Here is a 57,671-nt window from a genome sequence, read left to right as displayed (position 1 = left end):
GGCGCACCGCGCGCGTGACCGGGCTCGCGACCGACCTGTCGGCGGCGCCGCGGCTCGGCCCTGACGGCCGTCTCGTCTTTCGCTTCGGCGGCCGGCTCCAGATCGACGGCGCCAGCGACGGTGACTATCGCGGGCGCATTCCCGTGACGGTGGAATATCAATAGGCAAGGCCGTCTTCGGGATGGCGAGCGGCGGCGCGCGGGTCCCATGTGAACCCCGGCGTACGCCGGGGCCCGCGAAAGATCAGGGGGCAACCGCGTTGGGCCCTTCGCCGCCATCGGCGATGAATTTTTCGAGCTGTTGTTCGAGCACCGGCAATGGCACCGACCCCAAAGCGAGGAAAGTGTCGTGGAACTTGCGCTGGTCGAATTTCGGCCCGAGTTTCGCCTCGGCGTCGGCGCGCAGCCGCCGGATCGTGATTTCGCCGAGCTTGTAGGCGAGCGCCTGTCCGGGCCAGCTGATATAGCGGTCGATCTCGGTCTCGACATCGTGCCGCGCGAGCGCGGTGTGGCTTGCCAGATAGTCGATCGCCTTGTCGCGGCTCCAGCCATAATGGTGGATGCCGGTGTCGACGACGAGCCGCGAGGCGCGCCACATCTCGAACGACAACCGCCCGAAATCCTCGTAGGGCGTGCGATAGATACCCATCTTGGTACCGAGCCATTCGGTGTAGAGTCCCCAGCCCTCACCATAGCCCGAGAAATAGGTCTGGCGGCGGAAGGCCGGCCATTTCGTCGTCTCGAGCGCCACCGCGGCCTGGAAGCTGTGTCCGGGCACGCATTCGTGGAGCGTCAGCGCGGGAATCTGGTACAGCGGGCGCGAGGGCAGGTCATAGGTGTTCATCAGGCACGCATCGAGCCCGCCGCGCCCCGAGGTGTAGGTCGGCGCGATCGCGTCGGGCACCGGCAGGATAGTGAAACGGTAACGCGGCAGGAAGCCGATCGTATATTTGAGCTGGCCGTCGGCGCGTTTCGCGACGAGCGCCGAGAAGGCGAGCAGTTCTTCGGGCGTTTTCGCATAAAATTGCGGATCGGTGCGCAGGAAGTGGATGAAGGCGGCGAGGTCGCCCTTGAAGCCCGCCTTGTCCTTGACCTCTTCCATCTCGGCGGTGATCCGCGCGACTTCCTTGAGGCCGATCTGGTGGATTTCTTCGGCGGTCAGCGCGGTCGTCGTATATTCGCGAATCTGCGCCTGATAGAAGGCCTTGCCGTCGGGCATCGCTTCGGCCGCCAGCGTCGTGCGCGCCTTCGGCAGATATTCGTCTTTGAAAAAGGTCAGCAGCTTCGCATAAGCGGGCGCGACGGTTTGCGAAATCAGCTGCCGCGCCTCGGCGCGCAGCCGTTCCTGGTCGGCGGCGGGGACCGCCGGGGGCATTTTCGCGAAGGCGCTGTAAAAGGGATTTTTCGCCGGATCGGTGTCGACATAGGCGGCGATCGTCGCGTCGCGTCCTTCGAGCGAGGCGCGCGGCACGCTGAAGCCGCGCTTGAGGCCCGCGCGCATATTGACGATCTGTTCGTCGAAATAGCGCGGGATGTCGCGCATCCGGCCGAGATAGCGTTGATATTCCTCGGTCGAGGGGAGCGTGTCGCGCGCGCTCAATCCCGACCAGAACTGGCTGTCGGCGTTGAAGGGCATTTCCCACGTCCGGTACTGACCCTCGGCGACGAAGGCTTCGAGGCTGGTGCGGAAGACCGCAGCGTTGATCTTTTCATTTTCGGAAAGCTGGTCGACTGGAATGGCGTCGAGCGCGGCGAGCGTCTTTTTCCAATAAGCCTGCCGCGCCGCCTGCGTGGCCGCATCGACGCGCGGCAGATGGTCGGCCGAGGCGGTGAAGGGCGGGTCGCCGACACGCCGCGCGAATTCCTTTTGCCGCCAAGCCCATTCGGTCTCGTAGAGCTCGCGAAGACGGGCGTCGGCGCTCCCCGGCAGGGCCGTTGCGGCCGAAGGGGCAGCCGCGGTCGCGGTATCGGCCATCGCGGGTGCGAGTGGCAGCAGGGCGAGGCTCGAAAGCAGGATCGTGCGGGTGAGCAATATTTATCTCCTCGTCGGAAAAATCAGGCCGCGGTTTCGGGATAGGGGTTCTTGCCACCGCCCGCGATCCACTCGTCGAGCACGCGTTCGAGCGTCGGCAGCGGCACCGAGCCCAGCCCGAGCAGCGTGTCATGGAACCAGCGCTGGTCGAAATTCGCGCCGAGCCTGGCCTCGGCCTCGGCGCGCTTGCGGCGGATCAGCATCTCGCCGAGCTTGTAGGCGAGCGCCTGCCCCGGATCGTTGATGTAGCGGTCGACCTCGATCGTGATTTCATGATCGGACAGGGCGGTGTGCGCCTTCATATAATCGAGCGCCTGCTGGCGCGTCCAACCTTTGTGGTGCAGCCCGGTGTCCACGACCAGCCGCGCGGCGCGCCACATCTCGTATGTTTCGCGCCCGAACTCATCGTAAGGCGTCTCGTAAATCCCCATCTGGATGCCGAGCCATTCGGTGTAGAGCCCCCAGCCTTCGCCGTAGCCCGAAAAATAGGTGGTGCGGCGGATCTGCGGCCGGTCGGGCGCCTCCAATGCGAGCGCGGCCTGAAAACTATGCCCCGGCGCGCATTCGTGCGCGGTCAGCGGCGGGATCGTGTAAAGCGGCCGCGCCGGCAGATTGTAGGTGTTCATCAGGCAGCTTTCGAGCCCGCCGTTGCCCCCCGTGGCGAAGGGCGCGATATTGTCGGGCGTCTGGCGGATCGTGAAGCGGTAGCGCGGCAGGCGCCCGACGAGGAATTTGAGCTGGCCGTTGATCCGGTTCGCGATATAGGCCGACTTCGCCATCAGTTCGTACGGCGTCTTGGCAGTGAACTGCGGATCGGTCTTCAGGAAATGCAGGAAGCCGGCAAAATCCCCCGTCCAGCCCGCTTCTTTCATCGTCGCCTGCATGTCGGCGTCGATCCTCGCCACTTCCTTCAGCCCGATAGCGTGGATCTGCTCGGGAGTCAGGTCAAGCGTCGTATATTGGCGGATTTTCGCGGCATAATAGGCCTTGCCGTCGGGCAACGCCTCGCCCGCGATCGCGGTGCGCGCGTTCGGGATATAGTCGTCGCGCACGAAGGCGCGCAGCCTGGCAAAGGCGGGCGCCGCGGCGGCGACCGCAGCGCGGCCCTCGGCAACCAGCGCGGCGCGTTCGCTTTCGGAGATATTGCCGGGGATCGCCGCGAAGGTGACGAACAGCGGATTCTTGTCGACGTCCGCCTCCGCCAGCGGCGCGATCGGGGCGTCGCGGCCGGCGAGCGAGACTTGCGGCTTGGTGAAGCCGCGCTTCAGGCCGGCGCGCATGTTGACGATCTGTTCGTCGATATAGCGCGGCATGTCGCCCAGCCGCTTGATATAATTGCGATAGGCCTGCGCATTCGGCAGTCCGCCGCGCGGGGCGATCCAGGTCCAGAAACCAAAGGGATCTTCGAACTCGCGATATGTCTGTTCGACGGCAAATTCCTCAAGCGCGGTCTTGAACACCTCGGCGTTGATCCGCTCTTCGGGCGACAGTTGGTCGAAGGGGATCTTGTTGAGCTCGGCAAGCGCCTTGGTCCAATAGGCGGCACGGCGCGCCTGACTCGCGGCATCGACGCGCGGCATCCGGTCGCTGCCCTCGCGTTCGCCGTCGGGGTCGAGCGCGAGCTCCTTGGTGCGCCACTGCCATTCGGCGTCATAGAGCGTCTTCAGCTGTGCGTCGGCCGACTGGGCGGCGGCGGGCTGCGGGAGGGCGGCGAGCATCAGCCCGAGCGTGACGAGCAATCGATAGCGTCTGTTCATTTTTGCGACCCCTTGTTCTTGGCGGATATCCTAGCGTCACGCCGTCGTTTCGGCCGAGGCGGGCGTGAAGATGCGGACGCCGAAGACGGGGCCGCAGCGTGTCGTGTCATTGGCTGGCTGGAAGCGGACGAGAACGCTGTCCTTGCCCTGGATCAGATCGGCAGGGATCGGATAGTCGACGGTAAAAAAATCGCCGGGGTGCGCGCCGTCGAGCGCCTGCGTCGCGATTTTTGTCCCGTCGATCAGGATGTCGAACAGCTTGTTGCGCTCCTCGCCCCAATAGGTCGCCTGCAACACCAGCGGACCCGGGCGTATCTTTGCGCGATATTCGAAAAAACCGAAGGTGCGCGCGTCGCGGCCGTGGCGTCCGCGATAGGTGACGGCATAGCTGTTTTTCGCGGTCAGCCCGTGATCGCGCTCGGGCTGCATCTCGCCAAGGTTCATCACGTCGACCGACCGGCGCGCGAGGTCCCGCTGCCGCGCCTGCTCGGCGGCAAAGGCGACCTGCTCGCGCGCCCAGCCGGCGTCGTCGAAACTTCTGAAATAGACCGCGGTGCGGCGGTCGCGCTGCTGGAAGAAGGGCGCGAAATGCAGGTCAGCGGGGCGCGCGATGCCGATGGTGCGGAACTTCCCCGCCGCCGCATCGACGGGTGCGAAGCCGGCGAGCAGGTCGGCGGCGACGAGCGCGGGCGCGGGTCCCTCGAACGGCTGGTCGGCGGGGCCGAGGTCGGCGGCGAGCACGACCGGGCCGTGGAGCAGCGCGACGATCGATGCATCGTCGTTCGTGCTTTCGCTGCGCAGCCGCATCGGCAGCGTCAGCGCGACACGGTCGCCCTTTGTCCAGCGGCGGCGGAGCACCGCATAATCGCCGGGGGTGCCCGCCGGCATGGGCGTGCCGTTCACCGTCAGGCTCGCGCCCTCGCACCAGCCCGGAATCCGCAGCGCTAGTGCGAAATCGCGCGGGCGATCGAGCGTTTCGAGTGTCAGGTCGATCCGCTCGCCGAAGGGGTAGGCGGTCTCCATCCGGAACCCGGCGCCCTGTTCCGCCCAATCGGCCGTCGAGGCGATGTAGAGATTGACCAGCAAAGTGTCGCCGCTCTGCCACCACACCGAATCGCCATGTTTGGCATGGCTTTCCATCCCCGACCCGACGCAGCACCAGAAATCGTCGAAGGGTTTCGAAAATTCGCGCGCCGACCCCGACATCAGCGGCACCATATAGGCGAACATGCCCGTCGCCGGGTCCTGATGTGCGAGGATGTGGTTGGTATGCGCGCGCTCATAATAATCGAACATCCGCGCATCGGGCCGCCAGCCATAGAGGTGGCGGGTGAGCTTGAGCATATTATAGCTGTTGCAACTCTCGCACGTCTGTTCGGTGATATGTTTCGATATCGTTCGCGGCGCGGGGAAATATTCGCGGTCGGCATTGCCGCCGATGACGTAGCTATAGTCCCGGACGACCGTTTCCCAGAAGAAGCGCGCCGCGTCGGCATCGCCCGGCTTGCCGGTCAGCTCGTGCAGCCGCGCGAGCCCGATGACCTTGGGGATTTGCGTATTGGCATGGATCCACGGCAGCGCGTCCCGGCCCTCGCTCAGCGGGTCCAGCACTTTGCGATGACGCAGCCGTTCGGCAAGGCGCAGCCAGCGCGGGTCTTTCGTGCGCGCGTGGAGTTCGGCAAAGCTTTCGTTGATGCCGCCATGCTCGCAATCGAGCACCTGCTGGACCTGATCGTCGTCCAGCGCGGCGAACACATCGTCGATATAGGCGCCGAGCGCGACCGCGACGGGCAGTGCCTTTTCATTGCCGCACAGCGTTGTGGCATCGAACAGGCCGGCGAATAATTTATGCCAATTATAGAAGGGGACCCAGCATCCGTTGAGGTCGAACCCCATCGAACGAATGTCGCCTCGCTTCAACTCGGCGAAGAGGAGCTTGCCGTCCTCGACGATATCGCCACGCTTGCGTGTGAAGCCCGCGACATAGCCGTCGCCGTGCGCCGCCTGCGCCGCTGCGAGTTCGCTCACGATATAGTCGGCGCGGCGCTTGCATTCGGTATCGCCCGTCTGGGCGTACATCAGCGACAGCGCGGTCAGGTAATGGCCGAGACTGTGTCCGGCGATCGTGTCGCTTTCCCACCCGCCATAGACCGCGCCCTTCGGCGCAAGCCCCGCGCTGGTTCGGAAATTATGGAGCAGCCGGTCGGGTTCGAGCGCGTGGAGATAGCTGCGATTGGCTTCCACCGCATCCAGAAACGGCGATTCGAGCAGCCGCACCGCCGACAGCGGCAGCGGCGCCGCGCGGGCGAAGGCGGTCCTTCCGAGCAGCGCGGCACGCGCGAATAGGGGGACAAGCGCCAGTGACGCGGTGCCCGCGAGCAGGGTACGGCGATCGATCGGCCTGTGATGCATCATGCTCCCCTGAATCTGCGCCCGCCTTGATGCCAGCATATTATATAGTATACGAATTACAAGCGGCGATGCAGGCCGACGGGAAATTTGCCGAAAGACGATCGATGAACGACGAATATATCAGGCTTTCGCTGGACGAGGTGGCGGCGTTGTCGCGCGACATCCTGTCGCATCACGGCCTCGCGCCCCAGCATGTCGAGGCGGTGACCGCGACGATCGTAGCCGGCGAACGCGACGAGTGCGCGAGCCACGGCATCTATCGTCTGCTTGTCTGCGCGAACACGCTGAAGACGGGCAAGGTGGTGAAGGACGCCGTGCCGGTCGTCCACGATATCGCGCCGGCATTGTTACGCGTCGATGCGGGCGGGGGGTTCGCGCAGGCCGCCTTCGCACGGGGCCTGCCGATGCTGGTCGACAAGGCGCGCACGAACGGCATCGCCGCGCTCGGCATCAACCATTGCGTCCATTTCGCCGCGCTCTGGCCCGAGGTCGAGGCGGTCGCCGCCGCGGGACTCGTCGCCTTCGCCTGCACCCCCAGCCATGCGTGGGTCGCCCCCGCCGGGGGCACCAAGCCCTTGTTCGGGACGAACCCCATTGCCTTTGGCTGGCCGCGCCCGGGCGCCTATCCCTATGTCTTCGATTTCGCGACGAGCGCGGTCGCGCGCGGCGAGATCGAACTCCACCGCCGCGCGGGCAAACCGATCCCCGAAGGCTGGGGAATCGATGCCGCGGGACGCCCTACGACCGATGCGAGGGCGGCGCTCGACGGCGCGATGCTGACTTTTGGCGGGCACAAGGGTTCGGCGCTCGCGACGATGGTCGAACTGATCGCGGGCCCGCTGATCGGCGACCTCACCAGCGCCGAGTCGATCGCGCTCGACGACGGCGCGGGCTCGTCGCCGATCGGCGGCGAGTTCATTCTCGCGATTGATCCTGCGGGCTTCCTCGGCGCCGAGGCGGCGCAGCATATCGAACGCGCCGAGGCGGTGTTCGACGCGATCGTCGGGCAGGGCGCGCGGCTGCCGTCGCTACGCCGTTTCGATGCGCGCGCGCGCAGCCTCGCGAACGGCGTGCAGGTGACGCGCCGGCTCTATGAGGATGTGCAGGCGCTGCTTGGCTAGCCGAACGGCCGGTCGATCGCGGTAGAGGGTTCGGTGAACCAGCGCGGGCCATCCTCGGCCATGTAGAAATGATCCTCCAGCCGGATACCGAAGCGGTCGGGGATGACGATCATCGGCTCGTTGGAAAAGCACATGCCGGGCGCGAGCGGGGTCGTGTCGCCGCGCACCAGATAGGCTGGTTCGTGGATCGACAGGCCGATGCCGTGGCCGGTGCGGTGCGGCAGGCCGGGCAGGCGGTAATCGGGACCGAACCCCGCCTCTTCGAGCACCGCGCGCGCCGCCGCGTCGACCGCCTCGCACGGCAAGCCGGGGCGTGCAGCGTCGAAGGCGGCCGCCTGCGCCTCCTTTTCGAGCGCCCAGACGCGCCGCTGTTCGTCGGTCGCATCCCCGAAGACATAGGTGCGCGTGATATCGGAATGATAGCCTTCGATGACGCAGCCGACATCGATCAGCACGACGTCGCCTTCCTGCAGCGCCGCATCGCCGGGAAGCCCGTGCGGGAAGGCTGTCGCGCGGCCGAACTGGACGATGCAGAAGCTGTTGCCGCCCGATGCCCCGATCTTGCGGTGCGCTTCGTCCAGAAAGCGCGTGACCTCGCTCGCGCGAATCCCGGGAGTCAGGATGCGCGCGGCGCGTCGATGCACTTCGAGCGTCATCGATTTCGCCTGCTGGAGAAGGGCCAGCTCGGCAGCCGATTTGTACGTCCGGCAGCCGTCGACGATCGGGCTGCCATCGACAAGGTCGAGCGACGGCCCGGCGCGGCGGATGCGGTCGACGAAGAGGAACGCCATCGCGGGATCGATCGCGAGCCGCGTCGCGCCGATCTCGCGCAGCGCACCGACAACGAGATCCGACGGGCTTTCATCCTCTTCCCACAGGCGCAGCTCGACCTCGACCTCGAGGTCGGCTTCGAGCGTGCCGAGTTCAAACGCGGGCGCGATGACGATTGGCTTGCCGCACATGGGGAGCAGCATCGCGACGAGTCGTTCGCTCGCGCCCCACGGGATGCCGGCGAAATAGCGCAGGCTCGCCCCCGCGCCGATCAGCAGCGCGTCGGCGCGGTTCGCGCGCATCAGCCGCCGCGCCTTTTCGATCCGCGCCTCGCGCTCGGTGGTGGCGATCGGCGCCGCGCGGTCCGCCCAGGGGGCGATGGCGGCAAGTTCCTGTGCGGCGGTTGATCCGCCAATTCCGCTGGTCATGTCAGGCTCCGAAACGGTTGAGGTCAAAGGGGGCAAGGTCGAAAGGCGGCGCTTCGCCGGCGACGAGCGCGGCGATGGCATCGCCCGTCGTCGGTGCGAGGGTCAGGCCGAGATGTTGGTGCCCGAATGCGTAGTAGAGGTTCGCCGCGCGGCCGCTTTGTCCGATCGCGGGAAGATAGTCGGGCAGCGTCGGCCGCGCGCCCATCCACTCGGCACCGGGCAGCGCGAAGGACAGGCCGAGCGCGGCGACATGGCGGCGCAGCCGCGCCCATTTGCGCGGATCGGCGGGGCTCGCGCTGCGGCCGAATTCGACGAAGCTTGCCGCGCGCAGCCCTGAACGGAAGCGGGTGACGATCATCGACCGGTCCTCGAACACCACCGGCGGCATGTCGCGCGGCCAGCCGGTCTCGGCCGACTGGATATGATAGCCGCGTTCGGCGATGATCGGCACGCGATGCCCGATCATTTCGAGCAGCGGCCCCGACGCCGCGCCGCCCGCGACGATCATCGCGTCGGCGGCATAGCGCGCGCCGTCGGCGGCGATGGCGATGGCGCGGCCGTCCTCGACCACCAGCCGGTCGATCCGCGCCTCGATTCGTATGCCACCGGCGGCGTCGAAGCCCGCGCGCATCGCGGCGCCGAGCGCATCGAGGTCGGCGATCTGCCCCGACCCCGCGATATGCACCGCGCCGGCAACCGGCGCTGAGGTCAGCGTCGCGAGTCGTTCGAGTTCGTCCGCGGTCGCGTCGCGCATCGACGCGCAGCCGGTATCCGCGGCGGCCCAGCGGGCGCGACCCTGCGCCGCGCTCGCCGCGCTTTCCCACATTATATAATGGCCGTCCTCGATCAGCAGGTCGGCGGCGCCGATTCCGCTGAGTATCCGGCGCCAGGCACCCATCGCATCGCCCATCGCGTCGGACAGTGCCGCGCAGCCGCGTGCGAATCGCACCGGACGCGTCGCTACGACCAGTCGCAGCGCAAACGGCAGCCACGCTGCGATATCCCGCAGCGGCAACGACAGCGCGCCGCCGCGCCAGAACAGGCGTCGCGGCATCGACCGGATCGTTGCGCGCGACGCGAGCGGTTCGATCTGTTCGATGGCGATATGGCCGGCATTGCCCCATGATGCCGCCGGGGCGAGCGGGGGCGAATCGATCAATATGGTGGGGATCTCACGTCTTTGCAGCGCGATGGCGGTAGCGAGGCCGATCACGCCGCCGCCGATAATGACAGCATTTTGCGGATCGGACGCGTGCGAAGGAAAATCATTTGGCATCTTGTATCATATACCGTATACGATCCGAAGCTTCAACGGAGGTAATGGATGAGCGTGATAAGGACACTGTGGGAAGGCGTATATCCCGCAGCTACCACCCAATTCGCCGAAGATCTTTCGGTCGATTATGATGCAACCCAGCGCGTGCAGAGCGCGCTCGTTGACGACGGCGTTACGGGGCTGATCATCCTCGGCACCTGCGGCGAGAATAATTCGCTCGAACCCGATGAGAAGCGCAATGTGCTGAAGGGCGCGGTCGAGTCGGTCGCGGGCCGCGTGCCCATCGTTGCCGGTGTGTCCGAATTGACCACCGCGCGCGCGGTCCAATATGCGAAGGATGCCGAGAAACTGGGAGCCGACGCGATCATGCTGCTCCCGGCGATGGTCTATGTACCGACGCCCGAAGAGTTGCAGGCGCATTTCCGCGCGGTGGCAGAGGCGACCGCGCTGCCGATCATGCTCTACAACAATCCCCCGGCCTACCGCGTCGACGTCGATTTCGCGACGCTCGAAGCGCTGCGCGACGTGCCCAATATCGTCGCAGTCAAGGAAAGCGCGCCCGATCCGCGCCGCTTCACCGACGTCTTCAACCGCTTCGGTGACCGCTACACGATGATGGCCGGGCTCGACGATGTCGCGCTCGAAGGCCTGTTCCTCGGCGCCAGCGGCTGGGTTTCGGGGCTGACGAGCGCTTTCCCGACCGAATCGGTCCGCCTGGTCGAGGCCTTTAACGAGGGGAAATATGACGAAGCGCGGGCCATCTATCGCTGGTTCATGCCCCTGCTCCACCTCGACGCCGAACATGATCTCGTCCAGTCGATCAAGCTTGCCGAAACGATCATGGGGCGCGGCTCCGAACGCGTGCGCCTGCCGCGTCTACCGCTCGCCGGCCAGCGCCGCAAGGATGTGATCGCGATGGTCGAACAATGCGCGGCGACGCAGCCGAGCAAACTGGCGGCCTGACCTGCCGGGGGACATCCATGCGCCACACATTCTTCTGCATCGACGGCCATACGGCCGGAAATCCGGTCCGGCTGGTCGCTGGCGGAGCGCCGCTCGTTCGTGGCGGGTCGATGGGTGAGCGGCGTCAGGATTTTCTCGACCGGTTTGACTGGATCCGGACGAGCCTGTGCTTCGAACCGCGCGGGCACGACATGATGTCCGGCGGCTTCCTCTACCCGCCAACACAGGCGGACAGCGACGTCGGCATATTGTTCATTGAAACCAGCGGCTGCCTGCCGATGTGCGGGCATGGGACGATCGGCCTTGTCACCTTCGGGCTCGAGAACGGGCTGATCGTTCCGCGGGTGCCTGGCCGATTGCGCGTCGAGGTGCCTGCCGGCATTATCGACATCGAATATGGAATCGAGGGCGACCGGGTCGCGTGGGTGCGTATCAGGAATGTGCCATCCTATCTCGCCGCCGAAGGCGTCGAAATCGACGTTCCCGGCTTTGGCCGGCTCAAGGTCGACGTCTCCTATGGCGGCAATTATTACGCGATCGTCGAACCGCAGGGCCCCTATATCGGGCTCGACGCGCTCGGTGCATCGCGGATCGTCGATTTGAGCCGCACCGTCCGCACGCTGATGCAGGCGGCGTACGAGCCGGTCCACCCGCTCGACCCGCGCATTCGCGGGGTCAGCCATGTGATGTGGACCGACCGGCCGAAAAGTGAGGGTGCCGACGGTCGCAACGCGGTCTTTTATGGCGAGCGCGCGATCGATCGCAGCCCGTGCGGCACCGGCACCTCGGCCCGGATGGCGCAGCTTGTGGCCAAAGAGCGGCTCAAGGTCGGCGACCGTTTTGTCCACGAAAGCTATATCGGCAGCCGCTTCATCGGGCGTGTCGAGGAAGCCGCGGCGCTCGGCAGCACCCCCGCCATTATTCCGTCGATCGAAGGATCGGCGATCGCGACCGGATTCAACACGATCTGGGTCGATCAAGCAGACAGCTTCTGGAATGGATTTTCGGTGCTATGAGGCATGAATGAGCCTCATCATCCGAAACCTCTCCGACCAGCTGGTGGACCTCGTCCGCGACCGCATCCTTTCGGGTGCCGTTTCCAGCGACCATGCCATCCGCCAGGACGCGCTCGCCGCCGAACTCGGGGTCAGCAAGATCCCGCTGCGCGAGGCGCTGGCGCGCCTCGAAGAAGAGGGGCTGGTCCGATCGCAGGCGAACCGCGGCTTCTTCGTTCGGCCCTTGAGCGCGGAAGAGGCGAGGGAAGTCTATGAGCTGCGCATCAAGCTGGAGCCCGAGGCGACCGCGCTCGCGGCGCTCCGCGCAACCGAGACCGACCATGTGCTTGCCATCGAAACGCTCAAGACGCTCGACCATGTCACCGACGAACATGGCGACGGGGTCGGCGCGTTCAACCGCGCGTTCCACCGCGCGCTGTTCCGCCCGTGCGGCCAGCCGATCACGGTCAGCATTCTCGAACGGCTGCAGGTGCTTTCCGAACGCTATGTGCGCGTCCACCTCGAACCCCTCGGCCGCGACGAACGCGCAAACGAGGAACATCACCAGCTGCTCGAAGCCTGGCTCGCGCGCGACGCCGGCCGGATCACGGCGCTGGTCGATGCGCATATCCGCAAGACGCTGGAGGATCTCAGGCAACAGCTCGTCGACGATTGACAGGGGCCGGCTGCCGTCGGCTCCGACACAAGGGAGGAACAGGTGGCAGCAGGAATTTTCGGGCCGATAAAGCCCATTACGGTGTCGCAGCAGGAAGCGGGGCATAGTTTGCGCGCCACGCTCAGCTGGCCGCATCTCGTGGCGCTCGGCGTGGGTGCGATCGTCGGGACCGGCATCTATACATTGACTGGCGTCGGCGCCGAACGCGCGGGTCCGGCGGTGATCCTCGCCTTCGCGATCGCCGGGGCGGTCTGCGCTTGCGCCGCGCTTGCCTATGCCGAACTCGCGACGATGATCCCCACGTCGGGGAGCGCATATACCTACACCTATTCGGTGCTCGGCGAGGCGCTGGCGTGGATCGTCGGGTGGAGCCTGATCCTCGAATATTCGCTCGCCTGTTCGACCGTCGCGGTCGGCTGGTCGGGCTATCTGGTCGGCTGGATCCAGTCGGCGGGAGTCCATCTGCCGCCGGCCCTGCTGTCGGGCCCGCACGCGGGGGGCATCGTCAACCTGCCCGCCGTGCTCGTCGCGCTGGGTGTTGCGGGCATGCTGATGGCGGGGACACGCGAAAGCGCGACGCTCAACATCATTCTCGTCATCATCAAGCTCGCGGCGCTGTCGATCTTTGTCGCCTTTGCGGCGCCCGCCTTCGACGCCGACAATCTCCAGCCCTTCATGCCCTATGGCTTTGCCAGCCATGTCGACGCGAGCGGCGCGACCAAAGGGGTGATGGCGGCCGCCGCGATCGTCTTTTTCGCCTTTTACGGTTTCGACGCGGTCGCGACCTCGGCCGAAGAAACGAAGAATCCCAAGCGCGACCTGACGATCGGCATCATCGGGTCGATGGCGGTCTGCACGCTCATCTACATGCTCGTCGCGATCAGCGCGGTCGGCGCGATGCATTATACGACGCTCGGCAATTCGCCCGAACCGCTCGCGCTCGTGCTGCGCACGCTCGGCCATCCGGTCGCCTCGCACCTCGTCGCGCTCGCCGCGCTGATCGCCTTGCCGTCGGTCATTCTTGTGATGATGTACGGGCAGAGCCGCGTTTTCTTCGTGATGAGCCGCGACGGCCTGCTGCCGCGCTCATTGAGCCGCGTGTCGGCGCGCACCGGCACACCGGTGTTCGTTACCGGCGTGACCGGCGTCTTCGTCGCCGCGGTCGCCGGCTTCTTCCGCCTCGACGAAATCGCCGAACTTGCCAATGCGGGAACACTGATCGCGTTCATTGCGGTCGGCGTCTGCCTGATGGTGCTGCGCCGGCGCGCGCCCGACTTGCCGCGTGTGTTCCGCTGTCCGGCTCCCTATCTGGTCGGCTCGCTCGCGGTGCTCGGCTGTCTCTACCTGTTGTTCAGCCTGCCGAGTATGACGTTGGTGCGCTTCCTTGGCTGGAACATTCTCGGCATTCTCGTCTATCTTGCTTACGGCCGCGCGCGCAGTCTCGCACGCCGCGACCAGCCCGTCGTCGGAATCTAACCGAAGGCGAAAGGCCCGCCCATGCCGAGGCACGGGCGGGCCGAGCGCGATTTTACACTGGGTGCATTATTAACGCAGGCCGGAGAATTTCACCCTCTGGACACGGCCGTAGCGGACGTCGCAGTTGAACTTGCCATTGTCATAATAGCCGCCTCGACCCCATCGGCCGCCATAGCCATCGCGGACGACGACACGGCCCTTGACGCGATAACCGTCGCGCTTGCGGTCGATGCTGGTGACTTCGGTCACGTCGGTGCGGCCGTAACGCCGGCTGCCACGTTCGACAGCGTTGACGCACTGGTTGACTGCGCTGCGACTGTTGCCATAGCGGTTATAGTTATAACCATAGCCGTAACGCGCATCGTTATAGCGGCCGCGATAGCGGTCGTCGTAGCGGTCGTAACGGTCGTTGTCACCGCTGGACAGGATCGCGGCGAGGCCGCCGATCACGACGGCGCCGGCGATGATTTCACCCGCGCTGATCCCGTCGCGGTCGTGCCGGTCGCGCGCGGCGGCGGGGGCGGCGCTCATCAGCATCGCGCCGGCGGTGGCCGCACCAATTGCGGCCTTGGTCAGCTTTGTCTTGATAGCCATGGTTCGGTCTCCTCAAAAAGCGCAGGCGGCGTGTCGCAGCCTGTTGAGGATGGTTTAGCCGACCGGCGGTGACGCCGTGCTGAACCCCGCGCTTATCTGGGGTTCAGTCTGGGTTTTGCTGGCGTTCATAAAAGAAAAGACCCCACGCCGGGGGCGGGGCCTTGCTTGCGATCCAGCTGGGTCAGCCGAAGCTGACGTCGACGACGCGCCCGTTCCGATAGCTGCAGCCAAAGCTCCGCACCTCGCCGCCGAGGCGCGAGGCGGTGCCGGTGACATACCAACCGCCGGCGGAGGCTTCGGTGCCGGTGATGCCGTCGACGCGCGCATCCTCGCCCATTTCGCCCTCGACCGCCCAGCTGCATGCGTCGGCCGCCCGCGCTTCCGCCTCGCCGCGGCCATAGGGGCCGGTCGCGCCGTCGTCGGCGCCGTCGGGTTGGTATCGCGGTACGTCCTGCCGCTCGTCACTACGGTATGGCGGGTCGTAGCGATAGTCGGGCGCCCGCTCGCGCCGGTCCTTGCTGGCGGCGCTGGCGATCGCCGCGATGGTCCCGATGATGAGCAGGCCGCCGAGGACGTCGCCGGTGCTGATCCGGTCATGATGGCGATAACCCCATCCGCCGTGGCGTCCGCGCGCTTCGGCGGGGGTGGCGGCGAACCCGACCGACGTCAGGACGATCGCTGCCGCGGTGGTGGCGCTGGTCAGTTTACGCATCGAGGACAACTCCCCTTCGGCGAGGCCCCGGACGGTCCGGCCCCGATATGTCAGGTCTAGGCCGGTCGTGCTTTCGCGCCGCTGAACCGTTGCGGATGTGCGGCAAGGCGAGTCTTGGAACGGGAAAGGCCCGTCGTCCTTTCAAACGACGGGCCTTCGACCGGATACAGGTGACCAGACCTATACGGGCATCAGCAAACGCAGCGCGGCTTGGGCTTCGGTTTCCACTTTTTCTTCGCGACATGGCGTTTGCGCACGGGCACCGTCTCATAATAGGTGCGAGTCGAAGTTTCGACGGTTTCGGTCACGACCGGCGCGCCGTTCGTGATGATCGTCGTGACGACGACGCCCGGCGTGTAATAGCCGTAGCCATAACCATAGCCGCCGTGGTGATAGGTCGTCGAATAGCCGCCGGAATGATGACCGCCCTGATAGTAGCCGCCGCGATATTGCTCGCGGCTGGCCAGCCACTCTTCGCAGTTCTTCTTGTCGGACGCATCGCCGATTGCGCCGCCGGCGATCGCGCCGACGCCGGCGCCGATCAGCGTGCCTTCGGTCCGGTTGCCGCGCCCGGCGATGCGGTTGCCGGCGATCCCCCCTACGAGCCCACCGACAACCGCGCCGCCCACTGTGCCCCCCCGGCCACAGCGGCGTTCCATGTCTTCGTGATAGCGGGGGTCGTACCCCCCGTAATAGGGATCGTAGGGCGGCGGCGGATACGCGGCGCCATGGCCTTCGACCGTGCCTTCGTAACGGCCGTCGTAGCGGCGGCCATCGGGCGCTTCATAGGTGCCGTCCCAGGTACCGGTCCAGCGGCCCTCGGCGTCATAGGTTCCGCGGACGGTACGATAATCGACTTCGCTCGGCACGCGGTCGGGGTAGCCGGTGTAGACGCGGACGTCGGGATCGGCCGGCACGCCATAGTCGAGCGCGGGTGTTTCGGCGCGGGCATGCCCCGCCAGCAACAACGACCCTGCGGCCACACCCAGCAACATGATGGTACGCATGCTAAACTCCCTGTTCGCCGGCCCGAACCGGTTGGTTAACAGCTTGTTAGCAAAATCGGCGCGGTTGGGCGAATCCGTTAACCCTGACGAATCTGTCCCGATTTGGCGCAAGGAGGACGTGGAGGCTCGGTCGATTCCGGTGGCGATCGCCTATTCACGCGTTCCGAACAGTGCCGTGCCGACACGCACATGCGTCGCGCCCAGCATCGCCGCGGTCTCGTAATCACCGCTCATGCCCATCGACCGCAGCGGCACGCCGTGCCGGTCGGCCAGTTCGTCAAGCAGCGCAAAATAAGGCGCGGGCTCCTGTGCCGCGGGCGGGATCGCCATCAGCCCTCCGACCATAAGCCCTGCCGCCTTCGCTTCGGTCAACAGCGCGGGCAGGTCGGAGACGGCGCAGCCGCCCTTCTGCTCTTCGTTGCCGATATTGACCTGCACGAACAGCTCCGGTTGCTTGCCGGCCTTGGCGCACGCTTTGGCAATGGCCTGGATCAGCGAGCTGCGGTCGACCGAATGGATCGCGTCGAACAACGCGACCGCTTCCTCGGCCTTGTTCGATTGCAGCTGGCCGATCAGGTGCAGCGTGACGCCGGGGGTCTCCGCGCGGAGCGCAGGCCATTTGGCGGCGGCTTCCTGCACGCGATTCTCGCCGAAATGGCGCTGCCCCGCGGCGATCAGCGGGCGAATGGCGTCTGGCTCGTGCGTTTTCGACACCGCGATCAGGCAGATGTCGTCCGCCTTGCGCTGCGCGCGCGTCGCCGCGTCGGCGATATTCGCCCGCACCTCTGCCAGCCGGTGTGCTGCTTCGCTCATCGTCCCGTTCCATCCTGCGCGTTGCGTGCGCTCGCGACGCGCCTATAGAAAGCGCGATGCGCGTGCGCCACCCCTCCTCCTTCGATTTCCCGCTCCAATGGCTGTTCAGCGACGAACGGGCGAAGACGGGTCTGCTCGCGCTTGCGGCGCTGCTCCCACCGGGAAGCGGCATCGTCCTGCGCCACGACCGCCTCGCGCGTGGTGCACGCTGGCGGCTGTTGCGCCGGCTGATGCGCACTGCAAGAGCGCGGCGATTGGTCGTTCTTCTCGCCGGCCTTCCCGCAGAGGCGCGGCGCGGGGGTGCCCATGGCGTCCATCTTCGGCACCAGCATGCCGCGCGCGCGAAGCAGGCGCGCAGACTTGGCCTGTTCGTCGCCATGCCCGTCCACAGCGCACGCGAGACGCGCCGGGCGCACCGGGCGGGGGCGGATGCCGTGTTCGTCTCCCCGCTGCATCCGACGCGCTCGCATCCCGGCGCACCCGTGCTGGGGCATGCTGCGTGGCTGCGCCTTGCGCGACGGTGGGGAACGGCCGCGGTGGCACTGGGCGGCATGACGTCGAAGCGCGCGCGGGTGTTGAGCCATGCGCGCGGATGCCGGACCGGATGGGCGGGGATCGATATCTGGGAAGAAAGGGCGGCGAAGCGCCGGGCGCGTCAGAAGCGGAAAGCCGTCCCGACATAGACCGCCTGGCTGTCGCGCCGCGAATCGGTCAGCGGCTCAACGCGGTCGTCGCTCTTGTACCGGACGCCCGCCGTCACATCGATATTCTTGGTGAGGCGATAGCTGCTGACGACATCGACGGCCTGGTCGCTGCCCGGCGCGGTGACGCGGTCGGTCGCGCCGCTCGGGTCGCTCGGCCGGTTGAGCATGCGGGTCGCGAAACGCGATTTCTTCTCTGCCTGTTCGGGCGCCCTTGCAACCGGCAGGTTGCGAAGGTCGGTACCGCGCGGCAGCGACGGCGTGACGAATTTTTCGAAGCCGACCGACGCGCCCAGATCATAGGCGACGGGCGTGATTGCGATCGGCGCGGTGCGGCCGGTCGGCAGCCCCGCCGTGCGCGCGCTACCCGAGGCGTCTTCGCGGGCGCGAATCACGACAGTGATCGCACGATTCTTGCGGCTTTCGTCGGTCAGCGCCGGCGTGAAGCTGAAGTTGCCGCGTTGCTCGGCCGATATTTTGGCGTAGCGCGCGATCAGGCGCGGATCGCCCGACGCGGGCGTGAACTGGCCGAGCAGGGTTTCGGACAGCGAGGTGTCGCGGATACGGTCGGAACGCGACATTGCCGCGAGCGCTGGCGGCAGCGCAAGCGACGTCACCGCCAAAGCGGTGAGACCTGCTTTCCAAAAATGTCGCGATGTCCGCGCCATTGCTCTGCGACTCCAACCCCAATCGACTCAGGAGATAGGCCCCCTGCCACAATATTTCCAGCGAATCCCGTCAATTTGTCGCAGCCGTTCCGCTTTTCGCCGAAATTGTTGCGCGATCAACACAGTCCGGAACGATTCTGACCAGAATCTGAACCGCCGCAGCGCGGAAATTGCCGTGCTTGCGGGGCGGCGACAAGGACGATAGAGACGCTGGCAATTCCGCCAAGCGTGGTCCGGTTTTCGTCCGGGCGTCGCCAAGTGATAAGGTGTTATCGGCATGTTCCAGCTTTCCGCCCCTGCCAGGCTCGGCGCTTCGTTCGGCCGTCCGGCCACGCTCGCGTTGCTCGGGCTCGCGGCGCTCGGCCTCTCGGCGTGCGGCGGCAAGGAGCGGCCGCGCGCCGACCTCGCCGCAAGCCAGGTGACGACGATCGGCGTGAACAGCTATTTGTGGCGCGCCTCGCTCGACGCCCTTTCGTTCATGCCGCTGCTCCAGGCCGATTCGGCGGGCGGCGTCGTCATCACCGACTGGTATGCGAACCCCGGCAACCCCGGCGAGCGGATGAAGGTCACCGTGTCGATCCTCGACCAGGACCTCCGCGCCGATGCACTGCGCGTCGCGGCGTCGCGCCAGGTGTCGCAGGGCGGGGCCTGGGTCGATTCGCCGGTGCAGGCGGCGACCGTGCAGAAGCTCGAGGAGATCATCCTCACCCGCGCCCGCGACCTGCGTCGCAGCGCCATCAGGGACTAATCCGGCGGCGCGGACGCGCGCCTGCCCATTGAGACTAACGGGGTAACCGACGAATGACCCGCGAACCGCGCTTTGGCGCCCTCGCTGCCGACGCCCGCTGGCAAAAGGCGTGGGAGGCGGCGAACAGCTTTGCCACGACCGATAGTGAGGATCGCCCCAAGGCTTATATTCTAGAGATGTTCCCCTATCCGTCCGGGCGTATCCATATGGGGCACGTCCGCAACTATGCGATGGGCGACGTGCTGGCGCGCTTCAAGCGGATGACTGGACACGATGTGCTGCATCCGATGGGCTGGGACGCCTTTGGCATGCCTGCCGAAAATGCCGCGATGGAAAAGGGTGTCCACCCCGGCGGCTGGACGCGCGATAATATCGCCGCGATGCGCGCGCAATTGAAGCGCCTGGGACTCGCGATCGACTGGAGCCGCGAACTCGCGACGTGCGAGCCCGATTATTACGGGCAGGAACAGGCGCTGTTCCTCGACCTGTTTGCCCATGGCCTCGTCACGCGCAAGGAAAGCTACGTCAACTGGGACCCGGTCGATATGACCGTGCTCGCGAACGAGCAGGTGATCGACGGCCGCGGCTGGCGTTCCGGCGCGCTGGTCGAAAAGAAGAAATTGTCGCAGTGGTTCCTGAAGATCACCGATTTCGCCGAGGAATTGCTCGAAGGGCTGGGGTCGCTCGACAACTGGCCCGACAAGGTCCGGCTGATGCAGGAAAACTGGATCGGCAAGTCGCAGGGGCTCGAGTTCAGCTTCAAGATGGCCGGCGGCGGGCCGGGGTTCGACGTCTTCACGACGCGCCCCGACACGCTTTACGGCGCGAGCTTCGCGGCGATCTCGCCCGATCACCCGCTCGCCGAGAAACTGGCAAAGGACGCACCGCGCCTTGCCGCCTTCATCGAGGAATGCCGCCGCCAGGGCACCGCCGCCGAGCAGATCGACACCGCTGAGAAGCTGGGTTTCGACACGGGTCTGTCGGTCGAGCATCCGCTCGATCCCAACTGGCACCTGCCCGTCTGGGTCGTGAACTATGTGCTGATGGATTATGGCACCGGCGCGATCTTCGGCTGCCCGGCGCACGACCAGCGCGACCTCGACTTCGCTCATAAATATGAGCTGCCCGTCCACCGCGTCATCACCGAGGGTGACGAGACCGCACAGCATTTCACCGGAACCGAAGCCTACACGGGGGCCGGTCGCCTCGTGAATAGTCACTTCCTCGACGGCATGACGATCGAGGAGGCGAAAGCCGCCGTCATCGCGCGCGCCGAGCATGAAGGCTGGGGCAAGGGCACGACCGTGTGGCGCCTGCGCGACTGGGGCGTCTCGCGGCAGCGCTATTGGGGCACCCCGATCCCGTTCATCCATTGCGCGGCGTGCGGAATGGTGCCGGTGCCGAAGAGCCAGCTCCCCGTCGTGCTGCCCGAGGACGCCGATTTCTCGGTCCCCGGCAATCCGCTCGACCGCCATCCGACGTGGAAACATGTCGCCTGCCCATCGTGCGGCGGCGAAGCAGTGCGCGAGACCGACACGCTCGATACCTTCGTCGATTCCTCCTGGTATTTCCTGCGCTTCGCCAGTGCGCCCTCGGACAAGCCCTTCGATCCCGAGGTGATCCGCCGCTGGCTGCCCGTCGATCAATATATCGGCGGCATCGAGCATGCGATCCTTCACCTGCTCTACGCGCGCTTCTGGACGCGCGCGCTCAACAAGCTCGGCATGATCGACATCAAGGAGCCCTTCGCCAGCCTGTTCACGCAGGGCATGGTGACGCACGAAACATACAGCCGTGCGCAGGGCGAAGGCCAACCGCCGGTCTTTTTCACGCCGGACGAGATCGAGCGCAGCGCCGACGGCGCGACGCTGGCCGCCGACGGCGCGCCGGTCGACATCGGCCGCGTGATCAAAATGTCGAAGTCGAAGAAGAATGTCGTCGATCCCGACGCGATCCTCGACCAATATGGCGCCGACGCCGCGCGCTGGTTCATGCTGTCCGACAGCCCACCCGAGCGCGACCTGCCGTGGAGCGAGGCGGGCATCGAGGGCGCATGGCGCTTCGTCCAGCGGTTGTGGCGCCTGTTCGGCGATACCGAAAATATCGGCGACGGCGGCGAGGACAAGGCGCTCGCACGCAAGCTGCACCAGACGATCGCGGGGGTCGCCGCCGACGTCGAAGCGCTCGGCTTCAACAAGGCGGTGGCGAAAATCCACGCGCTCGCGAACGACATCGAAAAGGCACCGCCCTCGGCGACCCGCGCCCAGGCGTGCCGCACCTTGATCCTGCTCGTTGCGCCGATGCTGCCGCACCTCGCCGAAGAGGCGTGGGCGGCGCTGCCGACAAGCCAGCGCACGACCGCGATGATCGCCGACGCCGCATGGCCCGTCGCCGATCCGGAACTGCTCGTCGATGACGAGGTGACAATTGCGATCCAGATGGCGGGCAAGCTGCGCGACACGATGACGATCGCCAAGGGCCTCGACAAGGCTTCGACCGAAGCCGCCGCGCTCGCGCGACCGCGCATCGTCGAATTGCTCGCGGGCGCGGCGCCCAAGAAGGTGATTGTGGTACCCGACCGTTTGGTGAATATCGTTCCGTAAATGGCATCCCGATTTCCGTTCGCATCGAGCGAAGTCGAGATGCTCATCGTTCGTTCGTGCCTTCGGGGTTTCTCGACTTCGCTCGACACGAACGGGATAAGGGTCAATATTGTTTAAGATGCGCAGCCTCCTCCTCTCCTCGCTCGTCGCCGCTTCGCTGATGCTCGGCGGTTGCGGGCTGCGGCCACTTTACGCGAACGGCAGCAAGGGGGCGGTGGCGACGGTGCTCGCCGACGTCGACGTCGCGCCGATCGAGGGGCATTCGGGCTGGCTCGTGCGCAACGCGCTGCGCGACCGGCTGGAGGCGGCACAGGGCGGGCACGGCGCGGGCAAGCGGCTGCGGCTCGATGTCCGGCTCGAGGATTCGATCACGGGTTTTGGCGTCCGTGCCGACGATGCGGTGACACGCGAACGGCGAACACTGCGCGCGCGCTACCAGCTCGTCGACGCGGCTTCGGGCGAAGTGGTGCTCGATGCAACGGCCTTCTCGGACGCGGGGATCGATGTGGTGGGCAGCGAATATGCAACGATCGCCGCCGAATCCTCGGCGCTCGAACGCCTCGCCTCGGCGGTCGCCGACCAGATCGTGACTCGGCTTGCGGTCTTCGCGAACCGCGGCGGCGCCGCCGCGGAACAGGCGACTCCGGCGCCCGCCACGAACCCCTAGCGGGTATGAAAACGGTCAAACCCGCCGACTTTGAACGCCAGTCGCGGCTCGATCCCGCCGTCCGCTTCGCGCTGCTCACGGGCCCCGACGAGGCGACGATGGAAGCCGTCGCGAGCCATTTGGTCGCGCTGGCGGGTCGGGACGCCGAACGTGTCGGCGTGACGGGGGCGCAACTGTCGCAAGATCCGTCGCTGCTCGCGGCGGAAGCCGCCTCGATGTCGCTGTTCTCGTCCGCGCGCGTCATCCGGCTCGAACTCGCGGGCAGCGGCGACGACAGCCTTGCCGCGGTCGAAGCGCTGCTCGCCGCCGAAACCGCGATCAACCCTGTGATCGCGACCGGCGCGTCGGTTACCGCCAAGTCGAAACTGGTCAAACTGGTCGAAGCGTCGGACCATGCCGTCGCCGCGATCTGCTATCAGCCCGACCGGCGTGCGCTGGTCGGCATCGCGATGGCGGCGGGCCAGGATCAGGGGCTGCGCATCGCTCATGCCGAGGCTCAGCTGCTCGTCGACCTTGTTTCGGGCGACCAAGCGCTGATGCGCCGCGAGATCGAGAAGATTGCACTCTATCTCGACGCCGCGCCCGACCGCCAGCGGCAGGTGACCGCCGCCGATATCGCCGCACTGGGCGCCGCGACGCACGAAGAGGATGTCAGCGAATGCATCAACGTCGCGCTGGGCGGCAAGGTGCGCGATCTTCCGGCGATGTTGACCACTGCTGCGGCTGTGGGCGTCGCCGAGATCCGTATTATCCGCGCGTTGGCGATCCGGGCGGCCGCACTTGCGCGCCTGCGCGCCGAAGTCGATGCCGGCGCGCATCCCGCGACGGTCGTCTCAGCACGCACGAGCGGCATTTTCTGGAAAGAGCGCGACGCGGTGACCGCACAGCTCCACATCTGGGATTCGCTGCGCATCGCGCGGTTGATGAGCCGGCTCCTCGATTGCGAACGTGCGCTCAAGGCATCGGGAACCGCGGGTGCCGTGCTCTTTCGCAAGCTGATGACCGACATCGCGCATCAGGCTGCACGGGCCCGGTAAGGTCGGCTTTTGACCGCAGCTAACCCCAAAGCCGCCATTGCCTCGCATCGACCCCAATCCGAAAGGCCTGCCGCGACAGTGCCCGGTCGCGGCAGGCCCGGTTCCCCTCCCGCAAGGAAGAGGGGGAGAGGTCGATCAGAACTGGCCGCGCAGCGTCACGCCATAGGTGCGCGGTTCGCCGGGGAAGCCGACGAACAATTTGTTCGCGGTCGCGGGGAAGCCCAGCGCCGCCGGGGCCGCGACCGATCGGAAGCTGTTCGATCCCTGTAGCGGCATGTCGGCGCCGATCTGGTAATAGCGCTTGTTGAACAGATTCTGTCCCCACAGCTCGATCCCCCAGCGGCGATCGCGGCCGTAAAGACCGATGCGGCCGTTAAAGACGGCGAAACCGTCCTGGATCTTTTCGACGTCGAGGTTCGATCCGGTGTTGGTGTCGCCCTGCAGGCGCGTGTCGAGATAGACGAGCGCGCTCATCCCCGACGAGCCGACCGGCGGCGTCCAACTGATCCCCGCCGTCGCGACATATTTGGCGGCGTTCGACACGCCGCGGCCGGGAAGCTGGAACAGCACCGGCGACAGCGGCCGCCCGCCGGTCCCCACAAGGTTGCGGCGATAGAGCGTGTCGACATAGGTCAGCCCCATATTGACCGACAGGTAGCGCGCGGGACGGATGAATGTCTCGATCTCGAACCCCTTGGCAACGACGCCGGGCTTCAGCCGGTCGGACGGGCAGGCTCCGGTGGCGGCGCTATTGTCGATCGGCCCGGTTCCCAGATCGTCCTTGCACGCCTGGATATTCGTCACTTCGAAATTGATACCGTTGAAGGTGTTGAGCTGGTAATTGCTATATTCCTGCCAAAAGGCGGCGAGGTTGACGTCGATCCCAGGTCCGTCCCATTTGACGCCGAATTCATAGGCATCGACCTTTTCGCTCGCGAACTGCAGGTCGCTCGCCTCGGGGCGTCCATTGCCCGACGTGTTCGCGGGCCGTGCCAGCGCCGCGACGCAGGCGGCATCCTGCGCATCGGACCCGGCGGTGGTGCTGCACGGCCGGTCGAGTGCCGAATAGTCGAGGTTGAAGCCCCCCGCCTTGTAGCCCTTCGATGCCGATCCATAGATCAGCCATGCCGGGTCGGGTTTCCAGCTGAGCACCGCGGTGCCCGTCCACTGGCCCTCGCTGAATTTCGTGCCCGGTGCGCCGCGCACGATGTCGGGCGCAGTGCCGTTGATCACGCAGGCGAGGCTGGCGAGCGCCTGCAACGACGAATTGACGATCGCGGGGCAGAGCGTGTTGGTGAAATTGGCGTCGCCCGCCAGCGTCTTCTTTTCGTGCGTATAGCGCGCGCCGACGGTCAGCGTCAGCACATCCTCGACGATGTCGAAGCTGTTGTGGGTGAACACGGCATAGTTGGTGCTGCGCTGCGCAAAGGTCGATCCATTGTTGCCCGTGCCGTTCAGCGGTGCGGCGCCGAGCAGCGCGGCGATCCCCTGGAAACCGGGGAAATTCGCCGCGGGCAGGTTCGAACAGGTCGCCGACGCGGGGTTCAGCAGCGCCGGTGCCAGCGTCGCCGCCGCCAGACAATTGGCGTAACGCTGGTAATCGGCTCCATATTTGATGTCGTCGTCGACATCGAGTTTCTCGGTGGCGTAATAGCCCCCGACGAGCCAATCGAGCCGCCCGTCGAAGGCTTCGCCCTGCAGCCGCAATTCCTGCGTGAACAGGCGGAAACGGCGGTCGAGGTCGGTGCGGCGCAAGATGTCGAGCGCGCTGTAATCGGCGTCCTGTCCCTGCGCATTCTTGTAGTCGCGATAGGCGGTGATCGAGGTCAGCGTCGCGCCGCCGAAATCCCAGTTGAGTTCACCCGAAACGCCCCAGTCCTTGGTATCCGACCGGTAGTCCACCCCGGGCGTCGTCGCCTGCTGGCGGATGAAGCTCGTCCCCTGCGACGGGACCTGGTGATTGGCGCCGAGCAATTGCAGCAGCGGGAGCAGCGTATTCGGTGAGGCGACGGGGAAACCGTCGGCGCCGCGCGTCAGGTTGCGAACGGGACCCAACAACACGCCGCCGCAGCAATTTTCCTTGCGCTCGCTATAGTCGGCGATCAGCCGCAACGTGATATTCTCCGTCGGTTCGAGCAACAACTGGCCTTTGGCCAGCCAGCGGTCGCGGTCGTTGATGTCGCCCTCGCCCAAGGTGACGTTTCGGATGAACCCGTCGCGTTGCTGCCACACGCCGTCGATCCGCACCGCGGCCTTGTCGCCCAGCGGGGCGTTGACCATGCCGTCGACGCGCCAATAATCATAATTGCCGTAGGACAGTGATCCCTTGGCGCCGAACGCCGACAGGTCGGGACCTTTGGTGACGATGTTGATCAGTCCCGCGGTCGAATTGCGGCCGAACAGCGTGCCCTGCGGGCCACGCAGCACTTCGACGCGTTCGATATCGCCGAGTTCGGACAGGCCGACGCCCGTGCGGCTGCGGTAGACGCCATCGATGAACAATCCGACCGAGCTTTCGAGGCCGGGGTTTTCGCCGACGGTGCCGATGCCGCGGATGCGCGCGGTGAAATTGACCTCGCTCGTAGCGCCCGACACGAGCAATGACGGCGCGACCTGCCCCAGCGCGCGCACGTCGGTCGCGCCGCTCTTTTCGAGCGTCTCGCCGGTGACCGCCGAGACGGCGATCGGCACGTCGGACAGCGCCTCGCTGCGGCGCGTCGCGGTAACGATGATGGTGCTGTCTTCGCTTTCGGCGCCGACGGCATCCTGCGCCATGGCCGGCGCCGCCGCCAGCGAGGCGACGAGCGACAGGCCGGCGGCGCCCGAGCGCAGCAGGCAAGCGGCACGATAGGCATGATGGTTCATGAACAGGCCCTCCTCTTCCTATTATATTTGAAGCGAAGGCTATCATGCTGCGGGCGTCTGTCACCACCGCGGCGCCATGCCGTAACGTCATTCCCGAAAGGGCGCGGCTTTTGTGCCACAGCTGTCAGAAGTGACGGGTTGACTTTGCCGGGCAAAAGAAAGGGGCGGGACATTGCCTGTCCCGCCCCCGGATTTAGCCGATGCGGCGGTTTTTAGAACTTGCCGCGCAGCGTCACGCCATAGGTTCTGGGTTCGGCAAGGAACTGCGAGAAGATCTGGCGGCCGCCCGGATATTGCGGGTCGGCAAAGGCCGTGCCCGATGACGTCGCGCCTTCCTGGAAGGGTGAGTTGAACGCGACCTGGGCATATTGTTTGTTGAAGATATTCTGCCCCCAGAATTCGATGCCCCATTTCTCGTCGGGGCCGCGAATACCGATGCGCGCGTTGAAGATCGCGTAACCGTCCTGCGCCTTTTGCGGGAACAGGTCCGATCCTGTATTATAGTCGCTGGTCATGCGGCCGTCGAGGTAGACGAGGCCCGAAAGTCCGCTGCTCCCGATATCGGGCGTCCAGGCGACGCTGCCGGTTGCGACCAGTTCAGGGGCGTTCGACAGATTGTTGCCGGGCAGCAGGCGCAGCGCCTGATCGAGCGGGGCGCCCGAATTATTGCCGACCAGCTGATCGCGATATTTGGTCTTCGCATAGGTCAGACCCGCGGTCATGCGGAAGTTGCGCGCCGGGACGAGCGAGGCTTCGAGCTCGAAGCCCTCCGAACGAACGCCATGGCTGACGTCGTCGGTAGGGCAGGCGCCAGTAGTGGCGGCTGCAGCATTATAGTTCGGCGCCCCGGCGAACTTGCTCTGGTCACGATCGCCGCCATTCAGGTCGCTGTCGCAGCCATTGACGTTCTGAACAAGGAAGACGGTGCCGTTGAACGTGTTGAGCTGGAAGCTCGAGAAGTCCGAGCGGAACAGCGTCAGGCCTAGGCTGAACGGGCCGGTCGCATATTTGGCACCGATTTCATAGCTGTCGACCTTTTCGGGGTCGAACTGCAGATTGCCGACCAGCGCCTGCGCTCCGCCGACCGCGCCGAAAGGCAGGATCGGCGATTTGAGCGCCGATCGGTCGAGGTTGAACCCGCCCGCCTTGTAACCGCGCGAATAGCTGGCATAGACCATCAGGTCGTCGACCGGCTTGTACGACAGGATTGCGGTGCCGGTCCATTCGTCCTCGCTCCGCTTGTCGCGGATCGACACATTGTTGAGCTCCGCGGTCGAATTGCCCTGACAGGCCAGGCCGATCAGCCCGCCCGCGACGGCGCGGGCCAGATTGTCAGCGGTCCCAGGGATTTCGGGCTGGGTCAGGTCGTCGAGCACGAGGCCCTGGACCGTGGTGCAGACAGTATTGTCGTTGGTGAAGGTCGCCGAGAACTTCTTCTTGTCGTTTGTGTAGCGGACGCCGAAGGTGAAATCGAGCTTGTCGGTGATGTGGAAGATATTGTGCGTGAACAGAGCCCAATTCTTGCCGTTCTGGCGATAGACGTCGTTGATGCTGCCAAGGTCGCTAAGCCCGTCGAGCGCGGTCAGCGCGGCGACGATATCCGGCCCCGATGCGCCGTTCGCGGCCGCAATCGCGGCTAGGCCGGGCACGCCGGGCGCCGCGAACGGCGCCACGCAGGCGGGGCTCGTCGGCGAATAGAGGCCCGACAGAGGTGTGCCCGAAATGAGGCGGCAGGCGGCGAAGCGGCCATAATCTTCACCGAAACGCAGATTGTCGCGCACGCGCAGCTTTTCGTCGGCATAGAAACCGCCAACGAGCCAGTCGAGCTTGCCGTCGAAGGCTTCGCCTTGCAGGCGCAGTTCCTGGGTAAAGGTGTGGAACTGGCGATAGGCGTCGGCATCGGGTGCGCGATAGAGGATGTCGACGGCGCCATAATCGACGTCGCCCGCCTGGCTCGACCGATATTCGCGGTACGCCGTGATTGAGGTCAGCGTCGCGCCGCCGAAATCATAATCGATCTGGCCCGAGAATCCGTAATCCTTGGTCTTGCCGGCAAAGCTGCGCCCCGGAGTGACCGAAATGTCGCGGCTATAGCCCTGGTTGAATGCCGACAGCGGCTGGCCAAGATCGGTGAGCACGCGGATGATATTGTTCGTGGTCGGCGTCGGCGTGCCGGTCGGGCTCGGGGTGTTGAGATTGCCGATATAGGGATTGACCGTCGGGCCGACATAGGTTGCCGCGCAGCATTCCTCGTCACGATAGGTATAATCGGCGATCAGTCGGACTGACAGCGCATCGGTCGGTTCGAACAGCAATTGCCCGCGCAGGAAATAGCGGTCGCGATTGTTGACGTCGCGGTCGTTGTTAACGTCGTTGTAGAAGCCGTCGCGCTTGACCCACACACCGTCGAGGCGCGCAGCGAGCGTGTCCCCGATCGGCCCGGTGACGCTGCCGCCCAGTCGCCAATAGTCATAATTGCCATAGGTGACCTCACCCGTGGCGCCGAACTGGAAATCGGGCTTTTTCGAATAAATGCTGATGAGGCCAGCGGACGAGTTGCGGCCGCCGAGCGTGCCCTGCGGGCCGCGCTGCACTTCGATGCGGTCGATTTCACCGAGTTCGTTGAGGCCGATGCCTGAACGCGAGCGATAGACGCCGTCGATGAACACGGGGACCGAGCTTTCGAGGCCGGGGTTGTCGCCGACCGTGCCGATGCCGCGGATACGCGCCGACCCATTGGCTTCCGAACCCGTCGACGACACGAGCAGCGACGGGGCCACCTGGTTCAGTTGGCGGATGTCGTTCGCCCCGCTGTTCTGGAGGGTTTCGGCGCTGACCGCCGAAATCGCGACTGGGACGTCGGACAGGAGCTGCGAACGGCCCTGCGCGGTGACGATGATCGGGGTATCATCGCTGTCGTCGGCCGCAGTGTCGGCGGGTGCATCCTGAGCGTAGGCGGGCGCCGCGATCGCGGCCATGGCGATCGATACGCCGAGGGCGCTGCTACGCAGAAAATGGGCAGCACGAAGGGAAGATGATTTCATATCGGGCACTCCTCTCAACATTTCATTATTTTCGTTGCACGGCAGAGCATAACTCAATTGCGCGCTCAATCCAGACAAAGCCCCGTATTTGCGTCGTTTTTGAAGAGGTGATGCTTTTTGGTCACACGCGGAAAAGCGCCTGTTCGGCGACGCTTAAGCGCCGGCGAGCCCGATGATGCGGCTTGCCGTAGCGTCATCGCTGCCGACGCCGGGACAGGGAAAGCAGAGCTGGCGTCCGCGTGCGACGAGCATCGCGCGATAGGCGCCGGAAAAATTCGCGGCGATCGCCGGGGCGTCGGCGGCTAGCCCCCCCGCAAGGCTCCCGAAAGCCGGCAGAATCAACCGGCGGTCGTCGCCGGCGAAGCAGGGACGCGACACTGGGCGGCCGCGCAGGCTGAGGCGCAATTTGGGATGGAAATGGCCCGATATTTCGGGGCGCGTCTCGCCACGTTCGCTCTGATGGCGGAAAACGATGCCGTCGACCACCAGTTCGTCGGCAATCTCCCCGCCCCAAGCGCCGCCGGTCAGCCCGTCGTGATTGCCCGCGATCCACAGCAGCTGCACCGACGCGGCCTGCCGGCGCAATCGGTCGGCCACCGCGGGGGCGATGCGTTCGGCGGCGCGGCGGTCGTGGAAACTGTCGCCAAGGCACCACAGCGCGCGGGCCCCCGTCGCGGCAACGAGCGCGGCGAGCCGGTCGAGCGTGTCGTGGCTGTCATAAGGGGGCAGCGGCTGGCCCAGCGACGCATACCAGCTGGCTTTTTCCAGATGCAGGTCCGCCACGACCAGCGCGGCATGTGCGGGCCAGAACAGCGCGCGATCGGCCAGCATCGCGAATTGCTGACCTGCGAAATCGAAGGGCACGGCGCCGGACATCCGCCCGCTATGGCAATGCCGCGTCGGCGCCGCAAGCGCTCTGGAGGGCTATCCGCCCCCGGCGGCCATGTTTGCGGCGAAGCGTTGCCCGGTTTGGCGATGCGCGCCATCGGGCAGGTCGAAAACGACGCGTTTGTTAGGGAAGTCGATCTCGACCCGGTCGAACAGCGACAGCGTATCCATGCCGAGCAGGATCGCGGGGCGTTCGTCGAGGCCCAGTGCGCGAAAGGCCTGGCTGTCGGCGAAACTGATCGGCAGGTCGTTGACGTCCATGCCGTTAAGGACGATACGTTTGATCGCGGTGCGCGTCGCCGCCACCGTTTCGCCGGTCACCGCCGACAGTTCGGTCGGTGTAAAGGGCAAGCGATTCTGGCGTGTACTGATGACGAGTTTCTGCAGCGCCATGTTGCCGATGCTCGTCTGGGCGCCGGTATCGACGATGACATCGACACGCTTCCCCCCCAGCCTAGCGTCCGACAGGATCAACCGCCCGGCCATGTTGCGCGCGGTGACGACGATCGCGTCGTCGTCGCGGATGATGGGCCGGGCCCGCCTGCGCGTTTCGAGGATCGACATGCTTTCCTTGCGGAAATCGATCAGCACCCGCCGCTCTTCGAGCATGTCGACGCCGATCAGTCCGGCGGCGCCGATATGGCGGCCGGAAAAGGCCGGCGCTTCGACCGCTGCGAGGTGGAGGTCGGACATTTGCAGCGCCGCGACGCGGAAACTCGGGACCATCGCCGACCCGCCGATCGTCGCGAGCCGAAGCTTCGCGCCCTCGGCCAGCCCGAGCCGCGCCGCCAGTTCGCGCGCGATGACGGTTCGTTCGGCGCCGGTGTCGACGAGAAAGGAGAAGGGCCCTTCGCCGCCGACCATGACCTTTACCGCCATGCGCCGCGTCGCGTCGAGGTCGAACGGCTGGATGATGGGGGTGATCGCCACCGGCGGGGCCAGCGTTTCGCCGGTCGGCGGGGGTGTGGCGGCCGGCGGCGTGGGCCGGTCGGCGGGCGCCGGCGTCGCGCCGAGCAGCGCGGGGGTGGCGAGCAGCAGCGCCCATGGGACGAACCGCTTGGTGGCTTGGGTCATCGCAGGCATCCTCGGTATATTTTGCCGCAATCTACGCCTCATCGGCTCTGGCAGCAAGCGGGACGCCGCTCAGCGGTCGGGAGCCATCGCGGCTTCGGCCAACGTGTCGGCGAGTTCGCCCAGCAGCGCGTCGTCGAGGTCCGACGCCGCGACATTTTCACGCCCGATCAGCACGAGCACCGGGATGGCGAGCGGGCTGATTCGGTCGAGCGCTCTGTGAAGCATCGTCCCCGCTGCGCGGTCGAGCAGGTCACCCAGCCGCGCGACGTCGGTCAGCCGCTCGCGCGCGTCGGCCCAAGCGGCTTCGAGCAGCAGATGGTCGGGTTCATATTTTCGGAGTACGTCGAAGATCAGGTCGGTCGAAAAGGTGACCTGCTTGCCCGTCTTGCGCTTGCCGGGATGCTGGCGCTCGATCAGCCCGCCGATTACCGCAACCTCGCGAAAGGCGCGTTTCAGAAGGTGTGAATTTTCGACCCATTCGACGAACTCATCGGACAGAATTTCGGCATCGAACAGATTTTCGGGATGCTCGACGGGACGCAGCGACCAGATCGCCAACGCATAGTCCGACGCGACGAAGCCCAAAGGCTGCATCCCCGCGCGCTCCATGCGCTTGGTGATCAGCATCCCGAGCGACTGATGTGCGTTCCAGCCCTCGAACGGATAGGCGACAAGGTAATGATGGCCCTCGTGCGGGAAGGTCTCGACCAGAAGTTCGCCGGGGCGCGGCAGCACCGATCTCAGCTGCTGCATCTCCAGCCAGAAACGGACGTCTTCGGGAAAGCGCGTCCAGCTCGACGAGTCGGCCAGGAAGCCGCGCACGCGGTCGGCGAGCCGCGTCGTCAGCGCCATGCGCGCGCCGACATAGGAGGGTATGCGCGCGGGCCGCGTCGTCGCGCGGACAAAAAGGTCGGTGTCGCGGATCGACTCGACCTCGAGGCTGAGCCCGGCAAAGGCGAAGGTATCGCCCGGAACCAATGTGCTTGCGAAATATTCCTCGACGCCGCCGAGGCGCCGGCCGTTCTTGAACCGCACGTCGAGCGTGGGCGCATCGACGATGATCCCCGCGTTCAGCCGGTGCTGCGCCGCAAGCTTCGGATGCGCGATCCGCCACCCGCCCCGTCCGTCGGGCGCAAGGCGGCGGAAACGGTCATAGCTTTTGAGCGCATAGCCGCCGTCGCGCACGAAGCCGAGCAGGCGCGCGAAGGTTTCGGGGTCGATCCACGCATAAGGCGCGGCGCTCCGGATTTCGGCGAGCAGCGTCTCTTCCCTGAACGGCGCGGCGCAGGCGAGCGCCATCACATGCTGCGCGAGCACGTCGAGCGCGCCGGCGCGGAAGCGGTCGGCGTCACGCTCGCCGGCATCGACCGCATCGAGCGCGGCTCGCGCTTCCAGATATTCGAAGCGGTTGCCCGGCACGATCAGCGCCCTGCTCGGCTCGTCGAGCCGGTGGTTGGCGCGCCCGATCCGCTGCAGCAGCCGCGAGCTTCCCTTGGGCGCGCCCATCTGGATCACGCAATCGACGTCGCCCCAGTCGAGCCCGAGGTCGAGGCTCGACGTCGCGACGAGCGCGCGCAATCGCCCTTCGGCCATCGCCGTTTCCGCCCGCTGCCGCGCCTCGCGGTCGAGGCTGCCGTGATGGATCGCGATCGGTAGCGACAGGTCGTTGACCTTCCACAGCTCCTGAAAAATCAGCTCGGCGAGCCCGCGCGTGTTGCAGAAGATGATCGTCGTGCGGTTCGCCGCGACCACCTCCATCACCTGATGCACCGCATAGCGCCCCGAATGACCCGCCCAGGGCACCGCACCTTCGGGCAGCAGGATCGCGATATCGGGATCGGCGCCGGCCTCGCCCTCGACCAATGTCACCGCGCGCGCATCGGCATCGGGCGCGAGCCAGCCGGCATATTGCACCGGATCGGCGATCGTCGCCGACAGGCCGACGCGGCGCAGCCCCGGCGCGATTCGCTGGAGCCGCGCCAGCGCAAGACTCAACAGGTCGCCGCGCTTGCCGGGCGCAAAGGCGTGAATCTCGTCGATCACCACGGTCTTCAAATCGGCGAACATCGTGAAACTATCGGGATAGGACAGCAGCAGCGACAGCGATTCGGGGGTGGTGAGCAGGATGTTGGGGGGGCGGCTCCGCTGCCGCGCCTTCTTGTCCGAACTTGTATCGCCGCTGCGGCTCTCGACGCTGATGTCCAGCATCATGTCGGCGATCGGGCCGAGGAGGTTGCGCTCGACGTCGGCCGCGAGCGCTTTCAGCGGCGATACATAGAGCGTGTGCAGCCGGTCGGAGGGATGTTCGGCAAGGTCGACGAGGCTCGGCAGGAAGCCCGACAAGGTCTTGCCCGCGCCCGTCGCCGCGACAAGCAAGGCATGCTCGCCGCGCTGCCCCGCCGCCAGCATATCGTTCTGGTGCCGGCGGAGGCGCCACCCGCGCGCGGCAAACCAGTCGGCAAAGGGGGCGGGGAGGGACATGCGGTCAACTTGGGGGGAGTATATCGCGCGCGCAATGTTTCTCTGATCGTCGGCTTTCGACTGGAGGCCAATGATTGAGATGTGAACCAAGCGAAAGCCGGGGCCTCGGAATTCCAACACCAACCTTGGATTTTCCGTACTGGGTCCCTGCTTGCGCCGGCTTCACGAGACGGCAGTTCCCAACATCACAGCAGCCGCTTCCCGCAATTCATGGCTCGATGACTGTCAGTAAGGGCTTTTGGGCGCAGTTCCGGGCCGCGTGAACAGCTTGCCGCGCTCGGCCCACAGCACGAGCAGCAGACCGATGGTCGCACAGCCCAGGAAGGCATAGGCCAGCGGCACGGTCGATCCGTCGTAAAGCTGCCCGATCAGCGCCCCCGCTGCGGCAGCGAGAAGCGTCTTGGCAAAGCTCTGGTACGACGAGGCGACGCCAGCCATATGGCCGAAATCCTCCATCGCGATCGAACCGAAATTGCTGCCGATGAAACCGATCAGGCCGACGTTGACCATCATCAGCACGGTGAACATCGCCAGCGTTTCGGCGCCGCTCAAAGCCGCGACGATCTGCGCGATCGATGTCGCCATGAAAGCGAAGACCGCGGTCTGCGACACGCGCCGCGCGCCGAACCGCTCGACGATGCGCGAGTTGGAAAAATTAGCGATCGCGATACCGATGGCCACGCAGGCGAAGATCAGCGGGAAGAGCGTCTGCGCATCGAACACTTCGGCGATGATTTGTTCGCTGCTGTTAAGATAGCCGAACAGCGCGCCCTGCATAACTCCCGACGCGACCATATAACCGGCCGCGCGGCGGTGACGCGTTACCGTGGCCCAACCTGCGACCATTGTCCGCCAGTCGAGCGGCCGGATGTCGGCAGGATCGAGCGTTTCGGGCAGCCGCCGCAGCCAGAGAAGCATCACGACGCCCATCACTGCGAGGACCAGGAAGATCCAGCGCCATCCCGCAATCGCCGCGACGCCCGCGCCGATCGTCGGCGCGATGATCGGCACGATCATGAAGACGAGGAAGATCAGCGACAGCCGTTTCGCCATCGCATCGCCCGCGAACAGGTCGCGGATAACGGCGACGACGATGACCCCCAGCGCGGCGCTGACCATCCCGTGCCCGAAACGCAGCGCCAGCAGCATCGAAAAGCTGGTCGCGAGGCCGCAGCCGATCGCGAAACAGACATAGGCGATCAGCGCCGGGACGAGCACGCCCTTGCGCCCGAAGCGGTCGGCCAAAGGGCCATAGAGAAGCGCGCCGAGCGCGGTGCCGAGCAGATAGGTCGAGATGACATATTGCCGGTCATTCGGGGTCCCGACGCCGAGCGCGCCGCCGATCGCGGGCAGCGCGGGCAGCATCGCGTCGATGGCAAGCGCATTGAGCGCCATGACCATCGCCATCATGAACACCATTTCGCGGTCGCCCGGCAGGCTGCGCTGAGGGGACTGGGCCGGTTTGTGCATCGCGGCAGCCTATGCGCCGATGATCTCGCTTTGGATAGCCCTTCGGACAGGAAAAGCTATGCGATCGAAGGGGCGTACGACGCAGCGCGTGATCGACGCTGTCCGCTAACGACCGGGCGGTGCCGTTCAAATTCTCGTCACCCTGAACTTGTTTCAAGGTCCATGGCCTGCCTTTTTCTTCGGCGCAGCGTCAAATCCGAGGTCAGGCCATGAATGCGGAAACGAGTTCAGCATGACGAAAGTTGGTGAAACCCAGCGGTCGCTCACCACCCCAAAGCCGACTGTGGAATTATCCCCGGCAATCCTCGATCACGCGGCCGATCTCCGACTGGACCGGCAGCGTCAGCGCGCCGCCGCCCGGCGCCTCGAGCGCGAAGCGGCCGCGGCTGAAGGCGATGCGGTCGAGCCGCGCGTCCCGGCTTGGCAGGGTTGCGCCGCCACTATCGAAGCGGATCTGGTCGGTTCCGGCGCTCGTCCGGAGGGTGACATGGCCCGCGAGCGCCGAGGTCAGGCGAATAGCGCTGCCGCTGCACATCATGCTGAGCACCGGGCTCGCGCTGCCCGTCGGGACAAAGGCCGCGGTCCGGCTGTTCGCGTCGTAGCGCCAGGCGCCGGCGTCGACCGCGCGATCTTCCCAGCCTGCGGTCGGGGTCGGGAGCGGCGCGGGGGCTGGTGCCGGTGCGACGGGGCGCGGGGCGGGCGGCGGTGGAGCTTCTGGTTGCGGAATCGCCGTGCAACCCGCCGCCGCCAGCATCAGCGTGCCGACGACGCCGTAGCGAAAAGCCCCAAGTCTGACGTTCATCCTCAAAATCCCTGCCAATCGATCACTTCTTCGAGTCCGGCGCGCGGCACCTGCCACCGGTTCACCGCCGCATCCTTGTCGGCATAGCCGATCGCGAGCCCGGTGAATAAGATCTGCCCTTCCTCCAGGCCGAGCGCGGCCCGGACCGTCTTGCCGTACATAGCCCAGCATTCCTGCGGACAGCTGGCAAGCCCGGCTTCGACGAGCAGCAGCATCACCGATTGCAGCCACATGCCCATGTCCGACCATTGTGGCGGACCCATGATGCGCGAACAATGCAGGAAAAGCATCACTGGTGCGCCGAACCCCCGGTAATTCTCCACGAACTGAGCGATCCGCCCGGCCTTGTCGTCGCGGGGAATGCCGAGCGCGCCATACAGCGCCTCGCCGACGCCGAAGCGGCGGGCTTCCCAGGGCTCGGTCAGGCCCTTGGGGTAGATGTCATATTCGGGTTCGTAACCGTCGCGGCCCATCGCGATTCGCGCTCCGACCGCGTCCTTCACCGCCGCCCAGCGGTCGCCGGTCACCACGGTCGCCTGCCAGGGCTGGAGATTGCCGCCCGACGGGGCGCGCTGCGCCGCGGCAAAGATGTCGCTGAGCAGCGCCGGGTCGACCGGCGTATCGGTAAAGGCGCGCACCGACCGGCGCGCGTGCAGAGCCTCGGTAACCGAGAGCGGATCAGTCGCTGGCATATTTATCCTCTCGCCTCTTGCCGAACAGCAGTTTGCGTTCGAGCCGGGCCTTCAACTGGCGGTAGTAGGAAAGGAGGAAGGCGTCATCCTCTTCGGCGACGGGGCGCCCGATCTTGGCGCGGATCGCATCGGCGACCTCGCGCATCGCGCGCGGGTCGCGCCCGCGCAACACGCGCTCGAGTTCCTGCAGTTCGAAAATGCCGTAAACTGAAAGTTCGGCTTCGGTGAAAAGCATCGCGTCGGCGGCGGCATCGACCCCGATATCTGGGTCGAGCTTGACGCGCTGCGCCATCACCACCCAGGTGCCGGCGATCAGGTCGCCCATTCGCATCCGGTCACGATTGAACAGCAAGAACAAGCTGAGCGTCAGCGACCAGACAAGGCCCGCGATGATCGTCCACGCCGATGCCATGTCTTCGGCCACCGCGACGCCCATCATCATCAGCGGCAGGAAGAGCTCGAGTTCACGGATCAGATTGCGTGCGACCACCGCGTCGGCGGTAAGTCGACCGCCGTCGCGCGCGACGACGCGAATGCCCATCAGCCTTTTTCCCGGCGTCGCCGCACGGGACCCGAGTTCGAAACCGATGAACCAGAAGGTCCGCAGCACGAAGGCGCCGAGCATCCAAATGACCACTGTCATGTCGGATTGCGACCCGACGCCGATCCAGATCATCAGCAGGGTGAAGAGGATCAGCGTCACAAGGATGAACATGACGTCGGTCATCAGCGCGCCAAGACGCAGCCCCGAACTCGCGATCTTCAGTTCGAGGTCGACGCCTTCGGGCGTGATGAACTGGCGAACTTTTTTGGCGCCGGCGTCACGATGCTTCGCATGGGTCGCGGCGACGGTCATGCCGCGTCCTCGCGCCGCGGAATGTAATAATAGGCGAGCCAGAACAGCAGCATCGACGACCCGATGGCATAGCGCAGCATCGTATCGGTGATGAGCTGGCGCCCGAATCCTTCGAGCAGCCCGGCTACGAACAGCATCACTATAACCCCGACCATCACCTTGCCCGCGGTTCGCCCCGCGTCAGCCGCGGCCTGCAATCGCCCTTGCGCGCCGGGAAAGACGACGGCGGCGCCGATGCGGAGCCCCGCGGCACCCGACAGCGCAGCGGCGAATAATTCGGTGGTGCCGTGAATGAACAGCCAGCCGCCGAAATCGAACCCCAGCCCCTTCGCTGAGAAAACTGCGACCATCGCGCCGAGGCCGATCCCCTGATAATATTCGAGCATCATCGTCGGCACGCCGAAGGCAAAGCCGAGCGCGAAGGACAGGATCGACACGCGGCTGTTGTGCGTGAACAAATAGGTCGCGAAGATGTGCAGGGCGCTTTCGCTCTCGTCGGCCGCAGCTTTGCCGTGGCCGATTGTCGACTGCAAGAATTCTGCGGTGGCGCGCGGGTCGCGTCCGCCCGACATGTCTTCGTCGACGAAGTTGAAATACCACTCGGGATTGTTAGCGACGAGCGAATAGCTGGTCATTGCGCCGAGCAGGATGATCAGCGCAATGACGATCGTTTCCTTCCACACCGATCGCACCGCGGCGGGCCAATCATAGAGGAAGAAGCGGCGGATCCGGCTCCAGCGGCTCTCGCGCACGCCATAGACGAGGAAATAGCCGCGAATCGACAGCGCCTCGAGATGATCGAGCAGTGCCTTGTCGAGGCTGGTCGCGCGCGCGATCGACAGCGACGACAATGTCGCGCGATAGAGCAGGGGCAGTTGCAGCAACTCGTCGCTGGTCAGCGCCTTCGCGCCCTTTTTCTCGAGCTTGCCGAGCAGCCAGTCGAAGGCGATCCAGTCGGCTTCGCGTTCGGCGCGGAACCGGCTGGTCGAAAAGCTCGGCGTTTCGATCGTGCGCGAGGGGGCTGCGGGAGGGGTCACAGGCTGCCTGCCCTTTTGATGCCGAGATAGGCTTCGACCGCGCTCGCTCCCATCGCGTCGGCGGGCACCTCGATGACGTCGGCGCCCAGCCGCTGGAGCCGCGCGATCACCAGCAGGCGATCGCGCAGCATCGCCGCCGCGACGTTCGCGCGGGTGACGTCGGCGCCGGTCTCGGGGCGGCGGCGTTCCTCGCTCTCGACCTCCTCGTCGCGGATCACGACGAACAGCAGCCGGTGTTTCTTGACCAGCCGCCCGGCCGCCCGGATCATCAGGGCGGCGCTCGTCGCGTCGGTAAATTCGGTAAACAGGATGATCAGCGAGCGGCGGTTGAGCTGCGCGCTCAGCGTGGTGAGCGCGAGGGTGAAATTGCTCTCGACATGCGCATAGTCGATCAGACTCGCAGCGCGTTGCAGCGCCGGGAAATCCTGCGTGTGCATATAGGCGGGGGTCAGCGTGTGCGGCTTGGCGGCGAAGGAGAACAGGCTGACCCGGTCGTTCATCTTCAGCCCAACATAGGCGAGTAGCAGTGCCGCCGACACCGCGCGGTCGACGCGCGGCATGTCGCCGACGGGTTCGGCCATCGTGCGCCCGCTGTCGATCGCCAGAACGACGCGATTGTCGCGCTCGACGCGATATTCCTTGGCGAGCAGCTTGACGTGGCGCGCCGACGCGTTCCAGTCGATCGCGCGCCGGTCCATCCCTGGCTGATATTCGGCGAGCGCTTCGAACTCGGTACCTTCGCCGCGCAGGCGCTGCTGGCGCAGCCCGAACCAGCTGTTGCGCTGGAACAGGCGGCTGCCCTCCTCGGTCACCGCGCGCAGGCTGGGGACGACATCGATCGCGCCGTCGATCGGAAATTTGCGCTGTTTCCAAAGCAGGCCGAGTGGACCCGCCCAGCGGACCCACAGCGCCTCGATCCGCGCTTGTCCGCGCCGCGACGCGGCGAGGGGGATGGTGCGCAGCAGCCGGTCGCCGGCGTCGGTCCGGCGCATGTCGCCGGCAAGGCGCCCGCCTTCCGCCAGTCGCTCGTCGAGCGCGAGCGCGATTTCGGCGCGCGGGGGAACCGCAGCACCGCCGGCGGCGAGCGACAGGTCGAAGCGGTCGCCGACGCCGACCTGATGCGGAAAGCGCGCGTCGAGACTGAGCTGGCGCGGGCTCGCTCCCGCGATGGCGTCGAGAAACAGGCACGCGATGATGACGGCGATCCAGCCGGGCGCGACGAGCCATAGTTCGGGCCGCACAAGCCCGAGCGCAAGCGCCATCGGGGCGCCCAGCAGCAGCAGATATATCGCCCGCCGCGTCGGATAGATCACCGCGGGACTTCCTCGCGTTCGAGCAGCGCCGCAACGACCTGCTCGACATTACGGCCCTCGATCTCGGCCGCCGCCGACAGGATGACGCGGTGGCGCAGCACCCCGGCGGCGAGGCGCTGGATATCGTCGGGGATCACATAGTCGCGCCCGTCGAGCGCCGCCGCGGCGCAGGCCGCGCGGGCGAGCAATGTCGCAGCGCGGGGGCTGGCGCCGCATTCGAGGTCGGCGCTCTCGCGCGTCGCGCGGACGAGGCGGACGATATAATCGACGATCTCCTCGGCGAGCCGGACCGTTCCGATCCTGTCGATCGCGGCTTCGATCGTCCGGCTATCGGCGACCTGCGCGACTCCGAAATCGCCGACCGCCGGGCTTTTGAAGCGGCCCCCATGGTCGGCGACGATGCGGCGTTCCTCGGCGGCGTCGGGATAATCGACGACGAGCTTGAACAGGAAGCGATCGAGCTGCGCCTCGGGCAGCGGATAGACGCCTTGCTGTTCGATCGGGTTCTGCGTCGCCAGCACGGTGAAGCGCGGGCTCATCGCGTGCGGTTCGCCATTGATCGTCACGCGCCGTTCCTGCATCGCCTCGAGCAGCGCCGCCTGCGTCTTGGGCGGGGTGCGGTTGATTTCGTCGGCGAGCAGCAACTCGGTGAAGATCGGGCCCTTGGTGAGCGTGAAGCTCGACGTCTGGAAGTTGAACAGGTTCGATCCCAAAATGTCGCCGGGCATCAGGTCGGGGGTGAACTGGATGCGCCCGAAATCGAGCCCCGTCGCGCGCGCGAAGGCTTGGGCGAGCAGGGTCTTTGCAGTTCCCGGCGGGCCTTCGAGCAACACATGGCCGCCCGCGAGCAGCGCGATGGTCACCATGCGGGTCAGCGGGCCCTGCCCGAACACGGCTTTCGCGACTTCGCCCTCGATCGCGGCGCCGAGTGCCCGCACGTCCTCGATATTAGCCGTCACGGAGTAGATCCTTCCTGATGTCGTGCAGCGCCTGTGCGCCCTCTAGAAATTCATGGGTGTTGCGCGCGAGCGGCAGGCGCTGCGCAAGGCTCGAAAAAAGCTCGCTGTCCTTGCGCAGATGCCGGTCGATCCACGCGTCAGTTTCGGCATCGCCCAGCCCGGCTGGGGCGTGCAGACGGCGTGCGATCGCGATGCGCTGGCTCTTCACAAAGGCGTCCGCCCCGTCGAGTTCGCGCCGCGCCTGCTTGATCAGATCGGCGCTGTTCGCGATCAGCGCGGCCTTCGACACCGGGATTGCGCGTCCGGGGCGGAGCGCCGGGCCAAAGCGCATCCACGCCTGCCACAGCGCCAGCAGTCCAGCCGCGATCAAGCAGAGCGTGATGCCGATGAAGGGCGGGACGAAGGCGAAACGCAGCAACGAGCGCCCGCTGCCGAAACCATTGAGCGTCAGGTCGAACGCCAGCGCGTCGGCTTCGGCATCCTCGGCGACGGAGTCGATCAGCATGGCGGCCGCCCGCGCGCTGTCGCGATCGGCAAAGGCGAGGTTGTTCAAAAGGTCGGGGTCGGACAGGATATAGATATTGTCGCGGCGATGCTTCGCAAGCAGCGCCCCGCCGTGGGGAAAGCCGACGAGCGTATCGAAATCGTCGGCGACGAGGATTTGCGAGCGAAGACCGCGGAGCGGGACCGACAGGCGGTGCCCGGCAACGGTCCCCGTCGCGGCGGCGCCCCGCGCATGGGGTTCGCTGGCGATCCGTTCGACGTTTCCAGCGATCGGGGGCAGCAGGCGGGGCGAGGGGGTCAATGGAAAGCCGCCCGCGGCCCAGCCGGGCTTTTCGGGATGCTTGCCCGTCTGCCATTTGGGCAAGACGATCAGCACCGGCCCGCCGCGACGCCCCTTGAGGATGCGGGCGATTTCGTCGGGTTTAGTCCGATGGGTCGGCGTCAGGACGAGCAGCTCGCGCCACTCGCCGTCGTAGAAGGGTGCCTCTTCGCTGCGCCGCAGTTCGACACTAGCCCCGGCGCGTTCGACCAAATCGACAATCCCGGCATAGCCCGGCGCGGCTTTCGACAGCGCGTGGCCGCCGCCGTCATTGCCGCTCGAAAGCTGGGGGCCGAGCGCGATCAGCGCCCAGAGCGCAATGAAGGCGATGACGCCGATCGCGACCAGCCCGGCCATCAGCCGGGGGTTGAACCCGTGATCGCTGGTGTCGGCGCCGCTCATGCCCGCGTCCAATTCTGCGGCACCGTCATTTCAGCATAGGCGGCGCGGCACCGGCTCCAAGCGTCGCTGTCGATCGCGCGGCCGCCGAACAGACTGATTTCGACTGCGCGCGCGATACGGCTGAACGCGTCGCGCGCAACCGAGGGCAGGTCGCGGGCTTCGGCGAGCTCGCGCGAGGTCATCGCGGGCTTCACCAGCCCCGGGCGCCGGCCCTCGATATCCTCGACGCTGCGATAGAGCAGCAGGTGGACCGCTTCGGCAAAGCGGCCCTCGGCGGCCAGCGCGTCGGCCTCGGCGAGCAGCGCGCGCGCCGCGCCCGCCTCGGCCAGCCCGAGGCCGTCCGGTCCCTCGTCACCTTCGGGCTTGCGACGGAAGCGAAGGGCGTCGACCCAGCGGGCGAAGCCAGGGATGAAGAAATAAAGCAGCAGCAATGCGATCATGGTCACCGCGATCCACAACAGCGGCGTGGCCGCCGGCGCGCTCCACCGGAAAAAACTGCCGATCGCCTCGGTCAGCGACTTCAGCCATTCGGGCACGTCGGGCGGCGGCGGTGGCGGGGGGAAGCCGGTCTGGATCTCGCCCCCCGCGATCGTCTGGCTATAGGCAGGATCGACCAGTTCGGGATCGACCAGCCATCCCGCACTCTGCGGGTCCGACGCGGTCGAGGCTTGTGCGATCCACAAGGATATCATGTTGAAATTGTGGTCCCGCCCCGGTCGTTCATCGGCAATGGTGGTAGCGCGAGCGGGTGAGGCAAGGCAAGAGATGCTTGCGCGCCGGGCGGCCCCGTTCTAGCGCGCGGCGAAATCGGCCGGTTCGTTACGCTCGTAACCAGCGCCGCGATACAGGAGAGACAGGTGGACGCGGCGCAAGCGGTACATGAAAAATTCCTCGCGGCGCTGGCGGCGGGACGCTTGCCCGGCCGGGCCGACGCGCCCGATCCGGCGGCAGCGGGCCTGTCGCGGGCAGAGGCGACCGACATCTTCCTGTCGCAGCTCACCAGCCGCCAGATGGACCGGCTTTCGCGCCACCTTCAGGCGCGCGGCGAGGGTTTCTACACGATCGGATCTTCGGGGCACGAGGGCAATGCCGCGGTCGCCGCGGCGCTGCGCGTTACCGACATGGCGTTCCTCCACTATCGCTCGAACGCCTTCCAGCTCCATCGCGCGCGCCAGCTTCCGGGCGGGACCCCGACATGGGATATGCTGCTGAGCTTCGCCGCCTCGTCCGAGGATTCGATTTCCGGCGGCCGGCACAAGGTCATCGGCTCGAAACCGCTCGCCATCCCGCCGCAAACCTCGACGATCGCCTCGCACCTTCCCAAGGCGGTCGGAGCGGCCTTCTCGATCGGGATTGCGCGGCGGCAAGGGATGAAGGATTTGCCGCTGCCCGACGATGCAGTGGTGCTGACAAGCTTCGGCGATGCCTCGGCGAACCATTCGACGGCGCAGGGGGCGTTCAACACCGCGGGTTGGGCGGCGTTCCAGGGTTCTCCCATGCCGCTGATCTTCCTGTGCGAGGACAATGGCATCGGCATTTCGACGCGCACCCCGACGGGCTGGATCGAGGCGCAGTTCCGCCACCGCGCGGGGCTGCACTATATCAAATGCGACGGCACCGACCTCGCCGCGGCCTATTCCGGCGCGAAGGAAGCCGCCGACTATGCGCGGCGCACGCGCAAGCCGGTATTCCTGCACATGGCAACGGTGCGGCTTTACGGTCACGCCGGTTCGGACGTGCAGGGCGCCTATCTTCCCAAGGCGCTGATCGAGGCCGACGAAGCGCGCGATCCGCTGCTGAAGGGCGCGGCGCTGATGGCCGAGCAGGGCTGGATGACGCCCGGCGAGATCGCCGAAGCCTATGAGAAGATCGGCGCGACGCTGGCGCGGCAGGCCGAGGCGGCGATCCTGCGGCCCAAGATCACGACGCCGGCGCAGGTGATGCAAAGCCTGATCCCGCCGAAGCGCGATTTGACGCGCGCGAACACGCCGTCGGACGAGGATCGCAAGGCGATGTTCGGCAGCGACGCGGGCCAGATGGACAAGCCGATGCATATGGCGCGGCTTCTCTCCTGGACGCTCGCCGACCTGATGCTTGCGCATAAGGAAATCGCCGTGATGGGCGAGGATGTCGGGCCCAAGGGCGGCGTCTACAACGTCACCGCCAAGCTCCACCAGCGCTTCGGCTTGTCGCGCGTGATCAACACGTTGCTCGACGAGCAGGCGATCCTCGGGCTTGCGATCGGCATGGCGCACAATGGGTTCGTGCCGATGCCCGAAATCCAGTTCCTTGCCTATGTCCATAATGCGGAGGACCAGATCCGCGGCGAGGCGGCGACATTGAGCTTCTTCTCCGACGGCCAATATACCAACCCGATGGTGATCCGCATCGCGGGGCTGGGGTATCAAAAGGGTTTCGGCGGTCACTTCCACAACGACAACAGCCTTGCAGTCTTCCGCGATATCCCCGGAGTGATTCTCGCGGTGCCGTCCAATGGCCGCGACGCGGTGGCGATGCTGCGCGAATGCGTGCGGCTGGCGCGCGAGGAACAGCGCGTCGTCGTCTTCGTCGAACCGATCGCGCTCTATATGACCCGCGACCTCCACGAAGAGGGCGACGGCCTGTGGACCAGCGTCTATGAGGCGCCGGGCGCGGGCGCTCCGATCGCCTTCGGCGACGTCGGCGTCCATGGCGATGGCTCCGACCTGGCGATCGTCACCTATGGCAATGGTTATTATCTCTCGCGCCAGGCCGAAAAATTGCTCGCTGCCGATGGGGTCAAGGCGCGCGTCATCGACCTGCGTTGGCTCGGCCCGGTCGACGAAGAGAAACTGGTGGCGGCCGTCGGCGATGCGAAACGCATCCTGATCGTCGACGAATGCCGCATCACCGGCTCGCAGAGCGAAGCGCTGATGGCGACCTTCGTCGAACGCACACCCGAGAAGAAGTTGAAGCGGATTGCCGCCGACGACAGCTTCATCCCGCTCGGCAAGGCGGCGACACTGACGCTGCCGAGCCGCGATTCGATCTATGCCGCCGCGAAGGAGCTTCTGGCATGAGCGCGCGCAAGACCGCGCTGGTCGTCGCGCCGGGGCGCGGAACCTATGGCAAGGGCGAACTCGGCAGTATCGGGCGGCTGCACGGCGCGCGCTTCGCGGCGCAGATCGCGAACTTCGATGCCCAGCGCCGCGACCGCGGCCAGTCGACCGTTACCGAGCTCGACGGCGCCGACCGCTTCAGCGTTTCGACGCATATGCGCGGCGATGTGGCGGCGCCGTTGATCTACTCTGCGACCGCACTCGACTGGCTCAGCATCGACCGCGACACGTTCGACGTAGTTGCCGTGGCGGGCAATTCGATGGGGTGGTACAGCGCGCTCGCGCTCGGCGGCGCGGTATCGATCGAAGATGGGTTCCGTATCGCGAACGCGATGGGGCTCAACAGCCAGACGCACGGCCCCGGCGGGCAGATATTGCTGCAGGTGGTCGATGAGGATTGGCGTCCGGTCGCCGACCTTCGCGAGAGGCTGTTCGACCTTGTCGCCGATATTGACGTTCGCGCGAACCACGCGCTCGCGTTGTCGATCGACCTCGCCGGGATGCTGGTGTTCGCGGGCAATGAGGAAGGCCTTGCCGCCTTGCTCGCCGAAGCGCCGCCGACGCCGGGGCGCGATCCGCTGCGCCTTGCGGGGCACGGACCCTTCCACACGCCGCTGATGTTCGGCAGCTCGGACAAGGCGAAGGCCGAACTGCCGCCGTCGCTGTTCGGACGTTCCGCGCTGCCGATGGTCGATGGCCGCGGCCATGTCTGGCGCTGCTTTTCGGCAGACCCCGCCGACCTGTGGGATTACAGCTTTGGGCACCAAATCCTCGCCCCTTATGATTTCGCGCTGTCGTTGCAGGTGGCGATGCGCGAATATGCGCCCGACGTCGTGATCCTGCCCGGCCCGGGCGACACGCTGGGCGGCGCGATCGCGCAGTCGCTGATCGGCATCGGCTGGCAGGGGATCGCGAGCAAGGCCGATTTCGCCGCGCGGCAGGCGGCCGACCCCGTGCTGCTGTCGATGGGCCGCGCCGAACAGCGCGAACTCGTTACCGGAACGCAATAGGGCCGACGGAAAGGAACATCTCCGCCGGCCCTGTCGGTTGCGCGGGGTCAGGTGGGGTTGACCCCGCGCGGATGAACGGCAGCGCCCATGGGGACCAACTCAAAGGCGGTGCGCCGTTCATCATCCTTATAGGGGCGTTGCAGCTGCGTCGGCCGGGGGGGCACCGCGATCATGCACCGAAACGGACCGGATTGGCCGGCGGCGCGTCGGCATATTCGGCGATGAAGCGCAGGCGCAGCAATTCTGCGACATTGCCCGCGCCCGCGCGGCGCATGATATTGGCGCGATGCACCTCGACCGTCCGCGGGCTGAGCGCGAGCTGCCGTGCGATTGCCTTGTTGCCGAGCCCGGCCGCGATGGCGTCCAATATGTCGCGTTCGCGCGGCGTCAGCGTCGCCAGCCGTTCTTCGGCCTCGCGATGCCGCGCCAGCCGGTCCTGCCGCAGACGCCAGTCGCCGAGCGACCGATCGATCGCCCGGCGGACAAGGCCAGGATCGAGCGGCGCGGGCAGCAGGTCCTGGGCTCCGCCGCGAAGGATCGCGCGCGATTCGGCGATATCGAGCCGGTCGGCGGCGACGAAGATCGTCGTTCCCGCGCGTCCCGCCACGCGCTCGAGCAGCGCCGCGCCGCTCATCCGGCCCGGCTGGCGCCAGTGAAAGAGCAGGAAGCCGCCGTCGCGGTCGGCGCCGGCATCGATCCAGTCGTCCGCGCTTGCAAAGCTGCGAACGATGCGCTCGCCGCCGCCCGCGAGCAGGCGAAAACAGGCTGCACGCTCGACCGGGTCGGGCAGGACGAGATGGATATGGCCCCCGGCGTCACTCACCGGGCAATGCTGCCGTGTGCGACGCGGCAGGCCCAGCGCAGGTCGATCGGTTTTCGCGCCGTTGCGGAAACAGTCGCCGCGCCTTGACCAAAATCGTATACGATGCAACTAAGGCGCTCCGCGCGGAATCGCCCGCCACCACGAAAACACCCAGGGCCGCCCGGCCCCATTCCTCCCCCGGAACGATGAAGGAAGATATTATGATTGCTGGTTCGATACTGATCGGCGCGGCCGAAGATAGCTCGGCGGAACGTTTTGCCGCGGTCGACCCCGCGACCGGCGAGGCGATGGCACCTAAGTTCGCTGCGGCCGATCCCGGACATGTCGACCGTGCCTGCGTGCTCGCCGACGCGGCCTTCGCCAGCTTTTCCGAAACCGCGCCCGGCGAACGCGCCGCCTTTCTGGAGGCGATCGCCGACGGGATCGCCGCGACCGGCGACGCGCTGATCGAGCGCGCGATGGCCGAGAGCGGCCTACCGCGCGCGCGGCTCGAAGGGGAACGCGGCCGCACGATCGGACAGCTCAGGATGTTCGCCGCTTTCGTGCGCGAGGGCGACTGGCTGCACGCGACAATCGACCCGGCGATGCCCGATCGCGCGCCGCTGCCGCGCCCCGACCTGCGCCGCCGCCATGTCGCGCTCGGCCCGGTGGCGGTGTTCGGCGCGAGCAATTTCCCGCTCGCCTTCTCGGTCGCCGGCGGCGACACGGCTTCGGCGTTTGCCGCCGGCTGCCCCGTCGTCGTCAAGGGCCACCCCGCGCACCCCGGAACGGGCGAACTGGTCGCGCGCGCGATCCGCGCGGCGGTCGAAAGCTGCGGCCTGCACGAAGGCGTCTTTTCCTATCTCCCCGGACCGTCGAACGCGCTCGGCGCCGCGCTCGTCGCGGATCCGCGGATCAGGGCGGTCGGTTTCACCGGGTCGCGCAGCGGCGGGCTGGCGCTGATGCGGATCGCCGCCGCGCGCGCCGAGCCGATCCCGGTCTATGCCGAAATGAGCAGCATCCACCCCGTCATCCTGCTTCCTGCCGCGTTGCAAAATCGCGCCGAAGCGCTGGGTGAGGCCTTTGCCCAGTCGCTGACGATGGGGGCGGGGCAATTTTGCACCAACCCCGGGCTGCTGGTCGCGATCGGCGGCTCCGAACTCGACCGCTTCGTCGCGGCGGCGGGCGCGGCGCTGGCGGGCATTGCCCCGGCGACGATGCTCACCCCCGCGATCCACGCAAGCTTTGAAAGCGGGGTCGCGGCACTCGACCGGCACGCGGGAACGCAGCTCGTCGCCCGCGGTGCCGACGGCCCCGGCGCCCGCGCAGCGCGCGGCGCGCTATTCGTCACCGACGCCGCCACCTTTCGCGCCGATGCCTCATTGGGTCATGAGGTATTCGGTTCGTCGGCGGTGATCGTGCGTTGCCGCGATGTCGACGAGGTAGCGGCGGTCGTCGCGGGACTAGAGGGCCAGCTCACCGCGACGCTCCAGCTCGACGCCGACGACGAGGTGCTGGCGGCGCGGCTGCTGCCGCAAATCGAACGCAAGGTGGGGCGTATCCTCGCCAATGGCTGGCCGACGGGGGTCGAAGTGTGTCGCGCGATGGTGCATGGCGGGCCTTATCCCGCGACATCCGACGGTCGCAGCACCTCGGTCGGCACGCTCGCGATCGAACGCTTCCTGCGTCCGGTCAGCTATCAGAACCTGCCCGAAAGCCTGCTGCCGGCGGCGCTGAAGCCGGCCAATCCGTGGCATATCGCGCGCTGCATCGACGGTGTGCGTGTCGCGGACAATTGAAGGGACATACCGGCCAAAAAAAGGGGGCGACCGTATCGCTACGGTCGCCCCAGTCGTCAGGATGACGGAAAATCTTACGGCGCGCCGGCGACTTCGGGCAGCGCGGGGTTGAATCCCGGGGGGTTGACCCCGCCGTCGGCGATGAACTGGTCGAGCCGCGCTTCGAGGACCGGCAGCGGCACCGAGCCCAGCGCAAGGATCGCGTCGTGGAAATGGCGCTGGTCGAACTTGTCGCCCAGCGCCGCTTCGGCCTCGGCGCGCTTGCGGCGCAGCAGCATCTCGCCGAGCTTATAGGCGAGCGCCTGTCCGGGCCAGGCGATATAACGGTCGATCTCGGTCGTGATCTCATGTTCGGACAAGGCGGTGTGGTCGCGCAGATATTGCTGGGCCTGTTCGCGGCTCCAGCCATAATGGTGGATGCCGGTATCGATGACGAGCCGCGACGCGCGCCACATTTCATAGGAAAGCCGCCCGAAATCCTCATAGGGCGTCTCGTACATGCCAAGCTTGCTGCCCATCCATTCCCAATAGAGCGCCCAGCCCTCGCCATAACCCGAAAAGCCGGTGGCGCGGCGGAAGGCGGGGCGGCGCGTCGCTTCCTCAGCCACCGCCGACTGGAAGCTGTGACCTGGATTGCATTCGTGGATGGTGAGCGCGGTCAGCGTGTAAAGCGGTCGCGACGGCAGGTCATAGGTGTTCATCCAGCAGGCTTCGAGCCCCCCGCGCCCGCCGGTATAGATCGGTGCCAGCGCCGGCGGCACCGGCAGGATCGCGAAGCGCCGCCGCGGCAAAAACCCGATCGTCTCGGGCAGCTTCGCGTCCATGCGTTTGGCCACATAGGAAGATTTGGCGAGCAATTCATAGGCCGTCTTGGGATAGAATTGCGGGTCGGTGCGCAGGAATTTCAGGAACGCCGGCATGTCGCCCTTGAACCCCGTGCTCGCCTTGACCTGCTCCATCTCGGCCTTGATCCGCGCGACTTCCTTGAGCCCCATCTGGTGGATTTGTTCGGGCGTCAGGTCGAGCGTCGTGAAGCCCTTGATCTGCGCCTGATAGAAAGCGGCGCCATCGGGCTCCTTCTCGGCAGCGAGCGTCGTGCGCGCTTTCGTCATATATTCATCGCGGACGAAGGCGTAGAGTTTTGCGTAGGCGGGCGCTACGGTTTCGCGGATCACCTTTTCGCCTTCGGCGCGCAGCGCCGCCTGCTCGGCCGCCGGGATCGTCGGCGGCATCTCCTTGAACGCGTCGTAAAAGGCGTTGCTCGTGTCGGCGGGCAGGTAGGGCTTGATCGTCGCATCGCGGCCCTGCACCGCGATCCGCGGCACGGTGAAGCCGCGCGCTAGGCCGCTACGCATATTCGCCGTCTGCTCTTCGAAGAAACGCGGGATGTCGCGCATCCGCGCGATATAGTTGCGATAGCCCTGTGCGGTCGCAAAGCCGCCGCTGCGCGGGTTGAGCCCCGACCAGAAGAAAGTGTCGGCGTTGAACGGCGCCTCGTAGGTCCTGAATTTGATGTCGTTCGCCATCGTTTCGATCGACTGGCGGAACACCGCGGCGTTGATCTTTTCCTCGGGCGACAGCTGGTCGGCCGGGATCGCGTCGAGTTCGGCGAGCGCTTTCGTCCAATAGTCGAGCCGCGCCTTTTGCGTCGCGGCATCGACCTTGGGCAGATGCGTCGGGCCGTCGCCGTCGCCGCCGCGACCGCGCAGCCCCTGTTCCTGCCGCCATTGCCATTCGCGTTCGTATAGCGCCTTAAGCCGGGCGTCGGCGCTCGCCGACGCGGGCGTCTGTGCGATCGCCGCCTGCGCGGTAAAGGCCGCGAGCGCCAGCGCGAGCGTCCGCGCCACCGAAATTCCGCTCATGTCATTCTCCCTTTGCCCGTTCGATTCAATCCGCGGTCCCTGCATTCTCGATCGCCATCGGGCCGGCGGGCAGGCCGCGCTCGGCCTTCGATTTCGCGACCATGTCGCGGATCTCGGCGCGCAGCTTCGCCGCATCATAGATGATGCCATCCTTGACCGTGTAGGCGATGCCGCCCACGCGCTCGACCTTGCCGGTCGCATCGTTGAGCTTCACCGTCCCGGTGCCGAACAGCAGCTTGAGGTTCGCCAGCGGATTGCCCTTCACGATGACAAGGTCGGCCTTGCGTCCGGCGCGAATCGTGCCGACTTGGTCGTCGTGGCCGAGCAGGCGCGCGCCCTGCTGCGTCGCGGCGTGGATCACCTCGAGCGGGCTGAAACCCGCCTCGCGCATCAGCTCCATTTCCTGGATATAGCCGAAGCCATAGAGGTTATAGATATAGCCCGCGTCGCTGCCGATAGTGACGCGGCCGCCGCGATTTTTGTAATCGTTCACAAAGCGCATCCAGCGCCGGTAATTGTCTTTCCACGCCATCTCATGCTCGGTGGTCCAGTCGAACCAGTAGGCGCCGTGGTTGACGCGGCTCGGGCGATAGAAATCCCAGAGGGCGGGCATCGTATAGTCGTCGTGCCAACTCGCGCGGCTCATGCGCATGAAATCCCGGCTCGTCAGGTAAGCGGTGAAGGTCGGGTCGAGCACGAACTTGCGTTCGAGCAGCGTGTCCATCACCTTGTTCCACGCGTCCGACCCAGGCTCGGCGGTCTGCGCCCACAGCCGCCCTGCCTCGCCGAAGCGCATCTGTTCGTCATTGTTGACAAAGTCGGTCGGAAAGGCCTGGATACGCTTGTCGGCAAACATCGCCTCGGGCAGCCCGTACCAATGCTCCATGCTTTCGAGCCCGGCTTCGGACGTGTTCATAACATTGGCATAGGCAACGAGTTGCTGGGCATGGTGCATCGTGCTGTGCAGCCCCTGCTTCTTCGTCTCGTCGATCGCGGCATAGAGCACGTCTTCGGGCGCTCCGCCGATGAACTTGATCCCGTCGGCGCCGCGCTTCTTTGCGTCCTGGATGACCGCGCGTGCGGTCGCGGCGTCGTTCACCGGCCCCCGGATCTGGTGGAACATCGGATAGATGTCGATGCGCGGCGCGACGATCTCGTTACGCTCGCTGCGGCGTTTGATGTCGACCAGCCACTCGATCGGATGCCCGCTGCCAAGGTCGCGGACCGACGTGATGCCGTGCGCCATCCACAGCTTCAATATATAGTCCGACGGCACGCCCTGCGCATCGCCCAGCGAATGAAGGTGGACGTGCGCATCGACGAAGCCCGGCAGGACATAATAGCCGGCGAGGTCGATTTCATGATCGCCGGGCGCGGCGCGCGCTGCGGGATCGATCGCGCCGGGGACGCCGATCGACTTCACCTGCGCGATGCGATCATTCTCGATCACGATGTCGAACGGACCCTGCGCGGGGGCGCCGGTGCCGTCGACCATGGTGACGTTGCGCAGCACGACGCGCTTGAACGGGCCGACACCTTGGGTGCGCGCCGGAATGACGTCGGCGGCGGCGGCCCCGGCCTTTGTCGGCGCAGCGAACGTGGCGGGCGGGGCGGCAACCATTGCGGCGGCGGCGAGCAGGGCGACGATGGGACGCGACTTTGAGATCATGGAATCGGGCCTTCGATCAACGGCAAAAGGAAGGCCGGCGGAGCGGTGAGCTTCCGCCGGCCGGGCGATCCTCAGAATTTCATGCGAACGCCGCCGAAATAGCGCCGGCCGAGCGTGTCATAGAGCGACACGTCAACATTGGCGTCGCCGACGAAGGTGGTGCCGAGGATCGGGGGCATTTTGTCGAACAGATTGTCGACGCCGGCGAAGAAAGTAAAATTATCGTCGATTTCGAACGTGCCCGTCATATCGAAATACCAGGTCGCCGGAGCCGATTTCACGATCGTCGTCACCGTCTTGTACGGCTTGAGCCCGCCTATCATCCGCGCTTGTCCACGGATGCCGATCGGGCCGCTGCTATAGGCGGCGCCAAGGTTCAGCTTGAAATCGGGGACGATGAAGCCGCCGGTCCCGATCGAACAGCCCGCGCCGTAAAAGCCGGCGCAATCCTGCGGCGCGACGGTGCTCAAAACCTGCGTCGAGCGTTCGAACAGCCAGCTCGCAACGCCTGTCAGGCGCAGGCTGGCGTCATCGCCGAGTGCCGCAGGAAGCCGGATCGTATAATCGCCCTGCACGTCGAGCCCGCGCACCTTGAGCTGGCCGATATTATTCTGGTTGGTGCGGACATAGTCGATCTGGCCGCTGGGCAGGCGGAACACCGACCGACAGGTCGGGCTCGCGGCGTTGAGGCCGGTGTAGCAGTCGTTCAGCGTTTGCTGCGCGTTGATCGTCGTGATCGCGCCCTTCACTTCGACGTTGAAATAGTCGACCGTGACGTTGAGCCGCGGGATGAACGGCGGCGAGATCACGGCGCCGATCGTATAGGTCTTCGACTTTTCCTCGGTCAGGTTGGGGTTGCCGCCGGTTTCCTGCGTCAGTCCCAGCGTTGCCTGCGTAAAGGTCGAGATGTCGGCGGCGGGAACCCCCTGCGCGACGCAGAAGTCGCGCAGCTGCTGGCTGCGCGGATCGGCGGCGGTCAGGTTCGGGCGGGCGCACGGATCGGTGCCCCCGGTAAAGCCCTGGCCGACTGCCGAGAATAGTTCGTTGATGTTCGGCGCGCGGATCGCGCTGTTATAGGCGCCGCGGATGCGGACCCAGCTGACCGGTGCCCATTCCCCGCCGGCCTTCCAGGTAAAGACGCCGCCGACGGTCGAATAGTCCGAATAGCGTGCGGCGCCTTCGATCGCGAGCGTGTCGAAGAAGGGCGTATCCGACAGGATGGGGATGCGGACTTCGCCGAACACTTCCTTGACGTCGAACGAACCCGACAGCGCGTTGCTCGACGCCGCGCCATATTCCTTGTTGAGGTCCATCGCGCTCGGCGTCGACTGATAGCTGTCCTTGCGATATTCGACGCCGACCGCGATCGCGACCGGCCCGGCGGGCAGGTCGAACAGCGTGCCGCTTAGCGACGCCCCGGCGACCTGGCGTTCGAAAATGTCGTTGCTGGTGCGCGTCGGGGTCAGATAGACGCCGGCTTCGGGCGTGATCGCACCGAGCCCGAAGATCGAAACGGGGACACAGCCCTGCACGCCCGACCGGCAGACGACGTCGCCCGACCCGTTAACGATCGAATCGAGCCCGAGGCTGAGGCGCGTCTGGTTGATCACGCCTTCCGAACGCGTGTCGGTGCGATTGCGCAGATATTGATAGAAGGCGTCCCAGCGCCAGCTCTGCTGCCCGATGTCGAAATCGCCCCGCAGCCCGGTCGTGATCGCATAGGACTGTCGCTCGAAGAAGCTGTCGCGCGTGCCGAGTTCGTCGGCGCGGCGGCCGCCGCCGACCACCGCGGCGGTGCCGTCGCCGTCGGGATCGAAAAGCGCAGCATTGTTGACGAAGAAGTCGCGCACCGCCGGTGACAGGCTGGCGCTGGTCGCATAGTTGGGCACGAGCAAAGTCGACGAGGCCGCCCCGGGGGTTACCGGCGTGAAGCTGTCGGGCGCCAGTTTCGAATTATTCTTCGCGTTGACGAAAAAGGCTTCGGCATAAGCGGTGATACGATCGGTAATGTCGTAGTGCGCGAGCGCCGAGAAATTGATGCGCTCAAGCGGGCGCTGGAGCAGGTTGAACGGCGCATAATTATAGGTGTCTTCGGGCTGGCAATAGGGCAGCGGCGTGCCGCCCTCGCCGAACCGGATACCGGTGATCGCAGTACAGGGGCCTGTCGGGGTCATGTTGACGCCAACCAGCGAATCGCGCTGCGCCTGACTCAGCGGAACGCGGGTTCCAGGGATGTTTCCCGACCCAGAATAGACGAGCGCGCCGTTGATTTCGGCCAGCGGCACGCGGCCGAACGGCCGGTCGGCCTGCGTGATCGGATCCTGCTTTGCCCAGGCACCCGAGATGGCGACATTGCCGCGCCCGCCGCCGACGTCGGCGCCGAAAGTGATGTCGATCTTTTTCGATGCGGCGTCGCCGCGGTCCGAAATGCCGGCCTGCGCCGACATCTGGAGTCCTTCGAAACTGTCGTCGAGGATGAAATTGACCGCGCCCGCGATCGCGTCGGACCCATAGACTGCCGAGGCGCCACCGGTGATCACCTCGACCCGCTTGATCAGCGCATCGGGAATGCTCGCAAGGTCGACCGACCCGTTCGCGTTGGCGGGAATGAAGCGGCGGCCATTGACCAAGGTCAGCGTCCGCGTTTCGCCGAGCCCGCGAAGGTTCGCGGTGAGCACGCCCGCGCCGCCGCCATTGTTGACGGTCGAGGTGTTGCCCGATGCGAGCTGCGGAAATTCGTTCATCGTCTTTTCGAGCGTGACGTTGCCCGACAGCTGGACGTCTTCCTGCCCGACGATCGTGATCGGGCTCGGTGCGGTCAGATCGGTGCGCTGCAGGCGCGACCCGGTGACGACGATGTCGGTGGGCGCTTCCGCCGCGGCTGCGGTGGCGCCATCCTGCGCGATGGCCGCGCCGGGCAGGGCGATCGTGGACAACAGGCTGGTGGCAAGAAGTATGCGGCGAAAACGCACCTGCGGATTGGTTTGATCGTAAGACATTTGGACGCTCCCTGTGTACGGCCTTTGGCCTGTCGTAGATGTCGTTCGCATCCGCCGGCGGCGGACGACGTCATTCTCTCCTGCATGCTTCCCCGGACGCCGCTCAGCTGCCTCTTTTCATGCGGGACGGGCGCGATGACTCGCGCTGCGACCCGGCTGGCCGGACGGCGAACATGTCGGAGCTTGTGGCGCCCCCGGCGGCCGCCGGATCGAAGGGCAGGCATGTCCCTTCGCCGTGCGCAGGGCGATGATGGGCTGGAACGCGCGCGGAAAGCCGACGCGCGGGGAAAGAGAAGGCGTGTGAAAGGAAACGGACGCTGACCCGCGAACGCGCGGCGCGACGCCGCATCGCCAGATCTTCGCGGTAGAGCATCACGACCCCCTTTTTGCTATTACCGTATACGAAATACGATATACTCAAACTTCTCAGAGTCAATGCCACAAGTTTCCCGGGAGGTTCCGATGGCCGCAACAGACTGTCTCAAGGCCGCATTTTCCAGCATGTTCCTGATGATTTGCGGGCTGGCAGCCGCCGGTCCGACCGGTGCCCAGCCGCCCGTCAGTGACCGCATCGCGATCACCGGCGTCACGCTGATCGATGGCACCGGCGCGCCGCCCAGACGCGGCATGACCGTCATCACCGAAAAGGAACGGATCGTGTCGATCGGCAAGGATGGCGGCGAGCCGGCCGGCGCGCACATCGTCGACGGGCGTGGGCGCTACCTGCTGCCGGGCTTCATCGACAGCAATGTCCATGTCTCGGTCTATGGCCAGCCGGCGCGCCGCGACACGTCCTTGAAATACGCCGACCGCGGCGAGGAACTCGCGCTTGAATTCGCGCAGCGCGCGCTGACCTATGGCGTGACGACGATGCGCGACAGCTACGGCGTGCTGCCGCCGATCCTCGCGGTTCGCGACCGGATCGACCGTGGCGAGGTCGTCGGCGCGCGGATTCAGGCGGCGGGCAATATCCTCGGCTGGGGCGGCCCGTTCTCGCTCACCTTCTCTCTCACCAAGGATTCGGAGCTGTCGCTGTTCCAGGAACAATGGAACGACCTGCTCGCGCAGGACATGGGCGAAGAGATCATGGACATGACGCCCGACGAGCTGCGCGTCGCAATGAATCGCTATCTCGACAAGGGGGTCGATTTCATAAAATATGGCGGGACCAGCCATTTCCTGCGTCCCGCGCTGATCGGCTTTTCGCCGCGCCAGCAGGCGGTGATCGTCGAGGAAGCGCACAAGCGCGGCAAACCAGTCGAAACGCACGCGACCAGCTCCGAAGGGCTGACCCTCGCGGTCGAGGCGGGGATCGACCTCATCCAACATCCCGAACTGACCAGCCGCGACCTGCCCGACGAACTGATCGCGCTGATCGTGCAGAAGGACGTGCTGTGCGGCATTCGCTCGAACTACATCACCGGCGAATATCGCCGGCAACATCTGGCGAAGCGTGCCGAGGCCGAAGCGCAGATCGCGAAAATGCCGCCTGCGACCACCAATGCCGAACGCTGGCGGCGGCTTGAGGCGATGGACGACAATCAGGACGTGCAGCGCCGCAACGCCGAACGGCTAATCAGGGCGGGATGCCGCGTCACCCCGGCGACCGACAGCTTCTACGGCGACGCGCCCGAATTTCGCCGCGCGCCCAAGGGTGACGAGGCCGAACCGGGAATTGGCACGATCCGCGCGATCGAGGGGCTCGTCGAGCTTGGCATGACGCCGATGCAGGCGATCGTCGCGGGCACCAAACATGGCGCCGCCGCCGCGCGGATGGAGCGCGAGATCGGCACGATCGAGACCGGCAAGATCGCCGATATGGTCTTGCTTTCCGCCGATCCGCTGGCCGATATCCGCAATATCGAAAAGGTCGATGCGGTGATCGCGCGCGGCCGGCTGGTCGATCGCGCGCGCCTGCCCGAAAACCCGCTGTTCCTGCGCAGGCCCTGAAGGATATGCCGATGATGACATGGTTGAAGATGCTGGCGGCGCTGCTGCTGTTCGCGGCGGCTATGCCCGCCTCCGCCCAGCCGAGCCGTGTCGACGATGCGGCCGCGAAAGCGGCGATTCTGAAAGTGGTCGCCGATATGGAGGCGGCGTGGAACCGCGGCGATTTCGCAGGCTATATGGCGGGCTTCCGCAACCCGGGCGTGATCTTCGTATCGGGCGGCAGGATCCAGGACGGCTGGCAGGGAACGCTCGACCATTACGTGCACGACTATGGCGGTTCACCCGAACGGCGCGGCACGCTCCATTTCTACGACATCGAT

44 protein-coding genes (2 of these 44 running past the window's edge) are annotated in these 57,671 nt (G+C 66.1%); 16 read left to right on the top strand and 28 right to left on the bottom strand.

The window, feature by feature from the left end; translation table 11 throughout:
* Positions 1 to 164, top strand: the 3' portion of a protein-coding gene (locus HDC35_RS09795) for a DUF4402 domain-containing protein (protein ID WP_311770748.1). It extends 349 nt beyond the left edge of the window; only the last 164 of its 513 coding nucleotides appear in the window; its start codon lies off the left edge, out of view; its stop codon occupies positions 162 to 164.
* Positions 165 to 243: 79 nt separating this feature from the next.
* Here HDC35_RS09795 and HDC35_RS09790 read toward each other — a convergent pair whose 3' ends face one another.
* The 3 genes from HDC35_RS09790 to HDC35_RS09780 form a co-directional block, all read right to left on the bottom strand.
* The gene (locus tag HDC35_RS09790; protein ID WP_184646549.1) at positions 244 to 1,974 is read right to left on the bottom strand and encodes a DUF885 family protein; all 1,731 of its coding nucleotides are present in this window, start codon (positions 1,972 to 1,974) and stop codon (positions 244 to 246) included.
* An 80-nt stretch (positions 1,975 to 2,054) separates the two neighbouring features.
* Positions 2,055 to 3,788: a DUF885 family protein gene (locus HDC35_RS09785; RefSeq protein WP_184646130.1), complete on the bottom strand. Its 1,734-nt coding sequence runs from the start codon at positions 3,786 to 3,788 to the stop codon at positions 2,055 to 2,057.
* Positions 3,789 to 3,824: 36 nt separating this feature from the next.
* Entirely contained in the window at positions 3,825 to 6,203 is a 2,379-nt protein-coding gene (locus tag HDC35_RS09780; protein ID WP_184646129.1) for a glycoside hydrolase family 127 protein, read from the bottom strand.
* Between the two features lie 101 nt (positions 6,204 to 6,304).
* Between HDC35_RS09780 and HDC35_RS09775 the strand changes: the two genes are divergently transcribed.
* Positions 6,305 to 7,321: an Ldh family oxidoreductase gene (locus HDC35_RS09775; RefSeq protein ID WP_184646127.1), complete on the top strand. Its 1,017-nt coding sequence runs from the start codon at positions 6,305 to 6,307 to the stop codon at positions 7,319 to 7,321.
* Here the strand turns inward: HDC35_RS09775 and HDC35_RS09770 are convergent.
* A complete protein-coding gene (locus HDC35_RS09770; RefSeq protein ID WP_184646125.1) occupies positions 7,318 to 8,520 on the bottom strand; it encodes a Xaa-Pro peptidase family protein in 1,203 nt (400 codons plus the stop codon). The genes HDC35_RS09775 and HDC35_RS09770 overlap by 4 nt on opposite strands.
* Before the next feature lies 1 nt (position 8,521).
* Entirely contained in the window at positions 8,522 to 9,796 is a 1,275-nt protein-coding gene (locus HDC35_RS09765) for an FAD-binding oxidoreductase (protein WP_184646123.1), read from the bottom strand.
* Between the two features lie 48 nt (positions 9,797 to 9,844).
* Between HDC35_RS09765 and HDC35_RS09760 the strand changes: the two genes are divergently transcribed.
* Genes HDC35_RS09760 through HDC35_RS09745 form a run of 4 tightly spaced genes read left to right on the top strand, consistent with a single transcriptional unit; the run spans position 9,845 to position 13,906 of the window.
* Positions 9,845 to 10,759, top strand: coding sequence for a dihydrodipicolinate synthase family protein (locus HDC35_RS09760; protein ID WP_221438191.1), 915 nt, complete (start codon positions 9,845 to 9,847; stop codon positions 10,757 to 10,759).
* A 17-nt stretch (positions 10,760 to 10,776) separates the two neighbouring features.
* Positions 10,777 to 11,775 (top strand): 4-hydroxyproline epimerase, encoded by a 999-nt coding sequence (locus tag HDC35_RS09755; protein ID WP_184646121.1) that lies wholly within the window; start codon positions 10,777 to 10,779, stop codon positions 11,773 to 11,775.
* Positions 11,776 to 11,782: 7 nt separating this feature from the next.
* The gene (locus HDC35_RS09750; protein WP_184646120.1) at positions 11,783 to 12,430 is read left to right on the top strand and encodes a GntR family transcriptional regulator; all 648 of its coding nucleotides are present in this window, start codon (positions 11,783 to 11,785) and stop codon (positions 12,428 to 12,430) included.
* A 42-nt stretch (positions 12,431 to 12,472) separates the two neighbouring features.
* A complete protein-coding gene (locus HDC35_RS09745) occupies positions 12,473 to 13,906 on the top strand; it encodes an amino acid permease (RefSeq protein WP_409437941.1) in 1,434 nt (477 codons plus the stop codon).
* 69 nt (positions 13,907 to 13,975) lie between these two features.
* On the opposite strand, the gene HDC35_RS09740 is transcribed toward HDC35_RS09745, so the two are convergent.
* The 4 genes from HDC35_RS09740 to HDC35_RS09725 form a co-directional block, all read right to left on the bottom strand.
* Entirely contained in the window at positions 13,976 to 14,500 is a 525-nt protein-coding gene (locus HDC35_RS09740; protein WP_184646118.1) for a hypothetical protein, read from the bottom strand.
* 181 nt (positions 14,501 to 14,681) lie between these two features.
* Positions 14,682 to 15,212 (bottom strand): hypothetical protein, encoded by a 531-nt coding sequence (locus HDC35_RS09735; protein ID WP_184646116.1) that lies wholly within the window; start codon positions 15,210 to 15,212, stop codon positions 14,682 to 14,684.
* A gap of 191 nt (positions 15,213 to 15,403) precedes the next feature.
* Positions 15,404 to 16,219, bottom strand: coding sequence for a glycine zipper domain-containing protein (locus HDC35_RS09730; protein WP_184646114.1), 816 nt, complete (start codon positions 16,217 to 16,219; stop codon positions 15,404 to 15,406).
* Positions 16,220 to 16,369: 150 nt separating this feature from the next.
* Positions 16,370 to 17,032, bottom strand: a complete 663-nt coding sequence (locus tag HDC35_RS09725; RefSeq protein WP_184646112.1) for a YggS family pyridoxal phosphate-dependent enzyme — start codon at positions 17,030 to 17,032, stop codon at positions 16,370 to 16,372.
* A 56-nt stretch (positions 17,033 to 17,088) separates the two neighbouring features.
* Here HDC35_RS09725 and HDC35_RS09720 point away from each other — a divergent pair, with 56 nt between their 5' ends.
* Positions 17,089 to 17,715 (top strand): thiamine phosphate synthase, encoded by a 627-nt coding sequence (locus HDC35_RS09720; protein ID WP_184646110.1) that lies wholly within the window; start codon positions 17,089 to 17,091, stop codon positions 17,713 to 17,715.
* On the opposite strand, the gene HDC35_RS09715 is transcribed toward HDC35_RS09720, so the two are convergent.
* A complete protein-coding gene (locus HDC35_RS09715; RefSeq protein WP_311770752.1) occupies positions 17,688 to 18,350 on the bottom strand; it encodes a hypothetical protein in 663 nt (220 codons plus the stop codon). The two genes, HDC35_RS09720 and HDC35_RS09715, sit on opposite strands and share 28 nt — an antisense overlap.
* Positions 18,351 to 18,678: 328 nt before the next feature.
* On the opposite strand from HDC35_RS09715, the gene HDC35_RS09710 reads away from it, so the two are divergent.
* The 4 genes from HDC35_RS09710 (at position 18,679) to holA (ending at position 23,456) form a co-directional block, all read left to right on the top strand.
* The gene (locus tag HDC35_RS09710) at positions 18,679 to 19,149 is read left to right on the top strand and encodes a DUF3576 domain-containing protein (protein ID WP_184646106.1); all 471 of its coding nucleotides are present in this window, start codon (positions 18,679 to 18,681) and stop codon (positions 19,147 to 19,149) included.
* A gap of 53 nt (positions 19,150 to 19,202) precedes the next feature.
* Positions 19,203 to 21,752 (top strand): leucine--tRNA ligase, encoded by a 2,550-nt coding sequence (gene leuS / locus HDC35_RS09705; protein ID WP_184646104.1) that lies wholly within the window; start codon positions 19,203 to 19,205, stop codon positions 21,750 to 21,752.
* Between the two features lie 118 nt (positions 21,753 to 21,870).
* Positions 21,871 to 22,419 (top strand): LPS assembly lipoprotein LptE, encoded by a 549-nt coding sequence (gene lptE, locus HDC35_RS09700; RefSeq protein ID WP_184646543.1) that lies wholly within the window; start codon positions 21,871 to 21,873, stop codon positions 22,417 to 22,419.
* A gap of 5 nt (positions 22,420 to 22,424) precedes the next feature.
* Positions 22,425 to 23,456 carry a DNA polymerase III subunit delta gene (gene holA / locus HDC35_RS09695; protein ID WP_184646102.1) on the top strand — a complete coding sequence of 344 codons (1,032 nt, stop codon included), beginning with the start codon at positions 22,425 to 22,427 and terminating at the stop codon, positions 23,454 to 23,456.
* A 135-nt stretch (positions 23,457 to 23,591) separates the two neighbouring features.
* Here holA and HDC35_RS09690 read toward each other — a convergent pair whose 3' ends face one another.
* From HDC35_RS09690 to HDC35_RS09625, 14 genes are all read right to left on the bottom strand, one after another.
* Positions 23,592 to 26,321: a TonB-dependent receptor gene (locus tag HDC35_RS09690; RefSeq protein ID WP_184646100.1), complete on the bottom strand. Its 2,730-nt coding sequence runs from the start codon at positions 26,319 to 26,321 to the stop codon at positions 23,592 to 23,594.
* 212 nt (positions 26,322 to 26,533) lie between these two features.
* On the bottom strand, positions 26,534 to 29,365 hold the full coding sequence (locus HDC35_RS09685; RefSeq protein ID WP_184646098.1) for a TonB-dependent receptor: 2,832 nt from the start codon (positions 29,363 to 29,365) through the stop codon (positions 26,534 to 26,536).
* A 153-nt stretch (positions 29,366 to 29,518) separates the two neighbouring features.
* Positions 29,519 to 30,241, bottom strand: coding sequence for a ligase-associated DNA damage response endonuclease PdeM (gene pdeM, locus HDC35_RS09680; RefSeq protein WP_184646096.1), 723 nt, complete (start codon positions 30,239 to 30,241; stop codon positions 29,519 to 29,521).
* Positions 30,242 to 30,289: 48 nt separating this feature from the next.
* On the bottom strand, positions 30,290 to 31,327 hold the full coding sequence (locus HDC35_RS09675) for a retroviral-like aspartic protease family protein (protein WP_184646094.1): 1,038 nt from the start codon (positions 31,325 to 31,327) through the stop codon (positions 30,290 to 30,292).
* A 69-nt stretch (positions 31,328 to 31,396) separates the two neighbouring features.
* Positions 31,397 to 33,808, bottom strand: a complete 2,412-nt coding sequence (locus tag HDC35_RS09670; RefSeq protein ID WP_184646092.1) for a ligase-associated DNA damage response DEXH box helicase — start codon at positions 33,806 to 33,808, stop codon at positions 31,397 to 31,399.
* Between the two features lie 225 nt (positions 33,809 to 34,033).
* Positions 34,034 to 35,278, bottom strand: a complete 1,245-nt coding sequence (locus tag HDC35_RS09665; protein WP_184646089.1) for a multidrug effflux MFS transporter — start codon at positions 35,276 to 35,278, stop codon at positions 34,034 to 34,036.
* A 289-nt stretch (positions 35,279 to 35,567) separates the two neighbouring features.
* Positions 35,568 to 36,080 (bottom strand): hypothetical protein, encoded by a 513-nt coding sequence (locus HDC35_RS09660; RefSeq protein ID WP_184646087.1) that lies wholly within the window; start codon positions 36,078 to 36,080, stop codon positions 35,568 to 35,570.
* A 2-nt stretch (positions 36,081 to 36,082) separates the two neighbouring features.
* On the bottom strand, positions 36,083 to 36,772 hold the full coding sequence (locus HDC35_RS09655) for a nitroreductase (protein ID WP_184646085.1): 690 nt from the start codon (positions 36,770 to 36,772) through the stop codon (positions 36,083 to 36,085).
* On the bottom strand, positions 36,759 to 37,628 hold the full coding sequence (locus HDC35_RS09650) for an RDD family protein (protein ID WP_184646083.1): 870 nt from the start codon (positions 37,626 to 37,628) through the stop codon (positions 36,759 to 36,761). Before HDC35_RS09650 ends, HDC35_RS09655 begins: the two co-directional genes overlap by 14 nt.
* Entirely contained in the window at positions 37,625 to 38,665 is a 1,041-nt protein-coding gene (locus HDC35_RS09645; protein ID WP_311770747.1) for a stage II sporulation protein M, read from the bottom strand. The genes HDC35_RS09650 and HDC35_RS09645 overlap by 4 nt, the downstream gene beginning before the upstream one ends.
* Positions 38,662 to 39,978, bottom strand: coding sequence for a DUF58 domain-containing protein (locus HDC35_RS09640; RefSeq protein ID WP_184646081.1), 1,317 nt, complete (start codon positions 39,976 to 39,978; stop codon positions 38,662 to 38,664). Before HDC35_RS09640 ends, HDC35_RS09645 begins: the two co-directional genes overlap by 4 nt.
* Positions 39,975 to 40,937, bottom strand: a complete 963-nt coding sequence (locus tag HDC35_RS09635; protein ID WP_184646079.1) for a MoxR family ATPase — start codon at positions 40,935 to 40,937, stop codon at positions 39,975 to 39,977. The genes HDC35_RS09640 and HDC35_RS09635 overlap by 4 nt, the downstream gene beginning before the upstream one ends.
* The gene (locus tag HDC35_RS09630) at positions 40,927 to 42,162 is read right to left on the bottom strand and encodes a DUF4350 domain-containing protein (RefSeq protein WP_184646077.1); all 1,236 of its coding nucleotides are present in this window, start codon (positions 42,160 to 42,162) and stop codon (positions 40,927 to 40,929) included. Before HDC35_RS09630 ends, HDC35_RS09635 begins: the two co-directional genes overlap by 11 nt.
* Positions 42,159 to 42,854 (bottom strand): DUF4129 domain-containing protein, encoded by a 696-nt coding sequence (locus tag HDC35_RS09625; protein ID WP_184646075.1) that lies wholly within the window; start codon positions 42,852 to 42,854, stop codon positions 42,159 to 42,161. The genes HDC35_RS09630 and HDC35_RS09625 overlap by 4 nt, the downstream gene beginning before the upstream one ends.
* Positions 42,855 to 43,019: 165 nt before the next feature.
* Here HDC35_RS09625 and HDC35_RS09620 point away from each other — a divergent pair, with 165 nt between their 5' ends.
* Together HDC35_RS09620 and HDC35_RS09615 are read left to right on the top strand one after the other, a co-directional pair.
* Complete coding sequence (locus HDC35_RS09620; protein ID WP_184646072.1) at positions 43,020 to 45,221, top strand: alpha-ketoacid dehydrogenase subunit alpha/beta; 2,202 nt, start codon at positions 43,020 to 43,022, stop codon at positions 45,219 to 45,221.
* On the top strand, positions 45,218 to 46,270 hold the full coding sequence (locus tag HDC35_RS09615; protein WP_184646070.1) for an ACP S-malonyltransferase: 1,053 nt from the start codon (positions 45,218 to 45,220) through the stop codon (positions 46,268 to 46,270). The genes HDC35_RS09620 and HDC35_RS09615 overlap by 4 nt, the downstream gene beginning before the upstream one ends.
* Before the next feature lie 169 nt (positions 46,271 to 46,439).
* On the opposite strand, the gene HDC35_RS09610 is transcribed toward HDC35_RS09615, so the two are convergent.
* Positions 46,440 to 47,093 carry a LuxR C-terminal-related transcriptional regulator gene (locus tag HDC35_RS09610; RefSeq protein WP_311770746.1) on the bottom strand — a complete coding sequence of 218 codons (654 nt, stop codon included), beginning with the start codon at positions 47,091 to 47,093 and terminating at the stop codon, positions 46,440 to 46,442.
* A gap of 200 nt (positions 47,094 to 47,293) precedes the next feature.
* Between HDC35_RS09610 and HDC35_RS09605 the strand changes: the two genes are divergently transcribed.
* Positions 47,294 to 48,871: an aldehyde dehydrogenase (NADP(+)) gene (locus HDC35_RS09605; RefSeq protein ID WP_184646068.1), complete on the top strand. Its 1,578-nt coding sequence runs from the start codon at positions 47,294 to 47,296 to the stop codon at positions 48,869 to 48,871.
* Positions 48,872 to 48,945: 74 nt separating this feature from the next.
* Here the strand turns inward: HDC35_RS09605 and HDC35_RS09600 are convergent, their stop codons facing one another.
* From HDC35_RS09600 to HDC35_RS09590, 3 genes are all read right to left on the bottom strand, one after another.
* On the bottom strand, positions 48,946 to 50,733 hold the full coding sequence (locus HDC35_RS09600) for a DUF885 family protein (RefSeq protein ID WP_184646066.1): 1,788 nt from the start codon (positions 50,731 to 50,733) through the stop codon (positions 48,946 to 48,948).
* A 25-nt stretch (positions 50,734 to 50,758) separates the two neighbouring features.
* A complete protein-coding gene (locus HDC35_RS09595; protein WP_184646064.1) occupies positions 50,759 to 52,402 on the bottom strand; it encodes an amidohydrolase family protein in 1,644 nt (547 codons plus the stop codon).
* Positions 52,403 to 52,473: 71 nt separating this feature from the next.
* Positions 52,474 to 55,401 (bottom strand): TonB-dependent receptor domain-containing protein, encoded by a 2,928-nt coding sequence (locus tag HDC35_RS09590; RefSeq protein ID WP_184646062.1) that lies wholly within the window; start codon positions 55,399 to 55,401, stop codon positions 52,474 to 52,476.
* Between the two features lie 462 nt (positions 55,402 to 55,863).
* Between HDC35_RS09590 and HDC35_RS09585 the strand changes: the two genes are divergently transcribed.
* Together HDC35_RS09585 and HDC35_RS09580 are read left to right on the top strand one after the other, a co-directional pair.
* Positions 55,864 to 57,351 (top strand): amidohydrolase family protein, encoded by a 1,488-nt coding sequence (locus HDC35_RS09585; protein ID WP_184646060.1) that lies wholly within the window; start codon positions 55,864 to 55,866, stop codon positions 57,349 to 57,351.
* Positions 57,352 to 57,362: 11 nt separating this feature from the next.
* A protein-coding gene (locus HDC35_RS09580; RefSeq protein WP_409437940.1) for a YybH family protein crosses the window boundary here: on the top strand, positions 57,363 to 57,671 show its 5' portion. Its footprint extends 177 nt past the window's final position; 309 of the gene's 486 nt are visible here — the first part of the coding sequence; it begins with the start codon at positions 57,363 to 57,365; its stop codon lies beyond the right edge, outside the window.

The organism is Sphingopyxis sp. JAI128, from assembly GCF_014207235.1.
In the GTDB taxonomy this organism is placed as follows: Bacteria; Pseudomonadota; Alphaproteobacteria; order Sphingomonadales; family Sphingomonadaceae; genus Sphingopyxis.
The sequence above is the reverse complement of the archived record's forward strand: the minus strand, read 5'-3'. Positions and strand labels throughout refer to the sequence as shown.

Coding starts and splice junctions, on each gene's coding strand:
- HDC35_RS09670 (WP_184646092.1), bottom strand. CDS start 33,808: ATGTCCCTCCCCGCCCCCTTTGCCGACTGGTTTGCCGCGCGCGGGTGG.
- HDC35_RS09690 (WP_184646100.1), bottom strand. CDS start 26,321: ATGAACCATCATGCCTATCGTGCCGCTTGCCTGCTGCGCTCGGGCGCC.
- HDC35_RS09720 (WP_184646110.1), top strand. CDS start 17,089: ATGCGCGTGCGCCACCCCTCCTCCTTCGATTTCCCGCTCCAATGGCTG.
- HDC35_RS09740 (WP_184646118.1), bottom strand. CDS start 14,500: ATGGCTATCAAGACAAAGCTGACCAAGGCCGCAATTGGTGCGGCCACC.
- HDC35_RS09735 (WP_184646116.1), bottom strand. CDS start 15,212: ATGCGTAAACTGACCAGCGCCACCACCGCGGCAGCGATCGTCCTGACG.
- HDC35_RS09775 (WP_184646127.1), top strand. CDS start 6,305: ATGAACGACGAATATATCAGGCTTTCGCTGGACGAGGTGGCGGCGTTG.
- HDC35_RS09600 (WP_184646066.1), bottom strand. CDS start 50,733: ATGAGCGGAATTTCGGTGGCGCGGACGCTCGCGCTGGCGCTCGCGGCC.
- leuS (WP_184646104.1), top strand. CDS start 19,203: ATGACCCGCGAACCGCGCTTTGGCGCCCTCGCTGCCGACGCCCGCTGG.
- HDC35_RS09630 (WP_184646077.1), bottom strand. CDS start 42,162: ATGAGCGGCGCCGACACCAGCGATCACGGGTTCAACCCCCGGCTGATG.
- HDC35_RS09785 (WP_184646130.1), bottom strand. CDS start 3,788: ATGAACAGACGCTATCGATTGCTCGTCACGCTCGGGCTGATGCTCGCC.
- holA (WP_184646102.1), top strand. CDS start 22,425: ATGAAAACGGTCAAACCCGCCGACTTTGAACGCCAGTCGCGGCTCGAT.
- HDC35_RS09675 (WP_184646094.1), bottom strand. CDS start 31,327: ATGACCCAAGCCACCAAGCGGTTCGTCCCATGGGCGCTGCTGCTCGCC.
- HDC35_RS09790 (WP_184646549.1), bottom strand. CDS start 1,974: ATGGCCGATACCGCGACCGCGGCTGCCCCTTCGGCCGCAACGGCCCTG.
- HDC35_RS09625 (WP_184646075.1), bottom strand. CDS start 42,854: ATGATATCCTTGTGGATCGCACAAGCCTCGACCGCGTCGGACCCGCAG.
- HDC35_RS09585 (WP_184646060.1), top strand. CDS start 55,864: ATGGCCGCAACAGACTGTCTCAAGGCCGCATTTTCCAGCATGTTCCTG.
- HDC35_RS09725 (WP_184646112.1), bottom strand. CDS start 17,032: ATGAGCGAAGCAGCACACCGGCTGGCAGAGGTGCGGGCGAATATCGCC.
- HDC35_RS09770 (WP_184646125.1), bottom strand. CDS start 8,520: ATGACCAGCGGAATTGGCGGATCAACCGCCGCACAGGAACTTGCCGCC.
- HDC35_RS09765 (WP_184646123.1), bottom strand. CDS start 9,796: ATGCCAAATGATTTTCCTTCGCACGCGTCCGATCCGCAAAATGCTGTC.
- HDC35_RS09710 (WP_184646106.1), top strand. CDS start 18,679: ATGTTCCAGCTTTCCGCCCCTGCCAGGCTCGGCGCTTCGTTCGGCCGT.
- pdeM (WP_184646096.1), bottom strand. CDS start 30,241: ATGTCCGGCGCCGTGCCCTTCGATTTCGCAGGTCAGCAATTCGCGATG.
- HDC35_RS09615 (WP_184646070.1), top strand. CDS start 45,218: ATGAGCGCGCGCAAGACCGCGCTGGTCGTCGCGCCGGGGCGCGGAACC.
- HDC35_RS09590 (WP_184646062.1), bottom strand. CDS start 55,401: ATGTCTTACGATCAAACCAATCCGCAGGTGCGTTTTCGCCGCATACTT.
- HDC35_RS09685 (WP_184646098.1), bottom strand. CDS start 29,365: ATGAAATCATCTTCCCTTCGTGCTGCCCATTTTCTGCGTAGCAGCGCC.
- HDC35_RS09730 (WP_184646114.1), bottom strand. CDS start 16,219: ATGCGTACCATCATGTTGCTGGGTGTGGCCGCAGGGTCGTTGTTGCTG.
- HDC35_RS09755 (WP_184646121.1), top strand. CDS start 10,777: ATGCGCCACACATTCTTCTGCATCGACGGCCATACGGCCGGAAATCCG.
- HDC35_RS09650 (WP_184646083.1), bottom strand. CDS start 37,628: ATGACCGTCGCCGCGACCCATGCGAAGCATCGTGACGCCGGCGCCAAA.
- lptE (WP_184646543.1), top strand. CDS start 21,871: ATGCGCAGCCTCCTCCTCTCCTCGCTCGTCGCCGCTTCGCTGATGCTC.
- HDC35_RS09665 (WP_184646089.1), bottom strand. CDS start 35,278: ATGCACAAACCGGCCCAGTCCCCTCAGCGCAGCCTGCCGGGCGACCGC.
- HDC35_RS09605 (WP_184646068.1), top strand. CDS start 47,294: ATGATTGCTGGTTCGATACTGATCGGCGCGGCCGAAGATAGCTCGGCG.
- HDC35_RS09750 (WP_184646120.1), top strand. CDS start 11,783: ATGAGCCTCATCATCCGAAACCTCTCCGACCAGCTGGTGGACCTCGTC.
- HDC35_RS09595 (WP_184646064.1), bottom strand. CDS start 52,402: ATGATCTCAAAGTCGCGTCCCATCGTCGCCCTGCTCGCCGCCGCCGCA.
- HDC35_RS09760 (WP_221438191.1), top strand. CDS start 9,845: ATGAGCGTGATAAGGACACTGTGGGAAGGCGTATATCCCGCAGCTACC.
- HDC35_RS09660 (WP_184646087.1), bottom strand. CDS start 36,080: ATGAACGTCAGACTTGGGGCTTTTCGCTACGGCGTCGTCGGCACGCTG.
- HDC35_RS09780 (WP_184646129.1), bottom strand. CDS start 6,203: ATGATGCATCACAGGCCGATCGATCGCCGTACCCTGCTCGCGGGCACC.
- HDC35_RS09655 (WP_184646085.1), bottom strand. CDS start 36,772: ATGCCAGCGACTGATCCGCTCTCGGTTACCGAGGCTCTGCACGCGCGC.